Below are 47404 nucleotides of genomic sequence, written 5' to 3' on the forward strand. Positions count from 1 at the left end.
TGCCGGCCGGTTCCGTGCCCGGTCGGCAGCACCGGACTAGCCGTGCTGCTCGGGCAGTTCGAGTGAATCCAGGGGGCCCACGGGGTCTGTGGTGTCTGCGGTGTCTGTGGCGTTTGCGGTGTCTGCGGTGCCGGTCGGGCCGAGGAATCCGGCCAAGGTGTACGTGCCTTCGGCCGCGCCCGGGGACGCCGCGAAGTCCCTGGCTCCGTGCAGCCACGCCACGTAGTCGTACAGATCGGTCGCCGACATCGCGGCCAGGGTCTTGTTCCGGGCCCGGGCGTCGTCGTCCCGCGCGTGCCACAGCCGGATGCTGTCGCGGGCGAGCCGGTGCACCCGCGCGGTGCGCTCCCGGCGCGACGCGTTGTACTGCCGCAGGCGCGAACCGAAGTACTGGGGCGGGCAGTTCAGGAGCTCGCCGATGACCACCGCGTCCTCCAGGGCCATGCACGCGCCCTGCGCCGCGTAGTGCAGCATCGGGTGGGCGGCGTCGCCGAGCAGGGCGACCCGGCCGTCGGTCCACTCGCGCACGGGCTCCCGGTCGACGAGGACCCAGGCCTTCCAGTCCGTGCCGAGCGCGAGCAGGCGCCGGGCGGTATCGCACAGGACGGCGAACTGCGCGCGCACGTCGGCCGCCGGGACGGGCACGCCGGAGAAGGTCTCGGCGGGCCGGTTCTCCACACTGGGCGCCAGGTTGAGGTAGCGGCCGCCCGCGATCGGATAGTGCACGAAGTGCCGGCCGGGCCCCGTCCACCACGACACCGACCGGTGGCGCAGGTCCTGCGGCACGCGCTCCATCGGCACGATCGACCGGTACACGGTGATGCCCGCGCTGCGCGGTGCGCCGTCGCCGACGACCTTGGCCCGCACCGCGGAGTGCAGCCCGTCGGCGCCCACGAGGGCGTCCGCGGTGAGCGTCCGCCCCTGGCCGGTGAGCACCCGCACGCCCGGCGCGCCGCCGTCCCCGCCCTGTGCGTAGCCGACGACCGGACACGAGGCCCGCAGTTCGATCAGGTCGCTGTCCTGGCACGCCCGCAGCAGGGTGCGGTAGAGCTCGCCGCGGTGCACGACCACGTAGGCGTTGCGGAAGCGGCGACGGTACTCCTCGCCGAGGGGCATGCTGACGACGTGGTCGCCCGTGACGCCGTCCATGAAGCGCAGCTCCTCGACGGGGACCGCGATCCGGCCGACGGTCCCGGCGAGGCCGAGCCGGTCCAGGGCGTGCATGCCGTTGGGGGCCAGCTGGATGCCCGCGCCGAGCTCGGCGAACTCCTCGCCGCGCTCGCACACCACGACGCGGTGCCCGTGGGCCGAGACGGCGAGCGCGGTGGCGAGGCCGCCGATGCCGCCGCCGGCCACGACGACGGTCGTCATACGGGATCACCGACCCGGTCGGCGGCCTCGGCCGTGCGGATGAGCCCGGCCAGCTCCAGGCGCTTGATCTTGGTGGTGGCGGTCTGCGGCAGGTCCGCCTGGCGCCACTGCACCGGCGCGGCCATCTCCGGCAGGTCGGCGGTCGCGGCGCGCCACGCGGCGAGGTCGAGGGGCCGGTCGTCCTTGGTGCACACCACCGGCAGGGGCGCGCCGTCCTCCGTCGGGATGATCACCACCTCGGCGAGGTCCGCGATCCGGGAGAACAGCCGGTCCTCCACCGACAGGGTGCTGCCGAAGCCGGGGATCTCGTCCACCTCGCGGTCCATCAGGTGCAGACAGCCCCAGCGGGTGCGGTAGCCCAGGTCACCCATGCGCCACCAGCGTTCGTCGGCCTGGCGGCTGAACCGCTCGTCCTCGCCGAGGTAGGTGCGGATGCGGCCGTCGCTGCTGATCTCGATGTAGCCGGGCGACGCCGGCGTCGGGCGCTTCCCGTCGCGGCTGACCACCCGTACGCCGGTCATGCCCGGGAAGGCGATGCCCACGCAGCGCCCGTCGGCGTCCGGCGAGCGGTGCTTGCCGTACGCGCGGGCGACGCTCGGGCCGACCTCGCTCTGGCCGTAGATCTGGCCGAAGCGCGGGGAGCGGCGCCGCGACGCCCCGATGAGGGTGCGCACGGTCCGCGGGTGCAGGGCGTCGAAGGTGCTGCTGAAGAGCTTGACGTTGGACAGCGGGCCGAGGTCGTCGGCGGCGAGCTCCTCCCACCGCAGATACGTGTTCGGGTGGGCCTCCAGGACGGCGGGGCGCAGCCGGGCGAACAGCTCCGCGACGCGCGCCGGTTCGGAGTCCGCGAGGATCGCCACGGGGAAGCCCCGCAGCAGGGAGATGGCCAGGGCGGTGAAGAGCCGCGAGTGCACGAACGACACGTGGATGGCCACCGGTTCGCGGCGCCGCATCAGGGCCGTCGCGAGGGCCTGCGGCCGGTAGCGCGCCTGGAGGCTGAAGGCGGTGTGGACGGCCAGTTTGGGCAGTCCCGTGGTGCCGGAGGTGTGCGTGACCAGGGTGCGGTGGTCGGGCGGCAGCTCCAGGGCGGGGATGCGCGGGGCGCCCGCGAGCTCGGCAAGGGAGGTGGCGCGGGCGTGGGTGCCGGAGGCGAGCAGCACGCGGTGGCTGAGCGCGAAGACGGCGTCGGGCAGGGACGTGGACAGCTTCGCGGCGTCGGTGAGCAGGTAGGGGCGTTCGACCCGGCGGAGCAGCGCGACGACGGTCTCGCCGTCCAGGTGCGGTGACAGGAGCACCGGGACGGCGCCGATCCGGGCGGCCGCGACGGCGAGCAGCGTGATGTCGAAGGCGTTGCTCTTGTGAACCACGAGGTGGTCACCGGGGCGCAGCCCCGCGCGCCACAGCCGGGAGCCCAGGTCGCTCACGAGGTCGGCGACGTCCGTCATGGTCAGGCTGCGCCCCCGCTCCGGCGCGATGTCCAGGTCGTGGTCGAGGAGCAGGACGTTCGTCGGGTACTTGGCGGCGGCCCGGTCGAAGAGGGTGCCCAGCCTGATGCCGCGGTTTCCTATGCGCTGGAGAAGCATGCGTCAGCCTCTGTTCGTCGTTCAGCGGTCTTTCCGGACGGGGTTCACTCGGATGCGACGGGGTTCAGTCGGATGCGACGGGGTTCACTCGGATTCGATGACCTTCTTCAAACGGCCGAGGGTCGCGGCCATGTCCGTGCGGACCTTGGCTCCCCACTCGGTGAAGAACCTCTTCTTCTCGTCGTCGTCCATCCCGGCCGTGATGCCCTGGATGCCCTCGGTGGGGGCGCCCATCCGGAAGTGGTGGGTCAGCGTCGTGCCGCCGCCGTCGGCGGGGCTCAGGAGGAAGCTCCACACGCTGTCCTGGACCCGGCCGTCCTGGGTCCGCATGGCCCAGGAGAAGCGCCGCGCGGGCTCGGCGGCCACGACCTGGGCCGTGGTGGTCCAGGTGCCGCGGACGACCGGGGCCCACGCGACGACGTCGGCGCGTCGGTGGTTGTGGCCGCGGAAGACCGAGCCGACGGTGCCGGGCTCGCCGTGGATCCATTCGCCGCCGGTGCACTCCTCGCTCCATTGGCGGCTGCGCGGCAGATCGCTCACCACGGCGAAGACGTCCTCGGGTGCGCGGGTGACACGGCATTCGACGCCTATCTCGAAGAGGGGCGCGCTTTCACTGGCAGGGGAATCGCTGCGGGAAATTCCGTCGGCTGCGTTCATGGGAAAAATGATGGCGACGCTCTCGCGGCCGGGGCAACGCATCGGCATGAGGGTTCGTCAGGTCCCTTCGGGCGGCTGCCATTCGACCAGGGCCAGGCCCGCCGCCATCCCGCCGCCGAATCCGGCGAGCAGCACCAGGTCGCCCGGGGCGAGCCGGTGCGCCGCCCGGTCCAGGGTGATCGGCACGGACGCCGCCCCGGTGTTGCCGTACAACCGCACGGTGGTGTGGGTGTGTTCGGGCGCGAATCCCAGGTCGTCGGCGAGCGCTTCGATCATGCGGCCGTTGGCCTGGTGCGGGACGAAGTGCGCCCGCCGCCCGTCGCGCGGCAGATGGGCGTCGAGGAACGTCCGGATCAGCGGGCCGACCCGGTCCGTCACGAAGCGGCGCACGGCGGCCCCGTCCATCGTGAAGTAGTGCAGGCCCTGCTCCACGGAGGCCGCCGACGCGGGGATCACGGAGCCGCCCGCGGGGACCCGGATCAGCTCCCGTTCCTCCGGGAAGGTGGCGAGGCGGGTGGCGAGCACGCCGCGGCCCGCGGTCGGCCCGATGACCACCGCGCCCGCGCCGTCGCCGAAGAGCACCACGGTGCGGCGGTCGGTGGGGTCGAGGGTGCGGGAGTAGATGTCGGCGCCGATGACGACGGCGTGCCGCCCGGTGCCGCGGATCATGCGTTCCGCCGTGGTCAGGGCGAAGACGAAGCCGCTGCACACGGCGTTGATGTCGAAGGCGGGCGTGCCGGACGGCACGCCGATCTCGGTGGCGACCGCCGTGGCGGTGGGGGGCTGCGGCGAGTCCGGTGTGGACGTCGCCACGACGACGAGCCCGACGTCGTCGGCGCGCACCCCCGCGGCGGTCAGCGCCCTGCGCGCGGCCGTCGCCGCGAGGCCCGACGTGGCCTCGTCCGGCTTCGCCCAGCGGCGCTCGCGGATCGCGGTCTTCCGGGTGATCCACTCGTCCGTCACCCCGGCCCGCGCTCCCACTTCGTCGTTGGTGACGACGTTGCCGGGGAGGCAGGAGCCGGTGCCGAGTATTCCGATCGCGTCCGTGTCGGGGACCGCTGCTGCGCGACTGGCCATGGTGACTCATTTCGTGTCGTGGCCGAGCGGGCGGCTCGGGGCGGGGCCCGCGCGGCGTCCAGTACGACAGTTCCGCGTCGGAACATAACCGGGGGCGCGGCCGGGCCCCCAGAGAATGCCGCGATAAGTGTCAGATGCGGCGCCGCCGCACGCTCCGCGGCAATGCCCCGCGGTCCGGGAGAAGTTGACAGACTTTCCCGTCAGTACGTCGACGCTCCCCCGGGGAATACGTAGCGTGGGATACCGAAGTTCCGTGCCGAAGTTCCGTGCCGCCCGGACGAGGGGTATTCATGGCGACAAGCAAGGGGCCGAGCAATTCCACGCCCCATTCCGAGGCGACAGGCCCGCCCTGGTCCCGCGCCATCGACGTGCATCACCACATCATCCCGGATTTCTACGCGGCCGAACTCCGTGAACTCGGGTTCGCGTCCACGCTGCCCGGTGTCGACAAGCCCGCGTGGCAGGTCGGGGCCAGCCTCGCGATGATGGACCGGCAGGGCATCCGGGCCGCGGTGGTGAACGTCTGGCCGGGCGTGCCGCCCGTCGACGCCGCCACGGGGGCCAAGTTCGCCCGCCGGGTGAACGAGTACCTGGCGGGTCTCGTCGCGGACCACCCGGGCAGGCTCGGCGCGTTCGCCGTGCTCCCGCTGCCGCACGTGGACGCGGCCCTGGAGGAACTGGCGTACGCCGTCGACGTCCTGGGCCTCGACGGCGTGGGTCTGGTGACCAACTACGGCGGCGTGTACGTGGGGGATCCCGCGCTCGACGCCTTCCACGCCGAGGCCGCGCGCCGGGGCACCCCGCTGTTCGTGCACCCCACGGCGCCGCCGGTGGACCAGCCCACGTTCGGCCTGCCGGTGTCGCTCTGCGAGTTCCCGTTCGAGACCGTCCGGCTGACCTCCCAGCTGCTGTACAACCGCACGCTGGACCGGCATCCGGGCCTGCGCGTGATCCTGTCGCACGGCGGGGGCGGCGTCGCGTACTACGCGGGCCGGCTCGCCTGCGGGCCGCTGATCCGCGCCGACCTGGCCGAGCGGCTGCCCGCCGATCCGCTCGCCTATCTGGGGCGCCTGTACAGCGACACCGCCATGATCGGGGAGCCGCACGCCTTCGCGTCGGTGCGCTCGTTCACCGGGGCGGAGCGGCTCCTTGTCGGCTCGGACTTCCCGTTCATGCCGGAGTCGTACAGCACGGCGGGCGGTCACTTCGTCGTCGACCACGGCGGATTCTCGGCGGGTGACATGGACCGCGTCGAATTCCAGAATGCCCTGGACCTCTTTCCACGATTCGCCGACGACCAGCAGGAGGGCCGTTAGCTTGCTCACCGAAGCCACGATTGCCGCGTATCTGGACCGCATTTCCGCGCCGCGGCCCGCGAAGCCCGACCTCGCGTCGCTGCGCGCGATACAGGCGGGCCATTTGTACTCCGTGCCCTTCGAGAACCTCGGCTATCACCTGGCCGAGGAGATCCACATGGACGAGCGGGTGGTCGACAAAATCGTCAACGAACGCCGGGGCGGCGGCTGTTATGAGGTCAATCCCGCGCTCTCCTTCCTGCTCGAAGGCCTCGGGTACGACGTCTCCCTGCTGCCGGGCCGGGTGTGGATCAAGGGCGAGCTGACCGCTCCCCTGCACCACCTGGCGCTCAAGGTCCGCATCGACGGGCACAGCTGGCTCGTCGACGTCGGCTTCGGGCGCAACAGCAGGTACCCGCTGTCCCTGGGCACGGAGGAGGCCCAGGACGACCCGAACGGCCGCTTCCAGGTGACGGCAGCCGACGACGGCGGGATCGACGTACGGGCGAACGACGCGCTCCAGTACCGGGTCTACGACGTGCCGTGCCGGCTCAGCGACTTCGGGCCCACGCTGTGGTGGTACCGCACCGCGCCGGACTCGCCGTTCCTGCAGAACCTGTTCTGCTCGCTGCCGACCGCCGACGGCCGGGTCACGCTGAAGGGGGACCGCCTGACCGTCTTCACCGGGGACGGGAAGGAGAGCCGCCGCCTCGCCGACGAGCAGGAGGTCCGCGAGGCGTACGAGAAGTGGTTCGGGATCAAGCTGGACCGGCTGCCGGCGAAGGCGTCCGACGGCCCCGCCGTGCCCATGTCGTTCGAGTAGGGCGGCTGTCGTCCGCGTAGAGCGGCTGTCGTCCGCGTAAGGCAGCTGTCGTCCGCGTAGAGCGGCTGTCGTCCGCGTAAGGCAGCTGTCACGCGTAGGGCACCGAGCAGGGCGCACGAGCGCTCCGTCCCCGGAACACCCTGTTCCCGGGGGCGGAGCGCTCGCGTGCGCGGGTGCCCTCCTTCGAGGACGTCATGCCTTCCGACGACGTCACGCCGTGCCGGACGGGGACGTCACGCCGTGCCGGACGGGTTGGAGATGAGATACCGCCAGTGCCCGTCCGCGTCCCGGCGCGCGACGTCCGTCGCCGTCCCCTCGACGTGCACGTGCGCGCCGTCGGGCCCGGTGCCGTCGTGGACGTAGTCGTTGATCAGCAGGGCGGTGTCCCCGACCACGTAGACCTGGCGCAGCTTGACGGTGATGGGGACGCGGTCGCGCACCACCGTCGGCAGGACGGCCCGCCGCTTCGCGCCCGCCGAGATCTCGCCGGGCCGCACCACGTGCAGCGCCTCCGGCTCGAAGAGGTGCTGAAGGAGTTCGAGATTCCGCTCGTTGAAGGCGTCCGCGAAGACATAGGGAAGGTCGGCCGGATCGACGGGAAGGCTGCTGCCGTTTCGTATGTCTGACATGCGTCGAGTACAGCACCGGGAAATGCCGCGGGTCAGCGCCCGGCGGCGATGTCTGTCACCTCTGGACACGGCGGGGAACGGCCTGCGGGCGGACCTGACAGATTACGCGAGCGGGCTTGGCCGCGCCTTTTCGGTGAGTTGCATGATGCAGGGGATATCCGCGCCGCACCGACAGTCGACCGACGCCGACCCATCGGGAGTGATTTCCCTTGACGAACCTCACCATTGTTTTCCATTCCCGCAGCGGAAACGTCCACCAGCTCGTGGAGCGGGCCGCGCTCACGGCACGCGAGGCGGGCGCCGAGGTCCGCGTGCGCAAGGCGGCCGAACTCCCGGACCCCATGGTCCTCGACAAGCCCGCCTACGCCGCGCTCGCGGACGCCACCGCCGAGGTGCCGAACGCGGACCTGGACGACCTCGTCTGGGCCGACGCCATCATGATCGGCACCCCGGTCCACTACGGCCTGCCCGCCCCGCAGATCCTCAACTTCATCGACCACACGGGCCCCGTCGCCATCCCCGGCAAGCTGATGAACAAGGCCGTGTCCGCGTTCGCCTCCGGCTCGATGCCGCACGCGGGCCAGCAGGCGGCGATCCTGGCCCTGCACAACGCGTTCTGCCACTGGGGCGCGGTGATCGTGCCGAACGGCTCGGCCGCCGCCGTGCTGCACCGGCCCGGCAACGGCGCCCCCTACGGCACCGGCACGATCTCCCGGCACGAGGCGAACAGCGTGTCCGACGACAACTTCGCCGCCATCGAGTACCAGACCCTGCGCACCCTCCAGATCGCCGGGGCCATCGAGCGCGGCCTCAAGCCCGAGCCGAAGATCACCATGGTGAGCGACGAGCGCCTGCGCACCTTCGGCCTGGACATCTGACGGGAGCGCGGCATGACCGTACGCGACACCCCGTGGCCCGAGGGCACTCCGTGCTGGGTGGAGGTCCAGGTCGACGACCCGGTGCGGACCAGCGCGTTCTACGGACGGCTCTTCGGCTGGACGTTCCTGGACCACGGCGAGGAGTACGACCACTATCTGACGGCGCGCCTCGACGGCCGGAACGTCGCCGACATCGGGCCGCGGCCGCCGGGCGCGGAGCGCGGCGGCCCGTCGGCGTGGCTGGTGTGCCTCGCGGTGGACGGCGCCGACGCGGTGGCGGAGCGGATCGAGCGGGCCGGGGGCAAGCTGCTCGTGCCGCCGAACGACGTGGGCACGCACGGCCGGTTCGCGGTCGCCGAGGACCCGGCGGGCGCGGTGTTCGCGATCTGGCAGGCGGACGAGTACCCGGGTGCCCAGGTCGCGGGCGTCGCGGGCGCGGCGGTGCGCCACCACTGCCTGAGCCGTGACGTGGCGGCGGCCGCGGCCTTCTACGCCGCGGTGTTCGGGCACCGCGTGACGCCGGGGCCCGGCGCCCGTGAGGTGACGCTCGGCCTCGGCGGGCAGGAGGTGGCCTCGGTCGCCGCGGGGGCCGAGGGCGTCGCCTCGCACTGGCGGGTGGCCTTCGGGGTCGTGGACGTCGACGAGGCCGTGGCCGCCGTCGCCGGGCTCGGGGGCTCGCTGCGCGAGGGGCCGTACGCCACCCCGCGCGGGCGGGGCGCGGTGCTCGCGGATGCCCAGGGCACCGTGTTCGAGGTGCTGGAGACCGGGCCCTAGGCGTTCGCCCTCCGGCTGACCGGGCTGATCGCGCCCGCGCGGCGGAGCCGCATAGGAGCACAGCCCCGCGCCCCTAAAGGGCGCTCCTCTACAGGGCGCCCCCGTGCCGTGCCGTGTCCCAGAAGCTCAGCTCGGCGGCTTTCGGCAGGTCTCCCACCCGGGGCTCGTGGCCGCCGAGCAGCAGCGTGCTCGGTGTGTCCGGGGTGAACCGGGGCCACGGCGGGACGCCTGCGGCGCGCGGGACGTCGTCGTGGGCGAACGCCGACACCAGGTCCATCAGGGTCGCCGAGACCTTCCGCTCCCACGGGCCGTCGCCGAACGCCTCCCGGTGCTCGGCGATGCCGTGCGTGCCGAACAGGAACGGCGAGGTCGCCTCGTGCGGGGTGCCGAAGCCGGGCGGGTGCACCGCGTAGTCGAAGTACAGCAGGAACTGCGGCGCCCGCGTCTCGCGTGCGCCGCGCTCGGCCATGCGGACGATCCGGTGGCGGAACGTGTTGTCGCCCTGGATCTCCGTGAGCAGGGAGAGCGGGTCGACCGGGCGGCCGTCCGCCGCGGCCAGCGCGCGGTAGTGCGCGATGACGCCGTCGACGAGGCCGCGCGGGACCTCGGGTCCTTCGATGAGCAGGTGCGCGCGGACCAGGGCGCGCAGTTCGGCGTCGTCGACGGGGTGCGGCCGGCCGCCCGCGGTGTGGAAGGAGCCCTCGGTCGCCGTCACCACGGACAGCGTCGGCAGGTCGGGCACCGGCCGGTGCGTGTCGGGGGCGGGCACGAGCGCGCCGTCCACCACGGGCCCGCGGTAGCAGCGTCCGGACGCCACGGGGTGGCCGTCCGGCACGGCCGCGAAGTACTCGCCCCACACGGCGAGCAGCCGCGCGGCGTCCACCGTGCGCAGCCCCGGTACGTCGACGCCGAGGCGCGCGGCGACCGCTTCGGAGGCCGTCCGGGCGTCGGCGGGCGTCAGGGCGAAGGCGGGGGTCCGGACGTGGGCCGTGCTGATCGGGACGATGCGGCGGATCGCGCCGCGCAGCCCCGGCAGCAGGGCGAGCTGCCAGACGGCGGCGCCGCCCGCGGAGGTGCCGCAGAGGGTGATGTTGTCCGGGTCGCCGCCGAACGCGGCGATCGAGGAGCGCACCCACTCCACGAGCGCGGCCTGGTCCTGCAGGCCCCAGTTGGCGTGCAGCCCGGTCACCGGGTCGGTGAGCGCCTCGTGCAGGCCGAACCCGAGCGGCCCGAGCCGGTAGTTGAAGGTCACGATGACCAGGTCCCCGCGCGCGGCGAGCCGGGCCCCGTCGAAGGTGGGGCTCGACGCCGTGCCGAACTGCCAGCCCCCGCCGTGCACGTAGACGAACACGGGACGGCGGCCGTGGACGTCGGGCGTCCACACGTTGGCGTGGACGGCGTCCTCGGCCGTCGACGCGGAGCGGACCGGCGCGGTGGCGAGGGCGGGCCCCGACGGCTGCGCGAAGGCGGGCCGCATGGTGTCCGCGGGGCGGATCCCCCGCCACGGCGGGTGCGGGCGCGGCGAGGCGAAGCGGAGCGGGCCCGTGGGCGGCGCCATGTAGGGCACGCCGTGGAAGACCGCGACGGTCCTCTCCGCCCCGTCCGGCGCCGGCGCCCGGGTCACCGCCCCGCGCACCGCGCCCGCGTCCGTACGCACCACGGGAGGCGCCGTACGCACCGCGGCAGGTGTCGGCGGCACCACGGAAGACCCCGGCCGCTGTCCCCTCGCTCCGCTCATCGGGCCCCCTCCACCCCGGTCGCCGCGGCGACCGCGTCGATTTCGTATCCGCAACACGATGGCAGCGCCGAACCCACCCGGCAAGGAATGCGGACGGCATCTGTCAACTGACTTGTCGGCAGGGCACAACTGACAGACTTTCGCTGACCTGACGAACCGGACCGGCATATCTTGGCGCGCCCGTCGTGAACGGCGAGGGTTGGGGCGTGCTCCCTTTACGAATTCCGAATCGATATCCAGGCGATTTCTACGAATGCCGGAGCCGACTTTGAACAGGAATACGGTGCACATTCCACTGGAAAAGGCCAGGCAACAACCGGAGTGGGACGACCCGGCACGCCTGCGGCGCGCCCGTGACGCTCTGACGCGCCGCCCCGGCCTGGTCGACGCGGCCGACGTGCAGACCTTGCGCACGCATCTGGCGCAGGTCAGCGCGGGCCGCGCCGAGGTCGTGCAGGCCGGTGACTGCGCCGAGGACCCGGCGGAGTCCACGGCCGACGACGTCGCCCGCAAGGTCGCCGTCCTCGATCTGCTGGCCGGCGCGATGAAGCTGTCGGGCCGCCGCCCGGTGGTGCGCGTGGGCCGGATCGCGGGGCAGTTCGCCAAGCCCAGGTCACGGCCGACCGAGCGGTTGGGCGACCAGGAACTGGCCGTGTACCGGGGCCATTTGGTGAACGGCCCCGACCCCGGTCAGCGGCGGCCCGACCCGTTGCGCCTCATCGACGGGTACACGGCGGCCGCGCGGATCATGGCGCACCTCGGGTGGAGCCGCGCCGGGGGCATCGAGCACCCGGTGTGGACCAGCCACGAGGCGCTGCTCCTCGACTACGAACTCCCGCTGGTCCGCCGGGGTCCCGACGGGCGGCTGCTGCTCGCCTCGACGCACTGGCCGTGGATCGGCGAGCGCACGCGGCAGGTCGACGGCCCGCACGTGGCACTGCTCTCCCAGGTGGTCAACCCGGTCGCCGTGAAGGTCGGCCCCGGCATGGAGGCGAACGAACTCCTCGCGCTGTGCGCGCTCCTCGACCCCGACCGGCAGCCGGGGCGGCTCACGCTCATCGTGCGGATGGGCGCGGGGACGGTGGCCGAGCGGCTGCCGGACCTTGTGCACACCGTGCGCGCCGCCGGGCATCCGGTGGTGTGGCTGACGGACCCGATGCACGGCAACACCGTGGTGACGACCGGGGGTTACAAGACCCGCTACGTCCGCACGCTGCAGCGCGAGGTCCGCGAGTTCCGGGCGGTGCTCGCCGAGGCCGGGGCGTTCCCCGGCGGCGTCCACCTGGAGACGACGCCCGACCAGGTCACCGAGTGCGTCCTGGACGAGTGGGAGGCGGACCGGGTCGGCAAGGTCTACGCCAGCCTCTGCGACCCCCGGCTCACCGCCGAGCAGGCGATCGACGTGCTCGGCGCCTGGCGGGACACCGAACCCCTGGCGCTCGCCGCCGAGACAGGAGGAACCCAGTGACCGCGACGGACACCAGCACGGCCTGGCAGGACAAGGTCGCCCTCGTCACCGGGGCGGCGGGCGGCATCGGCCGGGCCGTGGTGCGCGCGCTCGCCGAACGGGGCACCCGCGTGGCGGCGGTCGACCGCGACGGCGACGCGCTGCACAAGCGCGTGGCCGAACTGGCCCGGCAGGGCCTGCCGGTGACGGCGTACCCGGCGGACGTCACCGACGCGGCGGACGTCGAGGCGCTCGTCGCGGCGGTCGAGTCCGGGCTCGGCCCGGTGGAGTACCTGGTCAACGCGGCCGGGACGCTGCGCGTCGGCGAGGTCAGGGAACTGTCGGGGCAGGACTGGGCGGACATGTTCGCGGTCAACGCGAGCGGTGTCTTCCACACCTCCCGCGCCGTGGTGGACCGGATGGTGCCGCGCGGCCGGGGCGCGCTCGTCACGGTGGCGTCGAACGCCGCGGCGACGCCCCGGGCGAAGATGGCCGCGTACGCCGCGTCCAAGGCGGCCGCCACGATGTTCACCAAGTCCCTCGGCCTGGAGGTGGCCCGGTACGGCATCCGCTGCAACGTCGTGGCCCCCGGCTCGACCGAGACGCCGATGCTGTGGTCGATGTGGCACGACGACGAGGGCCGCGCGCGCACGCTCGGCGGCAGCGCGGAGGACTTCCGGGTGGGCATCCCGCTGGGCAAGACCGCCCGGCCCGAGGACGTGGCAGCGGCGGTGCTCTTCCTGCTGTCCGAGCAGGCCGGGCACGTCACGCTGCACGAGCTCACCGTCGACGGCGGCGCCGCGCTCGGCGCCTGACCGGGCAACCCCGGAGAGCCACCACCGAGAGCCACCCCCTCAAAGCAACCCCCGAAAGCACCCCCTCAAAGCAACCTCTGAAAGCAACCCGGAGAGCAACCCCACAGAGCAACCCGAGAGGAAGCGGAGCCATGCCCGGGATCCCCGACATCGCCGCCTACCCCCTGCCCGGCGAGCACGAGCTGCCGGCCAACACCGCGCGGTGGACGGTGCGTCCGGACCGTGCCGTGCTGCTGGTGCACGACATGCAGCGCTACTTCCTGCGGCCGTTCCCCGCGGCACAGCGCCGCGAGCTGATCGGCAACGTGAGACTGCTGCGCGAGTGCTGCGCCCGCCTCGGCATCCCCGTGGCGTACACGGCGCAGCCGGGCAGCATGACCGAGGAACAGCGCGGCCTGCTGCGGGACTTCTGGGGGCCCGGCATGCGCCTGGCCCCCGAGGACCGCGCCATCACCGACGAGCTGGCGCCGCGGCCGCCCGACTGGGTGCTCACCAAGTGGCGCTACAGCGCGTTCTTCCGCACCGACCTCCTGGACCGGATGCGCGCCGCTGGCCGCGACCAGCTGATCGTCTGCGGCGTCTACGCCCACATCGGGGTGCTCGCGACCGCCGTCGACGCCTTCACGCACGACGTCGAGACCTTCCTCGTCGCCGACGCGACGGCCGACTTCTCCGCCGCCGAGCACCGGCTCGCGCTCCGCTACGCCGCGCGCCGCTGCGCGGTCGTGGCCACCACCCGCGGCCTGCCGTCCGACGGCACCACGCTCCTGGCGAGCGCGGCCGACGCGTCCGCCGTGGGGGCGGTCGCATGAGCGCGGACCCGACGGCGCCGCCGCCCTCCCCCGCCGACGCGCTGCTGCGGCGCGTGCTCATGCCCGACCCGCCGCCGTACGCCCTGCTGTACCGCCCCACGGCCACCGGCGTCGACCAGGTCGAACTCCTCACCGGGCCTGTGCACCCGGTGGACCGGGTCGCCGATCTGCCGGTCCCGGATTCGCCGCACGGCCCCGCCGGGCCCGATGTGCTCGCGCTGCTGCCCTACCGGCAGCTGGCCGAACGCGGCTTCCCCGTGCCGGACGACGGCAGTCCGCTGCTCGCCATGACGGTCCGGGAGCGGGCGGGCCTGAGCCGGGCCGAGCTGCTCGACCACATCCCGGACGTACCGATCCGGCTGTCCGGCGAGCACTTCGACATCGACGACGAGGCGTACGCGGACCTGGTGCGCCGCGTCCTCGCCGACGAGATCAGCGCGGGCGAGGGCGCGAACTTCGTCATCAAGCGCCGCTTCGTCGCCGACGTCACCGACTACACCCCGGCCACGGCCGCCGCGGTCTTCCGCCGCCTCCTCGCCCACGAGTCCGGCGCCTACTGGACGTTCCTGGTGCACACCGGCGAGCGCACCCTGGTCGGGGCGTCGCCCGAGCGGCACGTGAGCCTGCGCGACGGCACCGCCGTCATGAACCCGATCAGCGGCACCTACCGCTACCCCGCGGGCGGGCCCACGCTCGACGGCGTCATGGACTTCCTCGACGACCGCAAGGAGACGTACGAGCTCTTCATGGTCGTCGACGAGGAGCTCAAGATGATGTCCCGGTTCTGCGAGGCGGGCGTGCGGGTGGTCGGTCCTTTCCTCAAGGAGATGGCCCGCCTCGCGCACACCGAGTACTTCATCGAGGGCAGCACGGACCGCGACGTGCGGGAGGTCCTGCGCGGCACCCTGTTCGCCCCGACCGTCACGGGCAGCCCGCTGGAGAGCGCGAGCCGCGTGATCAACCGGTACGAGCCGCAGGGCCGCGGCTACTACAGCGGCGTCGTGGCGCTCATCGGCCGGGACGGCCACGGCGGGCGCACCCTGGACTCGTCGATCCTCATCCGCACGGCCGACATCGACGCGTCGGGGCGGATGTCGATCGCCGTGGGCGCGACCCTGGTGCGCGACTCGCTGCCCGCGGCCGAGGTGGCCGAGACCCACGCGAAGGCCTTCGGCCTGCTCAGCGCGCTCCGGGCGGAGCCGCAGCGCCCCCTCGGCCACCATCCGTCGGTGCGCTCCGCGCTGCTCGCCCGCAACGCGGACATCTCCCGCTTCTGGCGCGACGGGCCCGGCCCCGCCCCGGCCCGGCGCCCGGACCTGGCCGGGCACCGGGTCCTGGTCGTCGACGCCGAGGACACGTTCACCTCGATGATCGCCCACCAACTGCGGTCGACCGGCCTGGAGGTGACCGTGCGCCGCTTCGACGAACCGTACGACCTCGACGGCCACGACCTGGTCGTCATGGGGCCCGGCCCCGGCGACCCGCTGGCGGTGGACGAGCCGCGTCTGGCCCAGCTGCACGACGTGACGGCCCTGCTGCTCGCCGAGCGCCGCCCCTTCCTCTCGGTGTGCCTGAGCCACCAGGTGCTGTGCCACCGGCTCGGCCTGGACGTGCGCCGCCGCGACCGGCCGCACCAGGGCGTGCAGAAGGACCTCGACCTCTTCGGCCGCAGCGAGCGCGTGGGGTTCTACAACAGCTTCGTGGCGCACAGCGGCACGGACCTGCTGCACCCGGCGGGCACCGGCCCGGTGGAGGTCTGCCGGGACGCCGCCACCGGCGAGGTGCACGCCGTGCGGGGCGCGCACTTCGCCGGGGTGCAGTTCCACGCCGAGTCCGTCCTCACCCACGACGGCGTCCGCATCCTCGGGACGCTCCTGAGCGACGTGCTCCAAGGAGCACGGAGCCTCGTGGGGTCGTGAGAACGGCTCGTGCGGCGCGGGGGCCCTCCGGAGTGCGCGGAGGGCCCCCACGGCACGTCACCGGGTGGTCAACGCCACCCGCATCCCCCGCAGTTCGCCCGCCTCCAGCATCCGGTGGACCTCACCGGTGGCGCTCAGCGGCAGCGCGAACCGCTCCCGCGGCCGGAGGCGGCCGTCGGCGAGGAGGCCGTTGACGTGGTCGGCCGCCGCCGCGAGCTCCGCGACGGTGGCCCGGGTGATGGCGAAGCCGACGACGGACCCGTCGCGGACGTACAGCTCCCCCGCGGGCAGCGTCGGCGCGGTGCGCAACCCGGCGAGCAGCACGATCCGCCCCCGCCAGGCGAGCAGCCCGACCGCGCCCGCCAGGTCGTTGACCCCCGCCGCGTCCAGGTAGAGGTCGACCCCGCCGGGGCAGGCGCGGGCCAGGCGCGCGGTGACGTCGTCGGCCGTGCGGTCCATCACCGCGGCGGCGCCGAGCCCGCGGCAGTACGCCTCGTCACGGGGGTGGGCGACGGCCACCACCCGGGCGCCCGCCGCGGCCGCGACGACCACCATCGCGGCGCCCACGTTGCCCGCGGCGCCGATCACCACCACGGTCATGCCCGCCCGCAGCCCGCCGTGCGTGACCAGACCCAGGTACGCGGTCGCGGCCGGGTGCAGCACGGTCACCGCCGCGGCGGGGTCGACGCCGTCCGGCAGCCGGTAGAGCCGCTCGGCGGGCACGCGGGCACGCTCGGCCGCGGCGCCCTGCCGCCCGCCGTGGCCGAGGCTGTTGCACCACACCCGCTCCCCCACCGCGAAGCCCGTCACCGCGTCCCCGACGGCGGCGACCCGCCCGACCAGGTCACGGCCGACGACGAAGGGGAACTCCACGGGCGTGTCCACGGCGCCGGACCGGATGAAGGTGTCCACGTGGTTGGCCGTCGTCACCTCGACGTCCACCAGGACGTCGTGCGCGGCGGGGCGCGGCTCGGGCAGCTCGCCGAAGCGGATGGAGTGTGCCGGACCGAATTCATTGATGTACGCAGCACGCATGCGGGGCATTCTTCCCGGGGAACGCCGTGCCCGTGCCGGATTCCCCGCGCACGGACAGGCAGTGTGTCAACTCCGCGGACAGGGCTGCCCGTTCACCGGGACGCATCTGACTGACTGCCCCGGCCGCCGTTGCGGGGGCGGCGCCGCCGCTTTCAGGATCGGAGCGAGTTCTGTCAGGAAGGGGAATCGGCTTGAACGCGACCGCGCACGAGATCGCCCTCATCGGCACGGGACCGCGAGGACTCGCCGTGCTGGAACGCCTGTGCGCCAACGAGCGCGCACGACCATCGCACGCCCGGGTCCTCGTCCACGTCGTCGACCCGGTCGCCCCGGGCTCCGGCGCGGTGTGGAGCACCGGCCAGTCACGGCACCTGCTCGCCAACACGGTCGCCTCCCAGATCACCGTCTACTCCGACGCGGCGTCCCGCATCGAAGGGCCGGTCGAACCGGGGCCGAGCCTGTACGAGTGGGCCGCGGCGCTCGCGGCCGCGTACGCCGAGGACCCGGAGGCCGTCGCCCCGGCCGGCGCCGGCGGTGACAGCGGCGGCAACGGCGCCAGCAGCGCCAGCGCGTACGACGAGGCGACGCTGGCCGAGGTGCGGTCCCTGGAGCCGAACTCGTACCCCACGCGGGTGCTGTGCGGACGGTACTTCGCGGACTGCTTCCGGCGCGTCCTGGACCACGCGCCCGCGCACGTCGAGATCCGGGTGCACCGGTCGCGGGCGGTCGCCATGGCCGACACCCACGGCCTCGCGGGCGGCCCGCAGGGCATCCGGCTCGCGAACGGCACCCGTCTCAACCACCTCGACGCCGTCGTCCTCGCCCAGGGGCACCTGCCGACCCGGCCGACCGCGCAGGAGGAGCGCACGGCGAGCCTGGCGCGGATCAACCACCTGACCTATCTGCCGCCCGCCAACCCCGCGGACGCCGACCTGGACGGCGTACCGGCCGGCGAGCCGGTGCTGCTGCGCGGCCTCGGCCTGTGCTTCTTCGACTACCTCGCGCTGTTCACCCTCGGCCGCGGCGGCCGCTTCGACCGGGGCGCCGCCGGGCTCGTCTACCGGCCCAGCGGCAAGGAGCCCCGGCTGTACGCCAGTTCGCGGCGCGGGGTGCCCTTCCACTCGCGCGGCGAGAACGAGAAGGGCGCGCACGGCCGCTACCTGCCGCGCCTGCTCACGGCGGAGCGCGTGGCCCGGATGCGCTCGGAGGCCGCTCCCGACGGCGGCTCCGGCGGGCTCTCCTTCGCGAAGGACCTGTGGCCGCTCATCGCGCGCGAGGTGGAGACCGTCTACTACGAGACGCTCCTGGCCCGCGAGGAACGCGCGGCCGAGCGCGCGGAGTTCGCCGCGCGCTACCTGGCCTGCGCGGGCCCCGCGGAGTGCGCCGCCGTCCTGGACGCGTACGGCGTCCCGGCGGCGGACCGGTGGGACTGGGAGGCGCTCGCCGACTCGGCGCGCACGCGCTCGTTCACCAGCCGCGACGACTTCCGCTCCTGGCTCGTCGGCCGCCTCTCCGAGGACGTCCGGCAGGCCCGCGAGGGCAACGTCAGCGGCCCGCTGAAGGCCGCCCTCGACGTGCTGCGGGACCTGCGCAACGAGGTGCGGCTCGCGGTCGACCAGGGCGGCCTCGACGGGGCCTCGCACCGCGACGAGCTGGAACGCTGGTACACGCCGTTGAACGCCTTCCTGTCGATCGGCCCGCCGCCCCGCCGGGTCGAGGAGATGATCGCCCTGATCGAGGCGGGCGTCCTGGAGCTCACCGGGCCCGAAACCCGGATCAGGATCGACACGCGCGGCCGTTCGTTCGTGGCCGACTCCGACGCGGTGCCGGGCCCGACCGTGCGCGCCCGCGTCCTCATCGAGGCCCGCCTCCCGGAGCCGGACCTGCGGCGCACGGCCGACCCGCTGCTGCGGCACCTGCTCAACACCGAGGCGTGCGCCCCGTACCGCATCCCCACGGCGGACGGCGGCGCCTACGAGACCGGCGGCCTCGCGGTGACCGAGCGGCCCTACCGGCTCCTCGACGCCCACGGCAGGGCGCACCCGAGGCGCTTCGCGTACGGGGTGCCGACCGAGGCGGTGCACTGGGTGACGGCGGCGGGCATCCGGCCCGGCGTGGACTCGGTCACCATCGCCGACGCGGACGCGATCGCGCGCGAAGTGCTCGCCCTGGGCACCAGCGCCCCGTGGGCCGGGCCGACGGCCGACGAGGAGCACACCGAGGTGGCCGTATGAGCGCGCCCTTCGCCGCGGACGCCGCCGACCCCACCGACCCGTACGCGCTGGACGCCGGGCTCCTCTCCCCCGTGCGCGCCGGAACCCCCGTGGAGCGGGCGGTGTCCGACGCCGCCTGGCTCCAGGCCATGCTGGACACCGAGGCCGCCCTCGCCCGCGCGCAGGCCGCGGTCGGCGTGGTGCCGCCCGGGGCCGCGCGGGCCATCACCGCCGCCGCTCGGGCCGACAGGATCGACCTGAGGGCGCTCGCGGTGCACGCGCGGGAGAGCGCCAACCCGGTGGTCGGCGTGGTCCGCGCGCTGACCGGCGCGGTGGCCGCGGCGGATCCGGAAGCCGCCGCGTACGTCCACCGCGGCTCGACGAGCCAGGACGTCCTCGACACCGCGGCGATGCTGGTGGCCAAGGACGCCCTGGTGCTGCTGCGGGCGGACCTGGCCCGGGTCGAGCGGGCCCTGGCGGGACTCGCCCGCGCCCACCGCGACACGGTCGTCGCCGGGCGCACCCTGGCGCTCCACGCGGTGCCCACCACCTTCGGCCTCAAGGCCGCCGGGTGGCGGGAGCTGACGCTGGCCGCGGACGCCCGCGCGGCCGCCGTGCTCGACGGCCTGCCCGTCTCCCTCGGCGGCGCCGCGGGCACCCTGGCCGGGTACGCCGCGTACGGCGCCGACACCGAGCGCCTGGTGATGGCGTTCGCCGCCGAGACGGGACTGCGGGCACCGGTGCTGCCCTGGCACACGCTGCGCACGCCGATCGCCGACCTCGGCGCCGCGCTCGCGCACGCCGCGGGAGCCCTCGGCAAGCTGGCGGTGGACGTGCAGTCGCTGAGCCGCACCGAGGTCGCCGAGGTCGCCGAGCCGCACGTACCCGGGCGCGGCAGCTCGTCGGCGATGCCGCAGAAGCGCAACCCGGTACTCGCCACCCTGATCCGCAGCGCGGCCCTCCAAGTCCCGGCACTGGCCGCCGTGCTGACGCAGTGCATGCTCTCCGAGGACGAGCGTTCGGCCGGGGCGTGGCACGCGGAGTGGCAGCCGCTGCGCGAGTGCCTGCGCCTGACGGGCGGCGCCGCGCACACGGCGGTGGAGCTCGTGGAGGGCCTCGTGGTGCACCCGGAGCGGATGCGCGCGAACCTCGCCCTCACCGGCGGCCAGGTCGTCGCCGAACGGCTCGTGGCGGAGCTCGCCCCGCTCCTGGGCAAGGCCGCCGCCCGGGAGCTCCTGACGGCCGCCGCGGAGGCCGCGCGGCAGGACGGGCGGCCCCTCGCCGACCACCTCGCCGAGGCCCCCGGCGTCGCCGGCCGCGTCCCGCGCGCGGACCTGGACCGCTGGTGCGATCCGGCCGGGTACGCGGGCGCCGCGCCCGCTCTCGTGGACCGGTCCCTGGCGCCGCGGAAGGAGCCCTGAGGGGCACGGCCGCAGCGCAGCGCGGCACGGGAACGCCGGAAAGCGACACAAGGAATGCGAGGAGTGACGCAAGGAATGCGGGCAGTGACGCAAAAATACGGCGGAGTGCCGCGAAGAATACGGGGAGGGCCGCCCTGCGCCGACAGGTGCGCGCGATCTCGCTTCCCGAACCCTCTTGATCTCACCCCGGTAGGATCCTACGAAGTGGTAAGCAACGCTTCTGACCGCGCTGACCACGGAAAATGCGCCGCCACTGAGCGCCCCGCACGGGCCCATGAAATCACCGAAGAACCACCTCCACCGTCACGCATTTCATTTGCTCACACGGGCGATGACCATGGATCCATCGACAGCGAACGGCACTGACCAGTCTGACCCGGCACATGACCAGCTGACCCGCGATCGCCCTTGCGCGGCCCACGGGCGTTGCGTTTGAATTTTGAAAAGCCTTAGGAAACGGGGGAATCCGAGGCTGCCGCAATCGGTCACATTCGATGAAAGCAGTCTTGCCTCCGTACGTTCGACCATCCGTTGGGCACGGTCGAAACCAAGGGGGAGTCATGCACGACGTATCTGAACCACGAAACGTGAATGCACCATCGGCCCTGGCCGTTCCAGCGGCCCTGGCTTTCCGCCGGACTGCCCCAGCCCGTTTCATCCGTGCTGTTGTGCCACCGTGCGTTGACTAATTGCTTGTGCTGAGCGATCTCTGGTCGAGCCCTGACGGGAATCCTCTTCCCCCAGGTCGGGCCCGCCGCCGAGGCGCCGTCTGACACGCACGCTCAGCCTTCGCGGTGTGCCCCGCCGCGGCCCCGGGCAGTTGCCCGCGCCGGGCCGCGCGGAGGGGAGACCGGGGCCTCACGGGCCGCCGGGTCTCCGCGCCACCGCCCCGTCCGGACGCGCGTCCCGCCGCCGAGCCCGGCAGGCGCCGCCCCCTTCACCCCCCTACGTCTCCTTCCGCACGGCTCCGGGCGGCTGCTCACGGACGCCCACGGGTACGCCGCGGCCGCACGCCGCAGCGCCGCCGTGCCCCTTCACCGCGCCGCCGGGCACCGGCCGCCCGGACCACACCGCCGTACCCACGCACTCCCACGTACTCCGACGCACTCCCACGTGCTCCCACATGCTCCGACGCGCTCCCACCCAAAGGATCGACATGACTGTCGTCAGCAGCGAACCGTACTGTGAACGGACCCCCCAGGCCCGCCTCGACCGCTTCGACGGGCCCGACCCGGACGCGACGAGAAGGGTCGCCATCGACCGCTCGCTGGCGGAGCTCTCCCCCGTCGTGTTCGCCTCGCTGCCGCGGGCCGACCAGCGCCGCAAGGGGCTGATGTACCTGCGCGGGCTCCTGGGCGCGCGGGGCAGGAAGTCGGTGCGGAACATCGCGGCCTTCCTCGGCGACCAGGTCAACGACCAGGGCCTGCACCACTTCATCAACGACTCGACGTGGGAGTGGGCGCCCATGCGGGAGGCCCTCGGCCGCTATCTGGCCCGCCAACTGCCCCCGCAGGCCTGCGTCCTGCACCCCATGGTCATCCCCAAGTCGGGCACGCACTCCGTGGGCGTGGCCAGGACGTTCTCCTGGGAGCGCGGGCAGTCCGTGACCGCGCAGCAGGTGATCGGGGTGTGGGGGGTGTCCGCGCACGCCACGAGCCCGCTGAACTGGTGGCTGCATCTGCCGTCCCACTGGACGCGGGGCGCCCCGGGCGACGACGGCCCGTCGTGGCCGCCGCGGCGCTCGGGCCTGACGACGCCGGAGGACTCCATGGTCAGCGCCTATCTGGAGACGGCCGCGCGGCTGCGCCTGCCGGAGTGCCCGGTGACGCTCAACGCCGAGCCGCTGGACGGCATCCGGGTGGTCAGCAAGCTCAGCGCGGCGGGCCTGCGGCACATCACCCGGATCGCGCAGGACACCTGGCTGCTCCCGCACGACCCGGCGCTGCCGGGCTGGGGCGAGCGGCCGCTCCAGGCGGGCCAGATCGCCCAGCTGGCCAAGCTGGGCCGCAAGCGCGTGGCCCTCATCCCGTCGGGCAGCGCGGACCCCGCGGAACTGGTCGCCGCCATCCGCGTCCGCCTCCCCGTCGTACGCGAATCCGGGGACCGGGCCCACGACCACGGCGACTTCCTCCTCCTCGGCATCGGCCGCGGCGGCCCGCGCTGGCCGGAGGAGCTGTGGCTGACCGACATGACCACGGTCGACCACACGGCCCTGCTCCGCCTGGTCGCCCTCAGCCACCGCGTCGAACAGTCCGGCATGCCCCGCGCCGAACGCGTGGGCATCCGCGACTTCGTGGGCCGCTCCTTCGCCGGCTGGCACCGCCACGCGACGCTGGCCTCGATAGCCCACGCGGCCACAGAACTGGCGGACCACCACTTGGCGGCCTGACCCGGGGGTTCTCCGTACGGGTCGGGGCCCGCGAACGTCATTCCTCCCGAGGCACGATGCTCACCGCGCGATAGTCAAAACCGTCCTGCTGGAACCCGGGCGCTTCCCACACGAGCTCGACCTGCTGCCCGGGCACCAACGCACGGAAGCCGTCGGCACGAACATCAGAGAAATGCCCAAAACACCCACCAGGCGTCTCAACAGAGTCGAGCACGCCCCACCCTGCCTCGTCGTCCCACGAACGAACAGTCGCCATCACCATGACCAGCACCCTACGGGCCCCGCCGGGCAACTGGATTCAGCGCGGGGGGGGGAAGCGAAGGCTGGCGGCCTCAGCCGCTGTTGGAGTGTCGCGAAGGTGACTCTCGTGAGACCAGCGGCGCCTGCCGCGGGGAGCGCGACGAGCGACGATCCGGACATGAACCGGGGCGCCGTATATGTGCAAGGCATACGGCGCCCCGGACTCCATGGCTCACGCCGCTGCCTGGTGGGGCTCCGGCGGGGCGCCCGCCTGTCGGACCTCTGTGCCGTCGTGGGCGGTGAGTTCCCGCAGGGATGCGACGGCTTCGGGATGGGCGTACTCGCGCCCTTTCGCGATGAACTCATTGAGGCAAGACCGTAGCCGGTCGGCTTCGCCGAAGGTCATCTCCACGTGGTGCCACTTCCGAGTGGTCCCGATGGTGAGATCGATCTGAGGAAGCGGAGCATGCGGCATGTGCTCCATGACGAGGTCGAGTGTCTCTGCCTCCCGCCCGTACTTGGTGTGGACAACGGGATGGAGTGCCAACTCCATGCTGGTCTCCTCCGCGGCGTGGAACTGGTCGACCAGGAGCCCGCTCGGGCTGTGCTCGTCCTGGTCCCGGTACTGGCACCAGGGCGGACAAGGAGTGACGATCTCAAGCGGATGCGTAGCCGCTGGGCACAGGTCGACGGCTTCGGCAGCACCGCCGAGGACGACGGCCTCGAACCGGTGCCGCAGTCCTCGGAGGCGCAGAGCGAAGTCCTCCAGGCCGGCGATGAACAGCCCGAGGGCAGCAGAGTCCAGTTCAGCCGTACCGTCGAAGGCCGACAGCCACAGACGGGGCTGTTCGCCACGCGCCTCCTCGTCGCGCCCGAGGCCGATCTGCACGGCCAGCAAGGGGACTTCGAGGCCCGGGCTCATCTTCTCCGGAGCGGTCAGACACACCGGGGCACTGACGTGACTCCCGACCGCCTCCGCGTACACATCACGGGCGCACCAGGCGGGGCAACCCTGCTCGGCCGGGCGCAGGGCAGAACTGTCGTGGTGGACATGGTGTCTCCTTCGCTGGGAGTGGCTTCCTGCCCAGCAGTTTTGATCCCTCCGAGGGGCATCACGCCCTAGACTCGCAAACTGGATATACGGTCCGCCCAACCAGGCCAGGCTGCGGCCCCTGGCCGTCGACAGCGGCTCAACTTGCCACTGAGCAGTGGGTAGTTCTCGCTCGGCCATCGGCCTTGATCAACACCTCAGCACGAAGGTGTTCCGCCGCCTCAGGCACAGTGGAATGCCATAGGGCCCGTCGGTCATCGACCGATGAACGCAGAGGGTTGGCTTCCTCCTCTGCTCAGGGAGCCACCGCGCCGACACCCCCACCGCCGTTCCGCCATGTCAGTGAGGGATGCGCGGTAGTCGTCCCTGCCCCAATCCCCCTGCCGAACGACCGCCACCAGTGGCTCCGCGCCCCCACGGCGGGCGAGACCGGGCGCCAGGCGCCTCTCTCAGGCCCCGGCGGGCTGTCACCGCTTCGCCAGCCCCCTCGGAGGGCCTCGTTCCGTGGGCCGGAGGGCGGGCACCTGGATGTGCCCCCGCGCCGGAGGCGGGCGATGGGGCCGGTCAGCGACACCTCGGCCGGTGCGGGGCCGGACGCCCCGGGGTTTGAAGAGCGGTCGCGGCGGCATCCGCCCGCACATACGCAAAGACCCCGTCCCCAGCGAAGCCGCTGGTGGCGGGGTCTACAGGCACCTGATCAAGGTGCCCCCGGCAGGATTCGAACCTGCGCACACGGCTCCGGAGGCCGTTGCTCTATCCCCTGAGCTACGGGGGCGTGTCGGTCGCGGTGTTCGCGGCGACGGGTAGAACCCTACCAGCTCTTCGGTGATCCTCAGGAACGGGTTTGCGGGCGGCGCCCGAGGAGCCGGTTCGGGCGCCGCTTCGCAGGTCAGGGCTTGCGGCCGACACCGGCGTAGGCGTCCACCTCCGTGGTGGTGTCGGTGGTCGGCTCGGGGCGCCAGCGGGTGACCTGGGTGACGCCCGGGTCGGCCAGGTCGAGGCCGTCGAAGAAGCCGGTGATCTCCTCGACGCTGCGGACGTAGTAGGGGATCGCGCCACTCTGGTTGTAGGCGTTCGACGCCGCGATCATGCCGTCGCTGGTGGCGGTGGAGTCGCTGATCACCAGGTAGCTGCCGGAGGGCAGGCCGGCCATCAGGCGGCCGACCAGGTCGCGGGCCTGGTCGTGGGACGCGACGTGGCCGAGGGTGTTGAGGATCATGAGGGCGACCGGCTGGGAGAGGTCCAGGGTCTTGGCGGCCTCGGTGAGGATGGCCTCCGGCTCGTACATGTTGGCGTCGATGTACGCCGTCTCACCCTCGGGCGTGCTGGTGAGCAGGGCCCGGGCGTGGGCGAGGACCAGCGGGTCGTTGTCCACGTACACGATGCGGGAGTCGGGGGCGACGCGCTGGGCGACCTCGTGGGTGTTGTCGGCGGTCGGCAGGCCCGTGCCGATGTCCAGGAACTGGCGGATGCCCTGCTCCCCCGCCAGGTGGCGGACCGCGCGGCCGAGGAAGAGGCGGCTGGTGCGGGCCACGTCGACGAGGCCCGGGAAGATCTCCTTGATGTGGTCGCCGAGCTCGCGGTCCTTCTCGTAGTTGTCCTTGCCACCCACGAAGTAGTTCCAGAAGCGTGCCGAGTGGGGCTTGCTCGTGTCGATCCGCGCACGTATCTCGGCGGACGAGTCGAGTATGGGGTCGGAACCGGTCACGGGGGACCTCCTGCGGTGCGTGGGCCTGTCGATCGCTTGCCGATCGATCGAGATCAATCGAGATCAATTGAGATCGATCGATGCTGCGGCACATCGTGTGTGCATCGTGCGCATGGTGTGCGTGGTGCACATCGTTGCCGGTCGCATCAATTGAATCGTGGATCAAAGTAGCAACTGTGCCGTGGGACCCAGCCGTTGCCTTCCCCCTCCGTCGCCGCCTACTCAGGCCGTCCGAGTAGGCGTACGGATGTCCGGCGGGTGCCGCGGCCGCGACGCTTGCGGGCATGACGAAACCTCTGCGGAACCTCAAGTGGGCAGTGCTCCGGGGCCTGTTGCGCACGGTCGGGCGGACCTCCGCGGGCATCCGCGTCGGCTACCGGCACGGCTTCGACAGCGGCACGATGCTCGACTACGTGTACGTGAACCGGGCCCGCGGCACGCTCGGCGTCGGCCGTCTCGTCGACCGCGTCTACCTCGACGCCGTCGGCTGGCGCGCCATCCGCGCCCGCCGCGACCTCCTCCAGCGGGTGCTGCGCGAGCAGGTCGAAAGCCGCCCCGGCCGCCCGGTGCGCGTCCTCGACGTGGCCGCGGGGCCCGGCCGCTACCTCCACGACCTGGCCGCGGCGTACGGGCCCGACCGGGTGCGGGTGGTCTGCCGGGACCTCGCGGAGGCCGGGCTGCGCCAGGGCGAGTCCCTCGCGCGGGCCCGGGGGCTCACGAACGTCTCGTACGAGACCGGGGACGCGTTCGACCCCGAGCCGCCGCACGACGGGGCGCCGGACGTCATCGTCGTCTCGGGCCTGTACGAGCTGCTGCTCGAGGACGACGCCGTCCGTACGTCCATCAAGCGGCTGCGCGGGCTGCTCGCCCCGGGCGGCGTCCTCGTCTGCACGACCCAGACCCACCACCCCCAGCTCGACTTCATCGCGAACGTGCTGCCCAACCGGGAGGGGCGGCTGTGGGTCATGAAGTGCCGCAACGCGGCGCTGACGGAGGGCTGGGCCCGGGAGGCGGGGTTCGGGAAGGTGCGGAGCCGGCGGGAGGAGGTGGGGTTGTTCGCCGTGACGGTTTGCGAATAGGGCGCCGCCGCCCAGGGGTCCGTTCGGCCGCCCTTTACGAGGCTCGGCGCTTGGCGGTCGTCTTCTTGGCCGTCGCCGTCTTGGCCGTCGCCGTCTTGGCCGTGGTCGTCTTGGCCGTGGTCGCCTTCTTGGTGCCCGTCGTCTTCTTCGCCGTGGATTTCGTGGCGGTCGTCGTCTTCTTCGCGGTGCTCTTCTTCGACGTGCTCTTCTTCGGGGCCGCTGCCGTGGTCTTCGTCGCCGACGTGGACTTCTTGCCGCCGACCTGTTTGGGGGCGGTACGGGAGGAACGGCGCGCCGGGAGCGCGGTGACCTCGGCCTCCTTGCCGCCCGTCGTCTCGCCGCGGGCCGTGCGGGCGGCGCGGACGCTGTTCTCCAGGGCGGCCATCAGATCGATGACCTTGCCGCCGCCGGGCTCGGCCGCGGGCTCCGGGGCGGTGGTCGTACCGCCTTCGACCTTCGCGGCGATCATCTCCTCCACGGCGGCGCGGTAGTCGTCGTGGAGCGAGTCGAGGTCGACCTCGCCGAGGGTGTCCATCAGGGCGTCCGCGAGGTCGAGTTCGGCGTCGCGGACCGTGACGCCGGTGTCCGGGGCGACGCTGTCGGTGGCGCGGATCTCGTCCGGCCACAGCAGGCCGTGCATGGCGATGACGTCGTCGACGACGCGCAGCATGCCGAGCCGTTCGCGGCCACGCAGGGCGAATTTGGCGATGGCCACGCGGTCGCTGCGCTTGAGCGCCTCGCGCAGCAGGATGTACGGCTTGGCCGCGGGCACTCCGTTGGCCGACAGGTAGTACGCCGTGTCCATCTGGAGCGGGTCGATGCGGTCCGCCGGTACGAACGAGACGATCTCGATGGTCTTCGCGGTCGGGATCGGCAGCGCGGCCAGGTCGTCCTCGGTGATCGGGATGACCGAGCCGTCGGCGTCCTCGTACCCCTTGCCGATCTCGGCGGTCGGGACCTCGCGGTCCTCCAGCTCGCAGACCTTGCGGTAGCGGATGCGGCCGCCGTCCTCCGTGTGGATCTGGCGGAAGGAGATCGAGTGGCTCTCCGTGGCGTTCACCAGCTTGATCGGGATGCTGACCAGGCCGAAGGAGATGGCGCCGTTCCATATGGAGCGCATGTGGTGCACCTTTCGCCACGTTTTGCCACGTTTCGTGGGATTCTCATCGTATGACGCCCATCACGGAGGTGGAGGGGCGACGGCTCGCGCTCAGCAACCTCGACAAGGTGCTGTATCCGGCGAGCGGCTTCACGAAGGGTGAGGTCCTGCACTACTACGCGACCGCCGCGGACGTGCTCCTTCCCGAGCTGCGCGACCGGCCCGTGTCGTTCCTCCGCTTCCCGGACGGCCCCGACGGGCAGCGCTTCTTCACCAAGAACGTGCTGCCCGGTACGCCCGGCTGGGTGCGGACGGCCGAGGTGCCGCGGTCCGAGGGGCCCGCGCGGCAGGTCCTCGTACAGGACCTGCCGTCGCTGATGTGGGCGGCGAACCTGGTGACGGAGTTCCACACGCCGCAGTGGCGGGCGCGGGCGCCGGGGCTCGCGGACCGGCTCGTGCTCGACCTCGACCCCGGGCCGCCCGCGACCGTGGTGGAGGCGTGCGAGGCGGCGCTGTGGCTGCGGGAGCGGCTGGTCGCCGACGGGTTCGAGGTGTTCGTGAAGACCTCCGGGAGCAAGGGGCTGCACGTGGTCGTGCCGCTGGTGCCGGTCGCGTCCGCGCGGGTCTCGGCTTACGCGAAGGAGCTCGCGGTGGCGGCGGAGCGGGCGCTGCCCGCGCTCGTGGTGCACCGGATGACGCGGAGCCTGCGGGCGGGGAAGGTGTTCGTGGACTTCAGTCAGAACGCGGCGGCGAAGACGACGGCGACGGCCTATACGTTGCGGGCGCGGGCGGAGGCGACGGTGTCGGCGCCCGTGACCTGGGCCGAGGTGGAGCGCTGTGGGGGCGCCGGGGACGCGGGGCTCCTTGTCTTCCGGGCCCCGGACATGGCTGCCCGGCTGCACCGGGAAGGGGACCTGTTCGCGGCCCTGCGGGAGCCCGGGCGGGCGGCCCGGCTGCCCGGCGCCTGAGCTGCGCGGCTGCCCGGCGCCCGGGCGGGGCCCGGGTTGCACGGTTGCTCGGCACCGAGGGCTGTGCCCGCCCCGGCCGGAAGGCCCCGGACCCTACACCCGGTGCCACACATGACGGTCGCGCGCCAAGGCGTGCAAGGCCTCCACGTCCGCCGGTTTCAGGACGCCGCCCGCGCGGGCCAGGCCCGGCAGGTCCGGCTCGGTGAGCACGCGGACCTCGCGCGGCTCCGCCGTGACCTCGACGGACACCGCCCCGACGGGCACGAGGACGGGCCTGACCTCGGCGGTGAGGGCGAAGGAGGCCCGCGCGGCGTCGGCGCGCAGCTCCCGCAGGAGCGGGACGGCCTTGGCGCGGCCCACCGTCACCAGCGGGTCGGCCACCCGCACCCGCTGCCGCCGCGCGGGCACCGCGCGGACGCAGAAGAGCCCGCCGGGGCCGATCAGCAGGTGGTGGATGCGGGCACCGCCGGGCAGCCCGACGGAGTGCAGCGTGTGCCAGCCGACGGCGTCGAGCCGGTCGAGGGCGTCGCCGACGGCGACCTCGGCGGCCAGGGCCAGGCTCCGGGGGTCGGACCGCAGCTTGCGGGCCGACGGCGGATCGCGTTCGAGCCGGACGCGCAGCGCCTCCCCTGGCCGGTTCGGCGCGAGGTCGTCGTCGGGGTGGAGGGAGAGCCTGGCGAGCTCGGCGGGGGTGGGCACGGGCGGGGGCCCGACCGCGACGTTCCCGGTGAGGAAGGGGGCGAGGACGTGCAGGACGTCCTCCTCCTCGGCCGCGCTGAGCAGGTTCACCCGGGCGGTCTCGCGGTCGTACCAGGCCACGTTCCTGCCGTCCGCCCGGCACACGTAGAGCCGCTCATGACCGTGTCGGAACGCCGGTACGACGCGCAGTCCGCTCATCCCCATCACCCCACCGACCATGGGAACAGCCCGGACGCGCCGCGGGCAAGAAGCTGACAGGGCCGCAAGGAAGTTGATGCCCGTTCGCCCGGGATTCGCCCCGCTGGGCCCGGTCCGTGCGTCGTGCCCTCCCCCGTCCCGTAACGGCACTGCTCGCACAGCTATGGCGCGCTGTTACACACTCGCCGAACCTCCGCAATGGCGGACACCTAGCGTCGTAGCTGCCATCGCCCCGGTCCAGCCGGGCCGGGCCCGGCCCCCGCCGCACGAGCGCAAGGAACGTACCGTGAGCCACCCCCGCCGCCGCACCGCCGCCCTCCGCACCGCCGCCGTCGCCGCGCTCGCGGGCGGCGCGCTGCTCGTCCCCGCCGCCGGCGCCTTCGCCGCCGAGCCCGCTCCCGCGCCCTCCCCCACCACCGCGCCGCCGCACGCCGACAAGACCGCCACCGGCAAGGCCGTCACCAACAGGGCCGCCACCGACAAGGCCGTGACCCCCAAGTCCGTCACGCCCAAGGGCGGCGTCCGCGCCGGCGCCGACGGGCTTCGCGACGCCGGGGACCCCGCGTTCCTGGCGGCGGGCGGCGCCATGGCCGCCGCCGGTGCCGCGGGGCTCGGCTTCGCGATGCTCCGCCGGGGCCGCACCGACGGCTGACCGAGCAGCCCCGTTCTCCGAAAGACTCCCCCGCCAGCCCAGGAGCGCTCATGACCACCCCCACCGCGCAGCCCCAGGAAGACGCCGCCCCCGCCCGCCGCCGCACGGGGCGCATCGCGGCGGCCGCCGCCCTCACCGCGGCCGTCGGCGTCGGGCTCATCGCCTGCGGCCAGGGCGGGCACGGCGCGGCCGCGCCCGACGTGACCGTGAAGAACGCGGCGGCCGCGCAGGCCAAGCGCGCCCCGGCGCCCCTGAAGGAGTCGAAGCCGACCGGCCTGCGGATCCCGGCGGCCGGGGTCGACGCCTCGCGGATGCTGGACCTCGGCATCGGCGCGGACGGGGAGCTGGAGGTGCCGCCGGTCGCGAAGGCGGAGGTGCCGGGCTGGTGGACGGGCGGTGTCACGCCCGGTCAGAAGGGCGCGGCCGTGCTCGTCGCGCACTACGACACGGTGCAGGGCCCGGCGCTGATGCGGAACGTGGCCCGAGTGAAGGTCGGCGACGCCATCATGGTGCCGCGTGCGGACGGCAGTACGGCCACGTTCCGGGTCCGCGAGATCCAGCAGGTCGACAAGAAAGACTTTCCAACCCATAAGGTGTACGGGACGACCGACCGGCCGGAGCTGCGCCTGCTGACGTGCGGCGGCCCGATCAGGAACGGCCACCGCGCCGACAACATCATTCTCTACGCCGACCTCGTGCGGTGACCAGGCTCCCTCCGACTCCTGGCTCCGCGCGCCCGACCACCGCCCTTGGCCCGCAGGAGTGCAGTTGAACCGCAGCCGCCGCAGCCGCAGCCGCCGCAGCGCGCTCGCCGCAGCCGCCCTCGTGCTGCTCGCGGGCGCGTTCACCGCGGGCTGCGGCGACCCGGGCGACCTGCGCAGCGCGGGCGCGACGCCCACGGCCGTCGGCCCCACCCGGCTCTGGCCCGACCTGCCGCCCGCCTCCTCGCCGCTCGGCGACTACGGAACGGCGGACACCGAGGAGGTCAAGGGCGTGCGGGTGCCCGGCGGCGACCTGCACAAGGTGGACCCCGTCGCCATCGTGAAGGCGCAGACCGCCGCGCACCCCGACGACTACAGCGGCCCGTCCGCGCTCTACAAGGAGACCGCCGACGCCCTGAAGGGCTGCGGCAAGAAGGGCAGGGAGTGCCCGGTCCTCAAGGCGTACTACCGCGACTTCACCGGTGACGGGAAGGACGACATGGTCATCGGCATCCGCATGCCGGAGGAGCAGTTGGCCATCCGCGTCTACGCGATGGAGAAGGGCCATCTGACGCAGATCATGGGCACGTCCGACGCGGTGCTCGGCGTCGAGCTCGCCGGGCGCGACCTGGTGCTCCGCGCGGCCTCCGACATCCCCGGCTACGAGTACCGCACGGCCTGGTCCTGGGACCGGCACCAGCGGGCGATGCTGCCGACCCGCGACGAGTTCCTGCGCTCGTCCGACGCGCCGCGCCCCAAGGGCGCGCGCAGCCCGGCGCCCGAGGTGACCGAGATCCCGGCCGAGGAGACGCCGCCGGTTCCGGCCCCGGGACCGAGCTCCGGCGAGCACCCGGACACGGGCGCATGACCGAACCCCGGCGGCCGCGCCGCCCCCGGCTCCCGCTGCGCCTGCCCGCCTGGACCGCGACGCTGACGTGGAAGGCCGCGGTGTTCATCGCCGTGATGTGCTGCGCCCTCGCGGCGCTGCTCGGCGTGCTCGTGCACGTGGCGGTGACGAACCAGACCGTGGGCCAGGCCCGCGAGCGCGCCCTGTCCCGGCTCGACGACGCCACCGAGCAGTACGAGGCGGGCGGCCGCCTCGGCCCGGGCGCGGGCCTCGACCCGCCGGGCCTGCCGGACCGGCTCCGCGACCTCGCCGTGGCCGGGGAGCGCGGCACGATGGTCGGCGACCACGACCGGACGCCCACGGTGTGGGCGGCGGGGCCCGCGGACGGCGGCCGGGCGATCGCCGTGGAGGTCGACTACGCGCAGGGCGCCCGCACCATCGACGGCCTCGACCGGGCGATCCTGGGCTCGTCCGTCCTCGCGATCGGCGCGACCCTGCTGGTCGGGGCGTTCGCGGTGACGCGCGTGACGCGGCGCCTGCATCTGACGGCCCGGGTCGCGGCCCGCATCAGCGCGGGCGACCTGGACGCGCGCGTGCACGACCCGCGCACCCGTGACCCCCACCGCCACCAGGACGAGGTGGCCACGGTCTCCGGGGCCCTGGACACCATGGCCTCCTCGCTCCAGGGCAAGCTCCTGAGCGAGCAGCGGTTCACCGCGGACGTGGCGCACGAGCTGCGCACCCCGCTGACCGGGCTGCACGCGGCGGCCGAGCTGCTGCCGCCGGGCCGCCCGACCGAGCTGGTCAGGGACCGGGTGGCGGCGCTGCGCACGCTCACCGAGGACCTCCTGGAGATCTCCCGGCTCGACGCGCGCAACGAACGCGTGGACCTGGACGCGGTGCGGCTCGCTCCGCTGGCGGAGCGCGTGGTGCGCGCGTCGGGCGCCGAGGTGGAGCTGACCGTCGTCCACGACCTCGTGGTGGAGACCGACGGGCGACGCCTGGAGCGGGTGCTCGGCAACCTCGTCGCGAACGCCCTCAAGCACGGGGCCCCGCCGGTGTGCCTGACCGTGGACGGACCGGTGATCACTGTGCGGGACCACGGCCCGGGCTTCCCCGACTATCTGGTGGAGCACGGCCCGCAGCGCTTCCGCACCGAGGGCACCACCAAGGGCCACGGCCTCGGTCTGACCATCGCGCTCGGCCAGGCGCGGGTGGTCGGGGCGAGCCTCACCTTCACCAATGTGGCGGAAGGGACGGGAGCGGTCGCGACGCTCACGCTGCCGCACGACGAGCGGCCCTCCGGGGACGAGCCGGGCGAAGTCCGGGCCTGACGGGGACGGCTGACCGTACGTGACCTTTTGCGGACGTCCGGTGTCGCTTTTAGCGTGAATCGCGGCCTACGCACCGGCCGCACACCGCACTCCCCAGAGGAGACCGTCATGGCCCTTCGTCCCCGCTCCCTCGCCGTCCGCATCGGCATAGCCGCCGCGGGCGGCGCGCTCGCCGCCACCACGCTGGCCGCAGGCCCGGCCCTCGCGGCCGAGGGCAACGAACACCCCCGCGTCTACAAGGGCAAGGTCACCGCCAAGGGCGGCCTCCTCCTGCGCGACCGGCCCACGCGGGGCAGCCACGTCATCCGGCACGAGCCGTACGGCAAGATCGTGCACATCTTCTGCAAGACGCGCGGCGAGCACGTGCAGGGCAACGACCGCTGGTACCTCCTCACGGACGGCACCTGGGCCTGGGGCGCCGCGCACTACATCGCCAACATCGGGCCCGCGCCGCGCTGGTGCTGACCCACCGGACCCACCGGAGCCGCCCAGAGCCACCGGAGCCCAGGCGGGGCATAACCGGACATTAAGCCCGGAGCTTGCTACGTTCCGGTCATGGAGGTCCGCGTCCCGCGACGCCGGGGCACCGAACTCGCCCTGATCGTCGTCGCCGTCCTGCTCTCGGTCTACGGCTACTGCGACGTGGGCCTGGCCAGGACCGGCTCCGTCCCGCCCGGCGCCGCCGGCTACGGCGCCGGGTTGGGAGTGCTCGCGCTCCTCGCCCATCTGGCGGTGCGGCTGCGGGCCCCGTACGCCGACCCGCTGCTGCTGCCGATCGCCGTGCTCCTCAACGGCCTCGGGCTCGTCCTCATCTACCGGCTGGACCTGGAGACGCCCGGCGACCGGGCCGCGCCCACCCAGCTCGTCTGGTCCACCATCGGCGTCGGCCTGTGCGTCGCGGTCGTGGTCCTGCTGCGCGACCACCGGCTGCTGCGGCGCTACGCGTACCTCTCCGTCGTCACGGCGCTGGTGCTGATGATCGTGCCGATCTTCTTCCCGGCCGTGAACGGCGCCCGCATCTGGATCCGGCTCGGGGGCTTCTCCATCCAGCCGGGCGAGTTCGCGAAGATCCTGCTCGCGGTGTTCTTCGCCAGCTATCTCGCGGCCAACCGCACCGCCCTCGCCACCACCGGGCGCACGCTGTGGAAGTTCGTGCAGCTTCCCACCGGCCGGGTGCTCGGCCCGGTGGTGGCGATCTGGCTGCTGAGCGTCGGCGTCCTGGTCCTGGAGCGGGACCTGGGCACCTCGCTGCTCTTCTTCGGCCTCTTCGTGGTCCTGCTGTACGTCGCCACCGGCCGCACCGGCTGGATCGCCGTCGGGCTGCTGCTCGCGGCGGCGGGCGCCTACGCGGTCGGCTCCCTCGAACCGCACGTGCACAGCCGCGTCGCGGACTGGCTGCACCCCTTCGCGTCCATCGAGGCCGGGCGGGGGCCCAACCAACTCGCCCAGTCGCTCTTCGCGTTCGCCGCGGGCGGGCTGCTCGGCACCGGGCTCGGGCTCGGCCACTCCATCCTCATCGGCTTCGCCGCGAAGTCGGACTTCATCCTGGCGACGGCGGGCGAGGAGCTGGGCCTCGCCGGGCTCACGGCGATCTTCCTCCTGTACGCGCTGCTCGTGGAGCGCGGCTACCGCACCGGGCTCGCCCTGCGCGACCCCTTCGGGCGGCTCCTCGCGATCGGGCTCGCCTCGATCGTGGCGCTCCAGGTGTTCGTGATCGCGGGCGGCGTGACCGGGCTCATCCCGCTCACCGGCATGGCGATGCCGTTCCTCGCGCAGGGCGGCTCGTCCGTCGTCACCAACTGGATCATCGTGGCGCTGCTCATCCGCCTGAGCGACTCGGCCCGCGCCCACGCCCGTGCCCACGCCGACGGGGACTCCCCCGGGGACCGGCCGCACCAGGAGGCGTCCACGTGACCCGGTACATCCGCCACGCCGCGGCCTTCTGCCTGCTGCTGCTCGTGGCCCTGCTCGTGAACGCCACCCGCGTGCAGGTCTTCGACGCCCAGGACTACGACGACAACCCCGCCAACCGCCGCCGGGACATCGAGCGCTTCGCCGCGGCCCGCGGCGACATCCTGGTGGACGGCCGCCCGGTCACCGGCTCCAAGGACACCGGCGAGCAGCTGCGCCACGAGCGGACGTACACGAAGGGACCGCTGTACGCGCCGGTGACGGGCTTCGCCTCGCAGGTGTACGGCACGACGTTCCTGGAGCACGCCGAGGACGCCGTGCTCTCCGGCACAGACCCGATGCTCGCGCCGCTGCCGCTGTGGCACGACCTCACCCGCTCGCGGAGCCCCGGCGGCGACGTCGTCACCACCGTGAAGGCCGCGGTGCAGCGGGCCGCGTACGCCGGGCTCGACGGCAAGAAGGGCGCCGTGGCCGCGCTCGAACCGGCCACCGGCAGGATCCTCGCGCTCGTCTCCACGCCGTCGTACGACCCCGAGCGGCTGTCCGGCACCGGCCGCTCGGTGGTGGACTCCTGGGCCCGGCTCAACGGCGACCCCGACAAGCCGATGCTGAACCGCGCGCTGCGCCAGACGTATCCGCCCGGTTCGACGTTCAAGGTGGTCACGGCGGCGGCCGCGCTCGACGCGGGCGAGATCACCGACGTGGACGCGCCGACGGACTCCCCCGATCCGTTCACGCTCCCCGGCACCTCGACGCGCCTTTCGAACGAGGTCACCGGCTGCGCCGACGCCAGTCTGCGGTACGCCTTCCGGTGGTCGTGCAACACCGTGTTCGCCAAGCTGGGCGCCGACACGGGGCTCGGCGCGATGGTGGAGACGGCCGGGAAGTTCGGCTTCAACGACCCCGGGGTCAAGGTGCCGTCGACGGTGGCCGCCAGCACCTTCGACACGTCGATGGACCGGGCACAGCTCGCGCTCTCGGCCATCGGCCAGTACGACACCCGGGCCACGCCGCTCCAGATGGCGATGGTGGCGGCGGCCGTCGCCAACGGCGGCTTCGTCAAGGCGCCGTACCTCGTGGAGCGGACGACGACCGGATCCGGGACGACCGTGGACTCGACGCCGACGCGCACGCTCCACCAGGCCATGGGGCCGGGCACGGCGCTGCGCCTGCGGGAGCTGATGACGGAGGTCGTCGAGCAGGGCACCGGCACGAACGCGGCGATCCCCGGGGTGACCGTGGGCGGCAAGACCGGCACCGCCCAGCACGGCCTCGGCAACTCCGGTACGCCGTACGCCTGGTTCATCTCGTGGGCGCAGAAGCCGGGGGACGGGGAGCCGTCGGTGGCCGTGGCGGTGGTCGTCGAGGACGCGGCCGCGTCCCGCGCGGACATCAGCGGCGGGGGCAGCGCCGCCCCTGTCGCCCGGGCCGTGATGGAGGCCGCGCTCTCCGGCTGAGGGCTTTGCTGCCGTCTGTCCTCTGCGGGTGCATCGTGGCTGGTCGCGCCCGCGCGGCGGAGCCGCAAATCGACAGAGCCCCGCGCCCCTACGGGGCACTCACCCCAGTGTCCGCTCCCGCCCGGGCCCCCGCGGGCAGGCGCGGTGGACGGTAGCCGGGCACCGGTGCCGCGCCCCGGTCGGGGCGTACCGCGCCGAGGAGGGGGTTCGCCGCCAGCGGGGAGACCTTCACCTTCGCGCCGGGCCGGGGCGCGTGCACCACGAGCCCGTCCCCCAGGTACAGCGCGATGTGCGTGGCCTTCGGGAAGTACACCACCAGGTCCCCCGGCCGCAGCTGCCGCAGCGGCACCCGCGGCAGCCGCGCCCACTGCTCCTGGCTGGTCCGCGGGATCTCCCGGCCGCCCGCGCCCCAGGCCCGCTGGGTGAGCCCGGAGCAGTCGAACGCCGCGGGCCCCTCGGCGCCCCACTCGTACGGCTTCCCGATCTGCGCGACGGCGTACCGCACGGCCCGCTCCCCCTTGGCCGAAGGGGCCCGCCGGGCGCCCGGCGCCCCGAGCGCCCCGGACCCGACGAGCTCGCGCTGGGCGGCGTCCGCGCCCGCCCGCTCGGCCCGGCCGACCGCGGCCAGCTCCTCGGCGCTGAGCGAGGCGAGCAGCTCCTCGACCTCGCGCAGCCGCTTCCGTACGCCGTCGCGGGCCCGCTCCTGGCGCCGGGCGAGGGACTCCTGCGCGGCCAGGGCCCGCCGGGCGGCGCGGGCGAGGTCGTCGGCCCGCTTCTCGCCGTCGGCGAGGCGGGTGACGGCCGCGGCCCGGTCGGCCGCGGCGCGGCGCAGCACATGGCGCTGGTCGAGGGCGCCCCGCGGGCTGCGGGCGAGCAGCAGCCGGACGTACGAGGAGATCTCCACGCTGTTGTTCTGGTACTGCTGGCGCGCCAGGCGGCCCGCGGCGCCGCGGCCGTCGCGCGCGGCGGTCCGGGCCGCGGCGAGGCGGCGGTCGAGGTCGGCGACCCGGCGGCGCTGGTCCGTCAGCTCCTCGCCGGTCGCGTTGTACGTCTCGGTGGACTCCTCGGCCCGGCGGTACAGGCGCTGAAGGTCCGTCAGGAGGGTGGCCACGGAGCGTTCGCCGGGGGCGGGCGCGGGGCTCGGGGCGGCGTGGGCCGGTGGCGGCGAGGGCAGGGGCGCCACCAGTGCGGAGAGCGCGGAGCCCGCGCAGGCCCAGCGCAGCAGCCTTCCTGACACGTCATCACCTCCGGTGCGCGACGGGCCTTCCACCGCGCACCGCGAGCATCCGGCCGCCGCCCGGGCCCCGCCTCCCGGCGGTGGGCGGTTGGCGCAACGAGGTCACTCGTACCAGGGGCGCACGGCGCGTCCAGTTGCACACGGCCGACGGCGGCGCAGCAAGATCGAGCCCGTCCGGCGATTGAGGACGAGCGCGCAGCGCGATGGGGGGTCGCCGGGGCTCAGTCGCTCCCCCGCCCGGCCGGAGGGCCCGGCTTGGACCAGGGCCACTTCAGGTCGCGCAGGCCGCCGCCGCGGGGGTCCGCGTCGGGGTCGTACTCGTACCGCCAGCCCGGGTGCAGCCCGAACCGCTTCGCGGTCTCGGCGGCCACCCGCCGGTAGACGAGCACCGTGGGCTCGCCCCCCGCGTCGTCCGGCACCGGGACCCGGTACACCTTCGGCGGATGACCGGTCGGCCCGAGCAGGACCGGGAGCACGCGGCCGTCCAGGGGGCCGCCCACGAAGGGGGTGTCTTCACTCTTCACGGCCCCAGTGTCCGTCACCCCGCCGCCCCGGCGCCCGTCACGCCCGTCACAGCAGGTGCGCGGCCTCCGCCACCACCGGAAGGACCCGGCGGACCAGCTCGCCCACCGGCCCCTCGGGGCTCTCCAGGGCGAGGGCGCGGCGCACCACGTCCGCGGTCTGCGGGTCGCGCCCCGCGGTGGCCGCGACCTGGGCCACGAACTGCTCGACGAGGAGCTCCCGCAGCTCGTCGAGCGGCGGCCGCTTGTCCTCGTCGAGCCAGATCAGCGAGGCCGCCTCCACCGCGGTGACCCACATCCGCACGGTGGTGCGCAGCCGCGGCCCGGCCGGCTCGGCGAGGTCCATGTGGGCGAGGATGTGCGTGACGGCGGAGCGCCGCACCTCGTCCACGATGGCGGTCGTGCGGGAGGTCTCCACCACGCTGCCGCCCTGGAGCAGTGCGCTGAACCCGGCGTCGTGCTCGTCGACGAACGCCAGGTACCGGTCGACGGCCCGGGCCAGGCGCTGGGTGAGCGGCCCGTCCTGGGGCTCGGCGAAGCACTGCTCCAGGTCGTCGGCGGCCGACCGCAGCGCGGCCTCGTACAACTGCTGTTTGCCGCCGGGGAAGTAGCGGTAGACCAGGGGGCGCGAGACCCCGGCCGCCTCCGCCACGTCGTCGAGCGAGACCTCTTCGGGCGCACGGTGCGCGAACAGCGAGAGGGCGGCGTCGAGGAGCTGGCTGCGCCGCGCCTCGACGCTGAGGCGCCGGTACGCACGGGTAGTGGTCATGCCCCGCAGGGTAACCGGGTTGTCGTACCAATGGGCCTTCCGTCACCTGCGGATTCGCCGTGGCTGGTCGCGCCCGCGCGGCGGAGCCGCACATCGACACAGCCCCGCGCCCCTTCGGGGCGCTGTCCCACAGCACCATCAGGCGAGCAGCCCCGATGACTTCCACAGCCTGCGGCCCGGGCCCCGCAACACCCCGATGTCGTCCAGGAAGTCGGTGAGGCGCTTCGCCCCGCTCTGCATGACCTCGCGGCGGTGGCCGCTCGCCTTGACCTGGGCGACGGCCTCGCGGCGGTCGAGGCCCACGTCCGTGTAGACCTGCGGGTTGACGAAGGCGATGGAGAAGACGCGGGCGGCCTCGCCGCAGCTGAGCCGGGTGAGCTCGCGCTCCCAGCGCGGGGCGGTCACCATCTGGCGGCGCAGCTCCTCGCGCGCGTAGCGGACGTGCCGGGCCTCCTCCACGACGTGGATGCGGGTCACGCCGCGCACGATGGTCTGCACGCGCTCGTCCGGGAACGTCAGGCGCTGCATCCAGTCGAGGATCTCCTCGCCGAGCAGCGTGCAGGCGAACGAACCGGGCGTGGTCGAGACGGTCTTCAGGACGCGGGCGAGGTTGTGGTTGAGCCGCGTCACGGGGTACGTGGGCGCGCCGCCCTTCTGGATCATGCGGGCGAACATCATCGAGTGGCGGCACTCGTCGGCTATCTCGGTGAGCGCGTACCGTACGTGCGCGCTGGTCACGGACTTGTCGTAGATGTGCCGCACGAGCAGCTGCATCAGGATGATCTCGAACCAGATGCCGAGGGACGCGAGCGAGGCCGCCTCGTGCCGGGCGAGGTCGAAGCGCTGCTCCTCGGACATCCGCCGCCACATCGGGGTGTCGTAGAGCGAGACGAGCTCCGGCGGCCAGAACCACTTGCCGTCCTCGACGGGGGCGTCCCAGTCGAGCTCCCTGTCCGGGTCGAAGGAGTGCTTGGCGGAGGACTCAAGGAGCCGTACGGCCACTTGTTCGCGGTCCTTGAGCAGGCCGAGCGCGTCCCGCAGACCGGTGAGCTCGCCGTCTTCGGTCACGGTCGTCATGAGGTCTCCTGCGCTTCGGGGGGCTGTTGCTGTCCGGGGGCTTTCCGGTGCCGTCCGGGACGGGTTACCGGCGGTCACCTCTTATAAGACTGCTTGTCAGCAAGACCGTCAATCCCTTGCGCGCAACTTGTTGACCGCTCGTCTACCACCGTGTGAGCCTGCCAACCAGCCACCATTTCGCGGCGGTTGCGGAGACCAAGGGGCCGCCGAGACCCGTGAGGAGCCGTCCGTGTCCACTCGCGATCTGTACGTCAAGGGTCAGCAGGACCTCACCTGGCAGGTCCCCGCCACTGGGGCCGCCCGCTTCAGCTGGGAGTACGGCGAAGGCCGCGAGCGCCTCCTGAACCTGTACCAGAAGGGCAAGGACAAGCAGTGGGACGGCGCCAAGCGCATCGACTGGGACCTGGAGGTGGACCCCCTCGACCCGCTCGGCACCCCCGACGAGGCCATGACCCTGTACGGCACCCGGCACTGGGACCTGATGAACGAGCGCGAGCGCGGTGAGCTGCGCAAGCACTACGCCTCCTGGCAGTTCAGCCAGTTCCTGCACGGCGAGCAGGGGGCCATGGTGTGCGCGGCCCGCATCGTGGAGTCCGTCCCCGACCTGGACGCCAAGTTCTACTCCGCCACCCAGACCATGGACGAGGCCCGGCACGCCGAGGTTTACGGCCGCTTCCTGCACGAGAAGATCGGCATGCTCTACCCGGTCAACGACAACCTCCAGGGGCTGCTCGGCGACACCCTGCGCGACTCCCGCTGGGACATGCCGTACCTGGGCATGCAGGTCCTCATCGAGGGCCTCGCCCTCGCCGCGTTCGGCATGATCCGCGACACCACGGACAAGCCGCTGCCGAAGCAGATCCTCGCCTACGTCATGCAGGACGAGGCCCGGCACGTGGCCTTCGGCCGCATGGCCCTGCGCGACTACTACCGGCAGCTCGGCGACGCGGAGCTGCGCGAGCGCGAGGAGTTCGTCATCGAGGGCTGCTACCTGATGCGGGACCGGCTGCGGGGCGTGGAGGTCCTGGAGAACTTCGGCATCCCCAAGCGGGAGGCCGAGGAGCTCAGCGAGCGCTCCGAGTACCTCCAGCTCTTCCGCCAGCTGCTGTTCAGCCGGATCGTCCCCTGCGTCAAGGACATCGGCCTGTGGGGCGAACGCCTCCAGCGGGCGTACGTCGACATGGGCGTCTTCGAGATGGGCGACTCGAACCTGGACCTTCTGATGGCCCAGGACGAGGAGATCGCGGAGAAACTGGACGCGGAGCGCTTCGCCGCGGAGGAGCAGCAAAGGGTGGCCGAGGTGGAGGCCGCGATCGCCGAAGGGGCCACGACCAGCCCCTCCGGCGTTCGAGGAGCGGGGGCCTAGGCGGAAGCCACCTCCGCCAGGTACGCCTCCGCGCGCGCGGCCTCGTAGAAGTAGTCCTCGAAGTCCGCAGGATCGTTGAAGCCGTTGGCGAAGCGGTCGGCCACCGGCTTGAGGTCGCCCGCCGCCCCGAGGAGGGTGAGCACGTGCTCCGGTGGGGGCGCGAGCATCGCGTTGGTCCACTTCGTGGCGTGCCGCGCGGTCGCCCAGTACCGCTCGAACGTCGCCCGCATCCAGGCCTCGTCGAAGGGCCGGTCCCCGTGCTCCACGATGGCGGACAGATACGACGCCGCGCACTTGGACGCGGAGTTGGAGCCCTGCCCGGTGATCGGGTCGTTCGCGACGACCACGTCGGCGACGCCGAGGACGAGGCCCCCGCCGGGCAGCCGCCCGACGGGCTTGCGGACGGTGGGGGCGTACCGCCCGGCGAGCGTGCCGCCCGCGTCGGTCAGCTCGGCCTTCGTGGCGCGCGCGTACTCCCAGGGCAGGAACTCCTCCAGGAGTCCGAGCGTGAGCGAGAGGTGCTCGTCGGGGTCCTTCACGCCCTGGAAGACGTCGAGGGGACCGCCCGGCACGCCCTCCCAGAAGAGGATGTCCGCCCGCCCGGACGTGGTGAGCGTCGGCATCACGAACAGCTCGCCGACGCCCGGCACCAGATTGCAGCGGACCGCGTCGAACTCGGGGTGCTCGGGGCGCGGCCCGAGCCCGTGGACGTAGGCGACGGCGAGCGCCCGCTGCGGCGCGGCGTACGGCGACCGCTCCGGGTCCCGCTCGAACATCGACACCAGCTCGCCCTTGCCCGCCGACACCAAGACCAGGTCGTAGGCGCGCGAGAAGTAGTCGAGGTCGCCGACGGCCGCGCCGTGGATGACGAGCTGGCCGCCGCGCTGGGCGAACGTCTCCATCCACCCGGCCATCTTCACGCGCTGGTCGACGGACTGCGCATGGCCGTCGAGCCGGCCGACCCAGTCGATGACGCGGGCGGAGCCGGGCCCGGCGACGGAGACGCCGACGCCCTCGATGTCCGGGGCCTGGGACTCCCAGAAGTTGAGCCCCAGGTCGCGCTCGTGCTGGAGGGCGGTGTGGAACATGCACTGTGTCGACATGACCCGGCCGGACCGGATCTCGTCCGCCGTGCGGTTGGACATCAGCGTGACCTCGTACCCCCGCGACTGGAGTCCGAGCGCGAGCTGGAGACCGGACTGACCGGCTCCGACGATGAGTATCTTCCGCATACGGGTCCTTCCACCACTTCCGGGAACTCGGCGGGCGCTCGGGCGCGGGCACGCCCGAGCCGTCACTCGGGCGTTTCGTCCAGCGCGTGGCCCACCAGGGCGAGCAGCGATTCGATCACGGAAGGCCGCTGCCGCGCGTCCATGATCAGAACGGGTATCCGGTCGGCCACGGTGAGCGCCTCGCGGACGTCCTCCGCCTCGTACCGCTCGGTGCCCTCGAAGTGGTTGACCGCCACGACGTACGGAAGGCCGCAGCTCTCGAAGTAGTCGAGCGCGGGGAAGCAGTCGGTGAGCCGCCGGGTGTCGGCCAGGACGACCGCGCCGATCGCGCCGCGCACCAGGTCGTCCCACATGAACCAGAAGCGCTGCTGGCCCGGCGTGCCGAACAGGTACAGGACGAGGTCGTCGGCCAGCGTGATGCGGCCGAAGTCCATGGCGACCGTGGTCGTGGTCTTGCCCGGGGTCGCGCTCAGATCGTCGGTGTCGGCGCTGGCCTGCGTCATCAGCGCCTCCGTCTTCAGGGGCGTGATCTCGGAGACGGCCGAGACGAGCGTCGTCTTGCCGACGCCGAAACCGCCCGCGACCACGATCTTCGTGGCGATCGGCGCGCGCGTGCGGTCCAGTTGCCAGGCCTGTACGCCCTCTTCGCCGTCGAGCAGCTCCTGGACGCGGGTGTCAGATGCCGCGGAGCCCATGCAGCACCCTTTCCAGCAGTGCGCGGTCCGGCCGCCCCGGGCCGTGGCCCGTCCCGTACACGCGGATCCTTCCCTGGTCGGCGAGGTCGCTGAGCAGTACGCGGACCACGCCGAGCGGTATCTTCAGCAGCGCCGAGATCTCCGCGACCGTACGCATCCTGCGGCAGAGCTCCACGATGGCCCGCAGCTCCGGCATCACCCGGGCGCTCAGCGGATCGCCCTGCCCCAGCTCGCGCCGCTCCTCGGCCGCTTCGAGCGCGGGCTGGGCGGCCACGAACGTCTCCACGAGCAGGACGTGTCCGAAGCGGGTGCGGCCGCCGGTGAGCGAGTACGGGCGCACCCGCGCGGGCTTCCGGTCGGCGCCGCGCACCGGCAGGCGGGGCGCCGCCGCGCCCGCGCTCATCAGGCGTTCTCCATCGACTGCCGCAGCTCGCTGCGGAGTTCGGGCGTCAGGACGTGCCCGGCCCTGCCGACGAAGAGCGCCATGTGGTACGCCACGACGGTCATGTCGCAGTCGGGCGTGGCGTGCACCCCGAGCAGCGAGCCGTCGCTGATCGCCATCACGAAGAGGCTGCCCTCGGCCATGGCGACGACGGTCTGCTTGACCGTTCCGCCGTCCATGAGCTGCGCGGCGCCGAGGGTGAGGCTGCCGAGCCCGGAGACGATGGTGGCGAGGTCCGCGCTCGATCCCCTGGGCCCGGTGGGGCGGTGGGCGGGGCGGCGCTCGGCGTTGCGGGCGGGGTCGGAGGACAGCAGCAGGAGGCCGTCGGACGAGACGACCGCCACCGAGAGGATGCCGGTGACCTCCTCGACGAGGTTCGTCAGGAGCCAGTGCAGATTGCGGGCCTCGCTGCTGAGGCCGTGCACGGTGGGGCCGGCCTCGGCGATGGGCCCGGCCTCTGCGGTGGGCCCGGTCGGCGCGGGGCGTGCGGCCTCGTCGGGCTGCCTGGGTTTCGCGGACTCCTCGGGTTTCGTGGTCTGGGCGGAAGAACCGGGCGTGCGCATGGGCGCAGTCAACTGCTTGCCTCCTCGACTGGGTCCCCCGGAACATCTGCGGTCCCTGCTGTGTCCACCGCCCCGGCGAGCTCGGCCGCCACGTCGCGCCGCCCGCTCCTGGCCCCCTGCTGGAACCCGCCGAGCCTGCGCCGCAGTTCCTCGGCGTCGACTCCGGCGGGGCGGGGCCGGGGCGCGAGTCCCCCGGCGATCGGGCTGACCCTCGGGGTCCGCTTGGGCAGGCCCTTGGCGGTGAAGACCTGGGGCTCGGCCTCTGGCGTGTCGGGCGCGTCGGACGTACCGAACGCATCGGACGTATCGGATGTATCCGATGCATCTGATGTGTCGGGCTCCGGGCGCGCCGACGGCTCGTCGGGATGGTCGGTCCCGAGCGTCGGCACCAGGAGTTCCATGGTGGTCTCGGCGGCCGCGATCAGGGGGTCCCGCTCCTCCGAACGCGTCGGCGGCACGGCGGAGTCCGCCTCCGCCTCGGCGCTGGGCAGGGAGACGGCCGGTCCTCCGTCCCGGGCGGCGGGAACGGCCACGGACGGCTCGATCACGGGCGGCTCGGCCGCGGGCGGCTCCGTCGCGGGCGGCTCGGTCGCGGGCGGCTCCGGCATCGGGGCCACGGCGGCGGGCGGCTCGGTGAGTATGGCGTCGGGCAGCACCACGACGGCGGCCACACCGCCCTGCTTCTGCTCGCGAAGGCGCACCCGCGCCCCGTGCCGGGCCGCGAGCCGGGCCACCACGTACAGGCCGAGCCCGAGTTCGTCGCCGTTCTCGGGCTCATACGCGTCCTCGGGGGAGAACGCGGAGTACTCGGCGAGCCGCGCGTTCAGCTCCCGCAGCCGCTCCACGCTCGCGCCGATGCCGTCGTCCTGCACGGAGAGCATCACCTCGCCGTTCTCCAGGAGCCAGCCGGACACCTCGACGGAGGAGTCGGGCGGCGAGAACGACGTCGCGTTCTCCAGGAGCTCCGCCACCAGGTGGCTGATGTCGTCCGCGGCGAACCCGGCGATGTGGGAGTGCGGCGGCAGCGTGGCGATGCGGACGCGCTCGTACCGCTCGATCTCGCTGACAGCGGCGCGGACGACGTCGACGAGCGGCACCGGGCCCGCGTGCTGGTGGCCGTGGTCGGCGCCCGCGAGGACGAGGAGGTTCTCGCTGTGGCGGCGGGTGACGGTGGCGAGGTGGTCGAGCTTGAAGAGGGTGGCGAGCCGGTCGGGGTCCTGCTCGCGCTCCTCCAGGTTCTCGATGACGGCGAGCTGGCGCTCGACGAGGCCGAGCGTGCGCAGCGCGAGGTTCACGAACGTGCCCTGGATGCCGCGCCGCACCCGGTCCAGGTTCGTGGCGGCGTCGGCGAGTTCGGCGCGCAGCGCGTCGCGCTCGTCGGCCATCGCCTGGCGGGCGTCGGCCATCGTCTGGCGCCGGCCGATGAGGTGCTTGCGGTCGGCTTCGAGCGTGCCGAGGCGCTCCTGGAGGGCTACGGCGTGGCCGTGCAGCGCGTTGACGGACCGTACGACGGCGGCGAACTCGTCGTCGCGGCCGGTGAACCGCACCGGTTCCGCCGTGCCGGGCGCCGCCGCGACCCGGGCCGCGCCGAGGCGCAGTACGGCGAGCGGGCGGGTGAGCGAGCGGGCCGTCGCCATGGCGACGCCGACGGCGAGGAGCAGCAGCGCGCCGACGAGCGCCACCCTGATCTCCAGGGCGGTGACATCGTCGTCACGCAGCTCCGCGAGGCTCTTCGTACGGGCGGATGCGAGCGCGTTCTCGGCGCCGCGCATGGCCTCTATGCGGGCGGAGAGGGCGGTGTTGACCTTGTCCCGGTCGAGGCGCCGGTCGGCGGCGGACAGCCTGCGCTCGTCGGTGAGCCGGTCCAGGTACTGCTCGGCGGTGGTCACGTCGGAGCCGGTGACCGTCGACTCGTAGGTGGCGCGGCTCCTGGCGGGCGCGGCGTCCTGGAAGTCGGCGAGCGCGGCGAGCTCGCGGACGTGCGCCTCCTGGGCGGCGGTGCTGAGGTCGTCGCGGCGCCCGGCCTCGGCGTCCGCCTCGTCGGTCCCGGACGTGGGCAGGCCCGTGACCGGGTCGAGGGTGGTGCCGGTGGCGGCCGGGCGGGGCACGGACAGGGCGGCGAGGAGCAGGCCCCGCGCGCCGCCCGCCTGGTCGACGGCGTGGTCGAGGTCGGCGAGCGCGTAGCCGCCGGAGCCCGCGCGCGGCGGCAGCTTCTCGGCCAGCTCGCGGGTGAGGGCGTGGAGTTCGCCGATGGCCTTCGCGTACGCCTTGTGGGCGTCGAGGGCGCTGCTCGTGCCGGTGAGCGCGGAGCGCCGCACGGTGGCGAGCTCCGCGAGGTCGCCGCGGAGCCCGGCCGTGACGGAGCTGTTGGTGTTCGCGTCGGCCGCGGCCTCGCGCAGCTCCTCGATCCGCCGGTCCACGCGGGCGCTGCGGCTCTCCGACAGGCCCTTGCCGTCGGGGCGTCCTGCGGCGATGTAGGCGGTGACCTCGTCGCGCTCGTCGGCCAGCGAGTGGCTGAGCGTGATGGCCTGCTGGGTGAGCTCGGAGAGCGTGACCAGGCTCTGCGAGTCGTTGAGGTCCCCGGACGCGGCGATGATCGCGGGCGCCCCGGCACCGGCGACGGCGGCGGCGACCACCGCGACGGCCACGATGAGGCGGTTGCGGACGCGGGCCTTGGGGGGC

Annotated in this window: 42 protein-coding genes and 1 tRNA gene; 21 read left to right on the top strand and 22 right to left on the bottom strand. The window is 73.4% G+C overall.

The genetic code is table 11. The features are described 5' to 3' along the window. Positions 1–36: 36 nt before the first annotated feature. The 4 genes from IG74_RS0134270 to IG74_RS0134285 all read right to left on the bottom strand — a co-directional run bounded on the left by IG74_RS0134270 (position 37) and on the right by IG74_RS0134285 (position 4688). The gene (locus tag IG74_RS0134270) at positions 37–1371 is read right to left on the bottom strand and encodes an FAD-dependent monooxygenase (RefSeq protein WP_063761314.1); all 1335 of its coding nucleotides are present in this window, start codon (positions 1369–1371) and stop codon (positions 37–39) included. Then, positions 1368–2954: a class I adenylate-forming enzyme family protein gene (locus tag IG74_RS0134275; protein WP_030685227.1), complete on the bottom strand. Its 1587-nt coding sequence runs from the start codon at positions 2952–2954 to the stop codon at positions 1368–1370. Before IG74_RS0134275 ends, IG74_RS0134270 begins: the two co-directional genes overlap by 4 nt. An 84-nt stretch (positions 2955–3038) precedes the next feature. Next, positions 3039–3611 carry an SRPBCC family protein gene (locus tag IG74_RS0134280; protein ID WP_051855948.1) on the bottom strand — a complete coding sequence of 191 codons (573 nt, stop codon included), beginning with the start codon at positions 3609–3611 and terminating at the stop codon, positions 3039–3041. A 57-nt stretch (positions 3612–3668) separates the two neighbouring features. Next, positions 3669–4688 (bottom strand): 3-oxoacyl-ACP synthase III family protein, encoded by a 1020-nt coding sequence (locus IG74_RS0134285; protein ID WP_030685230.1) that lies wholly within the window; start codon positions 4686–4688, stop codon positions 3669–3671. 290 nt (positions 4689–4978) lie between these two features. Here IG74_RS0134285 and IG74_RS0134290 point away from each other — a divergent pair, with 290 nt between their 5' ends. Together IG74_RS0134290 and IG74_RS0134295 are read left to right on the top strand one after the other, a co-directional pair. Then, a complete protein-coding gene (locus tag IG74_RS0134290; protein ID WP_030685233.1) occupies positions 4979–6004 on the top strand; it encodes an amidohydrolase family protein in 1026 nt (341 codons plus the stop codon). Between the two features lies 1 nt (position 6005). Continuing rightward, a complete protein-coding gene (locus IG74_RS0134295) occupies positions 6006–6806 on the top strand; it encodes an arylamine N-acetyltransferase family protein (protein ID WP_037826523.1) in 801 nt (266 codons plus the stop codon). A 233-nt stretch (positions 6807–7039) separates the two neighbouring features. On the opposite strand, the gene IG74_RS0134300 is transcribed toward IG74_RS0134295, so the two are convergent. Then, a complete protein-coding gene (locus IG74_RS0134300) occupies positions 7040–7435 on the bottom strand; it encodes a YybH family protein (protein WP_030685237.1) in 396 nt (131 codons plus the stop codon). A 209-nt stretch (positions 7436–7644) separates the two neighbouring features. Here IG74_RS0134300 and IG74_RS0134305 point away from each other — a divergent pair, with 209 nt between their 5' ends. Together IG74_RS0134305 and IG74_RS0134310 are read left to right on the top strand one after the other, a co-directional pair. After that, a complete protein-coding gene (locus IG74_RS0134305) occupies positions 7645–8313 on the top strand; it encodes a flavodoxin family protein (protein WP_078869276.1) in 669 nt (222 codons plus the stop codon). Positions 8314–8325: 12 nt separating this feature from the next. Further along, positions 8326–9087, top strand: coding sequence for a VOC family protein (locus tag IG74_RS0134310; RefSeq protein WP_030685242.1), 762 nt, complete (start codon positions 8326–8328; stop codon positions 9085–9087). Positions 9088–9175: 88 nt separating this feature from the next. Here IG74_RS0134310 and IG74_RS0134315 read toward each other — a convergent pair whose 3' ends face one another. Continuing rightward, positions 9176–10747, bottom strand: coding sequence for a carboxylesterase family protein (locus IG74_RS0134315; RefSeq protein WP_051855953.1), 1572 nt, complete (start codon positions 10745–10747; stop codon positions 9176–9178). 346 nt (positions 10748–11093) lie between these two features. Between IG74_RS0134315 and IG74_RS0134320 the strand changes: the two genes are divergently transcribed. The 4 genes from IG74_RS0134320 to IG74_RS0134335 all read left to right on the top strand — a co-directional run bounded on the left by IG74_RS0134320 (position 11094) and on the right by IG74_RS0134335 (position 15818). Further along, positions 11094–12293 (top strand): 3-deoxy-7-phosphoheptulonate synthase, encoded by a 1200-nt coding sequence (locus IG74_RS0134320; RefSeq protein ID WP_420709987.1) that lies wholly within the window; start codon positions 11094–11096, stop codon positions 12291–12293. Continuing rightward, complete coding sequence (locus IG74_RS0134325) at positions 12290–13087, top strand: 2,3-dihydro-2,3-dihydroxybenzoate dehydrogenase (protein ID WP_030685248.1); 798 nt, start codon at positions 12290–12292, stop codon at positions 13085–13087. The genes IG74_RS0134320 and IG74_RS0134325 overlap by 4 nt, the downstream gene beginning before the upstream one ends. 131 nt (positions 13088–13218) lie before the next feature. Beyond that, positions 13219–13899 (top strand): isochorismatase family protein, encoded by a 681-nt coding sequence (locus IG74_RS0134330; protein WP_030685250.1) that lies wholly within the window; start codon positions 13219–13221, stop codon positions 13897–13899. Then, complete coding sequence (locus IG74_RS0134335; RefSeq protein WP_037826525.1) at positions 13896–15818, top strand: anthranilate synthase family protein; 1923 nt, start codon at positions 13896–13898, stop codon at positions 15816–15818. The genes IG74_RS0134330 and IG74_RS0134335 overlap by 4 nt, the downstream gene beginning before the upstream one ends. Before the next feature lie 57 nt (positions 15819–15875). Here IG74_RS0134335 and IG74_RS0134340 read toward each other — a convergent pair whose 3' ends face one another. Further along, positions 15876–16853: an NADPH:quinone reductase gene (locus IG74_RS0134340; RefSeq protein WP_030685254.1), complete on the bottom strand. Its 978-nt coding sequence runs from the start codon at positions 16851–16853 to the stop codon at positions 15876–15878. 191 nt (positions 16854–17044) lie between these two features. Here IG74_RS0134340 and IG74_RS0134345 point away from each other — a divergent pair, with 191 nt between their 5' ends. From IG74_RS0134345 to IG74_RS0134355, 3 genes are all read left to right on the top strand, one after another. Next, positions 17045–19087, top strand: coding sequence for an FAD/NAD(P)-binding protein (locus tag IG74_RS0134345; RefSeq protein ID WP_037826526.1), 2043 nt, complete (start codon positions 17045–17047; stop codon positions 19085–19087). Continuing rightward, complete coding sequence (locus IG74_RS0134350) at positions 19084–20487, top strand: lyase family protein (protein ID WP_030685259.1); 1404 nt, start codon at positions 19084–19086, stop codon at positions 20485–20487. Before IG74_RS0134345 ends, IG74_RS0134350 begins: the two co-directional genes overlap by 4 nt. A gap of 1156 nt (positions 20488–21643) precedes the next feature. After that, entirely contained in the window at positions 21644–22876 is a 1233-nt protein-coding gene (locus IG74_RS0134355; protein WP_051855959.1) for a transposase, read from the top strand. Positions 22877–22913: 37 nt separating this feature from the next. Here IG74_RS0134355 and IG74_RS0134360 read toward each other — a convergent pair whose 3' ends face one another. The 4 genes from IG74_RS0134360 to IG74_RS0134375 form a co-directional block, all read right to left on the bottom strand. Beyond that, positions 22914–23138, bottom strand: coding sequence for a cold-shock protein (locus tag IG74_RS0134360; RefSeq protein ID WP_030685264.1), 225 nt, complete (start codon positions 23136–23138; stop codon positions 22914–22916). Between the two features lie 210 nt (positions 23139–23348). Next, positions 23349–24347: a DUF6907 domain-containing protein gene (locus IG74_RS0134365; RefSeq protein WP_420709989.1), complete on the bottom strand. Its 999-nt coding sequence runs from the start codon at positions 24345–24347 to the stop codon at positions 23349–23351. Positions 24348–24870: 523 nt separating this feature from the next. Continuing rightward, a tRNA-Arg gene (locus tag IG74_RS0134370) sits at positions 24871–24942 on the bottom strand. A 114-nt stretch (positions 24943–25056) separates the two neighbouring features. Next, positions 25057–25875: an SAM-dependent methyltransferase gene (locus IG74_RS0134375; RefSeq protein ID WP_030685269.1), complete on the bottom strand. Its 819-nt coding sequence runs from the start codon at positions 25873–25875 to the stop codon at positions 25057–25059. Positions 25876–26159: 284 nt separating this feature from the next. On the opposite strand from IG74_RS0134375, the gene IG74_RS0134380 reads away from it, so the two are divergent. Next, a complete protein-coding gene (locus IG74_RS0134380) occupies positions 26160–26954 on the top strand; it encodes a class I SAM-dependent methyltransferase family protein (RefSeq protein ID WP_030685275.1) in 795 nt (264 codons plus the stop codon). A gap of 34 nt (positions 26955–26988) precedes the next feature. Here IG74_RS0134380 and IG74_RS0134385 read toward each other — a convergent pair whose 3' ends face one another. Beyond that, positions 26989–28074 (bottom strand): Ku protein, encoded by a 1086-nt coding sequence (locus IG74_RS0134385; protein ID WP_030685277.1) that lies wholly within the window; start codon positions 28072–28074, stop codon positions 26989–26991. Between the two features lie 50 nt (positions 28075–28124). Between IG74_RS0134385 and ligD the strand changes: the two genes are divergently transcribed. Continuing rightward, positions 28125–29021, top strand: coding sequence for a non-homologous end-joining DNA ligase (gene ligD / locus IG74_RS0134390; RefSeq protein WP_030685280.1), 897 nt, complete (start codon positions 28125–28127; stop codon positions 29019–29021). Between the two features lie 93 nt (positions 29022–29114). On the opposite strand, the gene IG74_RS0134395 is transcribed toward ligD, so the two are convergent. Next, a complete protein-coding gene (locus IG74_RS0134395) occupies positions 29115–29918 on the bottom strand; it encodes a nuclease-related domain-containing protein (protein ID WP_030685282.1) in 804 nt (267 codons plus the stop codon). A gap of 286 nt (positions 29919–30204) precedes the next feature. Here IG74_RS0134395 and IG74_RS0134400 point away from each other — a divergent pair, with 286 nt between their 5' ends. The 7 genes from IG74_RS0134400 (at position 30205) to IG74_RS0134430 (ending at position 36820) form a co-directional block, all read left to right on the top strand. After that, entirely contained in the window at positions 30205–30570 is a 366-nt protein-coding gene (locus IG74_RS0134400) for a hypothetical protein (protein WP_030685284.1), read from the top strand. A gap of 50 nt (positions 30571–30620) precedes the next feature. Beyond that, the gene (locus IG74_RS0134405) at positions 30621–31274 is read left to right on the top strand and encodes a class F sortase (protein ID WP_051855962.1); all 654 of its coding nucleotides are present in this window, start codon (positions 30621–30623) and stop codon (positions 31272–31274) included. A gap of 58 nt (positions 31275–31332) precedes the next feature. Continuing rightward, positions 31333–32139 (top strand): hypothetical protein, encoded by an 807-nt coding sequence (locus IG74_RS0134410; RefSeq protein ID WP_051855965.1) that lies wholly within the window; start codon positions 31333–31335, stop codon positions 32137–32139. Next, on the top strand, positions 32136–33452 hold the full coding sequence (locus IG74_RS0134415) for an ATP-binding protein (protein WP_037826529.1): 1317 nt from the start codon (positions 32136–32138) through the stop codon (positions 33450–33452). The genes IG74_RS0134410 and IG74_RS0134415 overlap by 4 nt, the downstream gene beginning before the upstream one ends. A gap of 108 nt (positions 33453–33560) precedes the next feature. Then, positions 33561–33917, top strand: coding sequence for a hypothetical protein (locus IG74_RS0134420; RefSeq protein WP_030685292.1), 357 nt, complete (start codon positions 33561–33563; stop codon positions 33915–33917). A 90-nt stretch (positions 33918–34007) separates the two neighbouring features. Beyond that, complete coding sequence (locus IG74_RS0134425) at positions 34008–35366, top strand: FtsW/RodA/SpoVE family cell cycle protein (protein WP_234334543.1); 1359 nt, start codon at positions 34008–34010, stop codon at positions 35364–35366. Continuing rightward, positions 35363–36820: a penicillin-binding transpeptidase domain-containing protein gene (locus tag IG74_RS0134430; RefSeq protein ID WP_030685295.1), complete on the top strand. Its 1458-nt coding sequence runs from the start codon at positions 35363–35365 to the stop codon at positions 36818–36820. Before IG74_RS0134425 ends, IG74_RS0134430 begins: the two co-directional genes overlap by 4 nt. Before the next feature lie 88 nt (positions 36821–36908). On the opposite strand, the gene IG74_RS0134435 is transcribed toward IG74_RS0134430, so the two are convergent. From IG74_RS0134435 to IG74_RS0134450, 4 genes are all read right to left on the bottom strand, one after another. After that, positions 36909–38057 carry a C40 family peptidase gene (locus IG74_RS0134435; protein WP_030685297.1) on the bottom strand — a complete coding sequence of 383 codons (1149 nt, stop codon included), beginning with the start codon at positions 38055–38057 and terminating at the stop codon, positions 36909–36911. Positions 38058–38278: 221 nt separating this feature from the next. Further along, positions 38279–38581 carry a hypothetical protein gene (locus tag IG74_RS0134440; protein ID WP_030685300.1) on the bottom strand — a complete coding sequence of 101 codons (303 nt, stop codon included), beginning with the start codon at positions 38579–38581 and terminating at the stop codon, positions 38279–38281. A gap of 46 nt (positions 38582–38627) precedes the next feature. Further along, positions 38628–39347, bottom strand: coding sequence for a TetR/AcrR family transcriptional regulator (locus IG74_RS0134445; RefSeq protein ID WP_030685302.1), 720 nt, complete (start codon positions 39345–39347; stop codon positions 38628–38630). A gap of 138 nt (positions 39348–39485) precedes the next feature. Further along, entirely contained in the window at positions 39486–40424 is a 939-nt protein-coding gene (locus tag IG74_RS0134450; protein ID WP_030685304.1) for an AurF N-oxygenase family protein, read from the bottom strand. Positions 40425–40653: 229 nt separating this feature from the next. On the opposite strand from IG74_RS0134450, the gene IG74_RS0134455 reads away from it, so the two are divergent. Next, entirely contained in the window at positions 40654–41790 is a 1137-nt protein-coding gene (locus IG74_RS0134455) for a ferritin-like domain-containing protein (RefSeq protein WP_030685307.1), read from the top strand. On the opposite strand, the gene IG74_RS0134460 is transcribed toward IG74_RS0134455, so the two are convergent. From IG74_RS0134460 to IG74_RS0134480, 5 genes are all read right to left on the bottom strand, one after another. After that, positions 41787–43022 (bottom strand): styrene monooxygenase/indole monooxygenase family protein, encoded by a 1236-nt coding sequence (locus IG74_RS0134460; protein ID WP_030685309.1) that lies wholly within the window; start codon positions 43020–43022, stop codon positions 41787–41789. The two genes, IG74_RS0134455 and IG74_RS0134460, sit on opposite strands and share 4 nt — an antisense overlap. Positions 43023–43084: 62 nt before the next feature. Next, on the bottom strand, positions 43085–43717 hold the full coding sequence (locus IG74_RS0134465) for a GTP-binding protein (protein ID WP_030685311.1): 633 nt from the start codon (positions 43715–43717) through the stop codon (positions 43085–43087). Further along, the gene (locus IG74_RS0134470) at positions 43698–44120 is read right to left on the bottom strand and encodes a DUF742 domain-containing protein (protein ID WP_030685313.1); all 423 of its coding nucleotides are present in this window, start codon (positions 44118–44120) and stop codon (positions 43698–43700) included. The genes IG74_RS0134465 and IG74_RS0134470 overlap by 20 nt, the downstream gene beginning before the upstream one ends. Then, positions 44120–44605 (bottom strand): roadblock/LC7 domain-containing protein, encoded by a 486-nt coding sequence (locus IG74_RS0134475; protein ID WP_030685315.1) that lies wholly within the window; start codon positions 44603–44605, stop codon positions 44120–44122. Before IG74_RS0134475 ends, IG74_RS0134470 begins: the two co-directional genes overlap by 1 nt. 125 nt (positions 44606–44730) lie before the next feature. Next, on the bottom strand, positions 44731–47373 hold the full coding sequence (locus IG74_RS0134480; protein WP_051855970.1) for a nitrate- and nitrite sensing domain-containing protein: 2643 nt from the start codon (positions 47371–47373) through the stop codon (positions 44731–44733). Positions 47374–47404 lie beyond the last annotated feature (31 nt).

Source organism: Streptomyces sp. NRRL B-1347 (assembly GCF_000720325.1).
Lineage (GTDB): Bacteria > Actinomycetota > Actinomycetes > Streptomycetales > Streptomycetaceae > Streptomyces.

Excerpts from the sequence above, each read along its gene's own strand:
- IG74_RS0134270 (WP_063761314.1), bottom strand. The coding sequence starts at position 1,371 with ATGACGACCGTCGTCGTGGCCGGCGGCGGCATCGGCGGCCTCGCCACC.
- IG74_RS0134275 (WP_030685227.1), bottom strand. The coding sequence starts at position 2,954 with ATGCTTCTCCAGCGCATAGGAAACCGCGGCATCAGGCTGGGCACCCTC.
- IG74_RS0134280 (WP_051855948.1), bottom strand. The coding sequence starts at position 3,611 with ATGAACGCAGCCGACGGAATTTCCCGCAGCGATTCCCCTGCCAGTGAA.
- IG74_RS0134285 (WP_030685230.1), bottom strand. The coding sequence starts at position 4,688 with ATGGCCAGTCGCGCAGCAGCGGTCCCCGACACGGACGCGATCGGAATA.
- IG74_RS0134290 (WP_030685233.1), top strand. The coding sequence starts at position 4,979 with ATGGCGACAAGCAAGGGGCCGAGCAATTCCACGCCCCATTCCGAGGCG.
- IG74_RS0134300 (WP_030685237.1), bottom strand. The coding sequence starts at position 7,435 with ATGTCAGACATACGAAACGGCAGCAGCCTTCCCGTCGATCCGGCCGAC.
- IG74_RS0134310 (WP_030685242.1), top strand. The coding sequence starts at position 8,326 with ATGACCGTACGCGACACCCCGTGGCCCGAGGGCACTCCGTGCTGGGTG.
- IG74_RS0134330 (WP_030685250.1), top strand. The coding sequence starts at position 13,219 with ATGCCCGGGATCCCCGACATCGCCGCCTACCCCCTGCCCGGCGAGCAC.
- IG74_RS0134335 (WP_037826525.1), top strand. The coding sequence starts at position 13,896 with ATGAGCGCGGACCCGACGGCGCCGCCGCCCTCCCCCGCCGACGCGCTG.
- IG74_RS0134340 (WP_030685254.1), bottom strand. The coding sequence starts at position 16,853 with ATGCGTGCTGCGTACATCAATGAATTCGGTCCGGCACACTCCATCCGC.
- IG74_RS0134350 (WP_030685259.1), top strand. The coding sequence starts at position 19,084 with ATGAGCGCGCCCTTCGCCGCGGACGCCGCCGACCCCACCGACCCGTAC.
- IG74_RS0134355 (WP_051855959.1), top strand. The coding sequence starts at position 21,644 with ATGACTGTCGTCAGCAGCGAACCGTACTGTGAACGGACCCCCCAGGCC.
- IG74_RS0134360 (WP_030685264.1), bottom strand. The coding sequence starts at position 23,138 with ATGGTGATGGCGACTGTTCGTTCGTGGGACGACGAGGCAGGGTGGGGC.
- IG74_RS0134365 (WP_420709989.1), bottom strand. The coding sequence starts at position 24,347 with ATGGCCGAGCGAGAACTACCCACTGCTCAGTGGCAAGTTGAGCCGCTG.
- IG74_RS0134380 (WP_030685275.1), top strand. The coding sequence starts at position 26,160 with ATGACGAAACCTCTGCGGAACCTCAAGTGGGCAGTGCTCCGGGGCCTG.
- IG74_RS0134385 (WP_030685277.1), bottom strand. The coding sequence starts at position 28,074 with ATGCGCTCCATATGGAACGGCGCCATCTCCTTCGGCCTGGTCAGCATC.
- ligD (WP_030685280.1), top strand. The coding sequence starts at position 28,125 with ATGACGCCCATCACGGAGGTGGAGGGGCGACGGCTCGCGCTCAGCAAC.
- IG74_RS0134395 (WP_030685282.1), bottom strand. The coding sequence starts at position 29,918 with ATGAGCGGACTGCGCGTCGTACCGGCGTTCCGACACGGTCATGAGCGG.
- IG74_RS0134405 (WP_051855962.1), top strand. The coding sequence starts at position 30,621 with ATGACCACCCCCACCGCGCAGCCCCAGGAAGACGCCGCCCCCGCCCGC.
- IG74_RS0134415 (WP_037826529.1), top strand. The coding sequence starts at position 32,136 with ATGACCGAACCCCGGCGGCCGCGCCGCCCCCGGCTCCCGCTGCGCCTG.
- IG74_RS0134420 (WP_030685292.1), top strand. The coding sequence starts at position 33,561 with ATGGCCCTTCGTCCCCGCTCCCTCGCCGTCCGCATCGGCATAGCCGCC.
- IG74_RS0134425 (WP_234334543.1), top strand. The coding sequence starts at position 34,008 with ATGGAGGTCCGCGTCCCGCGACGCCGGGGCACCGAACTCGCCCTGATC.
- IG74_RS0134445 (WP_030685302.1), bottom strand. The coding sequence starts at position 39,347 with ATGACCACTACCCGTGCGTACCGGCGCCTCAGCGTCGAGGCGCGGCGC.
- IG74_RS0134450 (WP_030685304.1), bottom strand. The coding sequence starts at position 40,424 with ATGACGACCGTGACCGAAGACGGCGAGCTCACCGGTCTGCGGGACGCG.
- IG74_RS0134460 (WP_030685309.1), bottom strand. The coding sequence starts at position 43,022 with ATGCGGAAGATACTCATCGTCGGAGCCGGTCAGTCCGGTCTCCAGCTC.
- IG74_RS0134465 (WP_030685311.1), bottom strand. The coding sequence starts at position 43,717 with ATGGGCTCCGCGGCATCTGACACCCGCGTCCAGGAGCTGCTCGACGGC.
- IG74_RS0134470 (WP_030685313.1), bottom strand. The coding sequence starts at position 44,120 with ATGAGCGCGGGCGCGGCGGCGCCCCGCCTGCCGGTGCGCGGCGCCGAC.